Annotated in this window: 67 protein-coding genes and 2 tRNA genes (1 of these 69 cut by a window edge); 41 read left to right on the plus strand and 28 right to left on the minus strand. The window is 53.8% G+C overall.

Going from position 1 to position 53179, the window contains the following annotated elements:
- Both MVC73_RS00860 and MVC73_RS00865 read right to left on the minus strand, forming a co-directional pair.
- On the minus strand, window positions 1-414 hold a 414-nt coding region (locus tag MVC73_RS00860), incomplete at its 3' end, for a type II toxin-antitoxin system VapC family toxin (protein WP_297506093.1).
- A complete protein-coding gene (locus tag MVC73_RS00865) occupies window positions 414-587 on the minus strand; it encodes a hypothetical protein (protein WP_297506094.1) in 174 nt (57 codons plus the stop codon). The genes MVC73_RS00860 and MVC73_RS00865, both read right to left, overlap by 1 nt.
- 93 nt (window positions 588-680) lie before the next feature.
- On the opposite strand from MVC73_RS00865, the gene MVC73_RS00870 reads away from it, so the two are divergent.
- The gene (locus MVC73_RS00870) at window positions 681-998 is read left to right on the plus strand and encodes a nucleotidyltransferase domain-containing protein (RefSeq protein ID WP_297506095.1); all 318 of its coding nucleotides are present in this window, start codon (window positions 681-683) and stop codon (window positions 996-998) included.
- Window positions 995-1369 (plus strand): HEPN domain-containing protein, encoded by a 375-nt coding sequence (locus MVC73_RS00875; RefSeq protein ID WP_297506096.1) that lies wholly within the window; start codon window positions 995-997, stop codon window positions 1367-1369. The genes MVC73_RS00870 and MVC73_RS00875 overlap by 4 nt, the downstream gene beginning before the upstream one ends.
- Here the strand turns inward: MVC73_RS00875 and MVC73_RS00880 are convergent.
- The 4 genes from MVC73_RS00880 to pepQ form a co-directional block, all read right to left on the minus strand.
- Window positions 1356-2429 (minus strand): mRNA surveillance protein pelota, encoded by a 1074-nt coding sequence (locus MVC73_RS00880; protein ID WP_297506097.1) that lies wholly within the window; start codon window positions 2427-2429, stop codon window positions 1356-1358. The two genes, MVC73_RS00875 and MVC73_RS00880, sit on opposite strands and share 14 nt — an antisense overlap.
- 9 nt (window positions 2430-2438) lie before the next feature.
- Complete coding sequence (locus MVC73_RS00885; RefSeq protein ID WP_297506098.1) at window positions 2439-2699, minus strand: type II toxin-antitoxin system RelE/ParE family toxin; 261 nt, start codon at window positions 2697-2699, stop codon at window positions 2439-2441.
- Window positions 2689-2883: a hypothetical protein gene (locus MVC73_RS00890; RefSeq protein WP_297506099.1), complete on the minus strand. Its 195-nt coding sequence runs from the start codon at window positions 2881-2883 to the stop codon at window positions 2689-2691. Before MVC73_RS00890 ends, MVC73_RS00885 begins: the two co-directional genes overlap by 11 nt.
- 85 nt (window positions 2884-2968) lie before the next feature.
- Complete coding sequence (pepQ, locus tag MVC73_RS00895) at window positions 2969-4021, minus strand: Xaa-Pro dipeptidase PepQ (protein ID WP_366938910.1); 1053 nt, start codon at window positions 4019-4021, stop codon at window positions 2969-2971.
- 83 nt (window positions 4022-4104) lie between these two features.
- Between pepQ and MVC73_RS00900 the strand changes: the two genes are divergently transcribed.
- Genes MVC73_RS00900 through MVC73_RS00915 form a run of 4 tightly spaced genes read left to right on the plus strand, consistent with a single transcriptional unit; the run spans window position 4105 to window position 7334 of the window.
- Window positions 4105-4767 carry an HAD family hydrolase gene (locus MVC73_RS00900; RefSeq protein ID WP_297506152.1) on the plus strand — a complete coding sequence of 221 codons (663 nt, stop codon included), beginning with the start codon at window positions 4105-4107 and terminating at the stop codon, window positions 4765-4767.
- A 35-nt stretch (window positions 4768-4802) separates the two neighbouring features.
- Window positions 4803-5069, plus strand: coding sequence for a 50S ribosomal protein L35ae (locus MVC73_RS00905; RefSeq protein WP_297506153.1), 267 nt, complete (start codon window positions 4803-4805; stop codon window positions 5067-5069).
- A 41-nt stretch (window positions 5070-5110) separates the two neighbouring features.
- The gene (locus MVC73_RS00910) at window positions 5111-6241 is read left to right on the plus strand and encodes a tRNA (guanine(10)-N(2))-dimethyltransferase (RefSeq protein WP_297506100.1); all 1131 of its coding nucleotides are present in this window, start codon (window positions 5111-5113) and stop codon (window positions 6239-6241) included.
- A gap of 1 nt (window position 6242) precedes the next feature.
- Entirely contained in the window at window positions 6243-7334 is a 1092-nt protein-coding gene (locus MVC73_RS00915) for a VIT1/CCC1 transporter family protein (RefSeq protein ID WP_297506101.1), read from the plus strand.
- A gap of 46 nt (window positions 7335-7380) precedes the next feature.
- Here MVC73_RS00915 and MVC73_RS00920 read toward each other — a convergent pair whose 3' ends face one another.
- The 3 genes from MVC73_RS00920 to MVC73_RS00930 form a co-directional block, all read right to left on the minus strand.
- Window positions 7381-8748 (minus strand): MATE family efflux transporter, encoded by a 1368-nt coding sequence (locus MVC73_RS00920; RefSeq protein ID WP_297506102.1) that lies wholly within the window; start codon window positions 8746-8748, stop codon window positions 7381-7383.
- A 97-nt stretch (window positions 8749-8845) separates the two neighbouring features.
- Window positions 8846-9037, minus strand: a complete 192-nt coding sequence (locus MVC73_RS00925) for a 50S ribosomal protein L37e (RefSeq protein ID WP_297506103.1) — start codon at window positions 9035-9037, stop codon at window positions 8846-8848.
- A 14-nt stretch (window positions 9038-9051) separates the two neighbouring features.
- Window positions 9052-9282, minus strand: a complete 231-nt coding sequence (locus tag MVC73_RS00930) for an LSm family protein (protein ID WP_050003215.1) — start codon at window positions 9280-9282, stop codon at window positions 9052-9054.
- 172 nt (window positions 9283-9454) lie between these two features.
- On the opposite strand from MVC73_RS00930, the gene MVC73_RS00935 reads away from it, so the two are divergent.
- Together MVC73_RS00935 and glyS are read left to right on the plus strand one after the other, a co-directional pair.
- Entirely contained in the window at window positions 9455-11743 is a 2289-nt protein-coding gene (locus MVC73_RS00935; protein WP_297506104.1) for an alpha-amylase family glycosyl hydrolase, read from the plus strand.
- Window positions 11744-11820: 77 nt separating this feature from the next.
- Window positions 11821-13527 carry a glycine--tRNA ligase gene (glyS, locus tag MVC73_RS00940; protein WP_297506105.1) on the plus strand — a complete coding sequence of 569 codons (1707 nt, stop codon included), beginning with the start codon at window positions 11821-11823 and terminating at the stop codon, window positions 13525-13527.
- 11 nt (window positions 13528-13538) lie between these two features.
- Here glyS and MVC73_RS00945 read toward each other — a convergent pair whose 3' ends face one another.
- On the minus strand, window positions 13539-14450 hold the full coding sequence (locus tag MVC73_RS00945) for a hypothetical protein (RefSeq protein WP_297506154.1): 912 nt from the start codon (window positions 14448-14450) through the stop codon (window positions 13539-13541).
- 85 nt (window positions 14451-14535) lie between these two features.
- Here MVC73_RS00945 and topA point away from each other — a divergent pair, with 85 nt between their 5' ends.
- Window positions 14536-18195 carry a DNA topoisomerase I gene (gene topA, locus MVC73_RS00950; protein ID WP_297506106.1) on the plus strand — a complete coding sequence of 1220 codons (3660 nt, stop codon included), beginning with the start codon at window positions 14536-14538 and terminating at the stop codon, window positions 18193-18195.
- Window positions 18196-18197: 2 nt separating this feature from the next.
- Here topA and MVC73_RS00955 read toward each other — a convergent pair whose 3' ends face one another.
- The 4 genes from MVC73_RS00955 to MVC73_RS00970 form a co-directional block, all read right to left on the minus strand.
- Window positions 18198-18575 (minus strand): hypothetical protein, encoded by a 378-nt coding sequence (locus MVC73_RS00955; protein WP_297506107.1) that lies wholly within the window; start codon window positions 18573-18575, stop codon window positions 18198-18200.
- Between the two features lie 94 nt (window positions 18576-18669).
- The gene (locus tag MVC73_RS00960; RefSeq protein WP_297506108.1) at window positions 18670-19857 is read right to left on the minus strand and encodes an NAD(P)/FAD-dependent oxidoreductase; all 1188 of its coding nucleotides are present in this window, start codon (window positions 19855-19857) and stop codon (window positions 18670-18672) included.
- Complete coding sequence (locus MVC73_RS00965) at window positions 19854-20057, minus strand: 4Fe-4S binding protein (protein WP_297506109.1); 204 nt, start codon at window positions 20055-20057, stop codon at window positions 19854-19856. Before MVC73_RS00965 ends, MVC73_RS00960 begins: the two co-directional genes overlap by 4 nt.
- Window positions 20041-20715, minus strand: a complete 675-nt coding sequence (locus MVC73_RS00970) for a transcriptional regulator (RefSeq protein WP_297506110.1) — start codon at window positions 20713-20715, stop codon at window positions 20041-20043. The genes MVC73_RS00965 and MVC73_RS00970 overlap by 17 nt, the downstream gene beginning before the upstream one ends.
- Before the next feature lie 129 nt (window positions 20716-20844).
- Here MVC73_RS00970 and MVC73_RS00975 point away from each other — a divergent pair, with 129 nt between their 5' ends.
- The 12 genes from MVC73_RS00975 (at window position 20845) to MVC73_RS01030 (ending at window position 32375) form a co-directional block, all read left to right on the plus strand.
- Window positions 20845-21525, plus strand: coding sequence for a thioredoxin family protein (locus MVC73_RS00975; protein ID WP_297506111.1), 681 nt, complete (start codon window positions 20845-20847; stop codon window positions 21523-21525).
- A gap of 193 nt (window positions 21526-21718) precedes the next feature.
- On the plus strand, window positions 21719-21967 hold the full coding sequence (locus MVC73_RS00980; RefSeq protein WP_297506112.1) for a DNA-directed RNA polymerase subunit H: 249 nt from the start codon (window positions 21719-21721) through the stop codon (window positions 21965-21967).
- A 16-nt stretch (window positions 21968-21983) separates the two neighbouring features.
- Window positions 21984-25355 carry a DNA-directed RNA polymerase subunit B gene (locus tag MVC73_RS00985; RefSeq protein ID WP_297506155.1) on the plus strand — a complete coding sequence of 1124 codons (3372 nt, stop codon included), beginning with the start codon at window positions 21984-21986 and terminating at the stop codon, window positions 25353-25355.
- Between the two features lie 5 nt (window positions 25356-25360).
- On the plus strand, window positions 25361-28078 hold the full coding sequence (locus tag MVC73_RS00990) for a DNA-directed RNA polymerase subunit A' (RefSeq protein ID WP_297506113.1): 2718 nt from the start codon (window positions 25361-25363) through the stop codon (window positions 28076-28078).
- A 5-nt stretch (window positions 28079-28083) separates the two neighbouring features.
- The gene (rpoA2, locus tag MVC73_RS00995; protein WP_297506156.1) at window positions 28084-29259 is read left to right on the plus strand and encodes a DNA-directed RNA polymerase subunit A''; all 1176 of its coding nucleotides are present in this window, start codon (window positions 28084-28086) and stop codon (window positions 29257-29259) included.
- Window positions 29260-29272: 13 nt separating this feature from the next.
- Window positions 29273-29581, plus strand: a complete 309-nt coding sequence (locus MVC73_RS01000; RefSeq protein ID WP_297506114.1) for a 50S ribosomal protein L30e — start codon at window positions 29273-29275, stop codon at window positions 29579-29581.
- Window positions 29581-30018 (plus strand): NusA-like transcription termination signal-binding factor, encoded by a 438-nt coding sequence (locus tag MVC73_RS01005; RefSeq protein WP_297506115.1) that lies wholly within the window; start codon window positions 29581-29583, stop codon window positions 30016-30018. The genes MVC73_RS01000 and MVC73_RS01005 overlap by 1 nt, the downstream gene beginning before the upstream one ends.
- Before the next feature lie 10 nt (window positions 30019-30028).
- Window positions 30029-30472 carry a 30S ribosomal protein S12 gene (locus MVC73_RS01010; protein WP_042688992.1) on the plus strand — a complete coding sequence of 148 codons (444 nt, stop codon included), beginning with the start codon at window positions 30029-30031 and terminating at the stop codon, window positions 30470-30472.
- A gap of 5 nt (window positions 30473-30477) precedes the next feature.
- Window positions 30478-31125 (plus strand): 30S ribosomal protein S7, encoded by a 648-nt coding sequence (locus MVC73_RS01015; RefSeq protein WP_297506157.1) that lies wholly within the window; start codon window positions 30478-30480, stop codon window positions 31123-31125.
- 103 nt (window positions 31126-31228) lie between these two features.
- The gene (locus MVC73_RS01020; RefSeq protein WP_297506116.1) at window positions 31229-31465 is read left to right on the plus strand and encodes an AbrB/MazE/SpoVT family DNA-binding domain-containing protein; all 237 of its coding nucleotides are present in this window, start codon (window positions 31229-31231) and stop codon (window positions 31463-31465) included.
- The gene (locus MVC73_RS01025; RefSeq protein ID WP_297506117.1) at window positions 31462-31857 is read left to right on the plus strand and encodes a type II toxin-antitoxin system VapC family toxin; all 396 of its coding nucleotides are present in this window, start codon (window positions 31462-31464) and stop codon (window positions 31855-31857) included. Before MVC73_RS01020 ends, MVC73_RS01025 begins: the two co-directional genes overlap by 4 nt.
- A 161-nt stretch (window positions 31858-32018) precedes the next feature.
- Window positions 32019-32375 (plus strand): hypothetical protein, encoded by a 357-nt coding sequence (locus MVC73_RS01030; RefSeq protein WP_297506118.1) that lies wholly within the window; start codon window positions 32019-32021, stop codon window positions 32373-32375.
- Here MVC73_RS01030 and MVC73_RS01035 read toward each other — a convergent pair.
- Together MVC73_RS01035 and MVC73_RS01040 are read right to left on the minus strand one after the other, a co-directional pair.
- Complete coding sequence (locus MVC73_RS01035; protein WP_297506119.1) at window positions 32372-32809, minus strand: nucleotidyltransferase domain-containing protein; 438 nt, start codon at window positions 32807-32809, stop codon at window positions 32372-32374. The two genes, MVC73_RS01030 and MVC73_RS01035, sit on opposite strands and share 4 nt — an antisense overlap.
- Window positions 32751-33164, minus strand: coding sequence for a HEPN domain-containing protein (locus tag MVC73_RS01040; protein WP_297506158.1), 414 nt, complete (start codon window positions 33162-33164; stop codon window positions 32751-32753). Before MVC73_RS01040 ends, MVC73_RS01035 begins: the two co-directional genes overlap by 59 nt.
- Window positions 33165-33266: 102 nt before the next feature.
- Here MVC73_RS01040 and MVC73_RS01045 point away from each other — a divergent pair, with 102 nt between their 5' ends.
- Both MVC73_RS01045 and MVC73_RS01050 read left to right on the plus strand, forming a co-directional pair.
- Window positions 33267-33620, plus strand: coding sequence for a hypothetical protein (locus tag MVC73_RS01045; RefSeq protein ID WP_297506120.1), 354 nt, complete (start codon window positions 33267-33269; stop codon window positions 33618-33620).
- A gap of 186 nt (window positions 33621-33806) precedes the next feature.
- The gene (locus MVC73_RS01050) at window positions 33807-34043 is read left to right on the plus strand and encodes a hypothetical protein (RefSeq protein WP_297506121.1); all 237 of its coding nucleotides are present in this window, start codon (window positions 33807-33809) and stop codon (window positions 34041-34043) included.
- Here the strand turns inward: MVC73_RS01050 and MVC73_RS01055 are convergent.
- The 5 genes from MVC73_RS01055 to MVC73_RS01075 form a co-directional block, all read right to left on the minus strand.
- A complete protein-coding gene (locus MVC73_RS01055) occupies window positions 34040-34321 on the minus strand; it encodes a type II toxin-antitoxin system RelE/ParE family toxin (RefSeq protein ID WP_297506122.1) in 282 nt (93 codons plus the stop codon). The two genes, MVC73_RS01050 and MVC73_RS01055, sit on opposite strands and share 4 nt — an antisense overlap.
- A 112-nt stretch (window positions 34322-34433) precedes the next feature.
- Window positions 34434-34700, minus strand: a complete 267-nt coding sequence (locus MVC73_RS01060; protein WP_297506123.1) for a UPF0175 family protein — start codon at window positions 34698-34700, stop codon at window positions 34434-34436.
- A gap of 133 nt (window positions 34701-34833) precedes the next feature.
- Window positions 34834-35238 carry a type II toxin-antitoxin system VapC family toxin gene (locus MVC73_RS01065; RefSeq protein WP_297506124.1) on the minus strand — a complete coding sequence of 135 codons (405 nt, stop codon included), beginning with the start codon at window positions 35236-35238 and terminating at the stop codon, window positions 34834-34836.
- Window positions 35220-35408 (minus strand): hypothetical protein, encoded by a 189-nt coding sequence (locus MVC73_RS01070; RefSeq protein WP_297506125.1) that lies wholly within the window; start codon window positions 35406-35408, stop codon window positions 35220-35222. Before MVC73_RS01070 ends, MVC73_RS01065 begins: the two co-directional genes overlap by 19 nt.
- Window positions 35395-35628 carry a hypothetical protein gene (locus MVC73_RS01075; protein WP_297506126.1) on the minus strand — a complete coding sequence of 78 codons (234 nt, stop codon included), beginning with the start codon at window positions 35626-35628 and terminating at the stop codon, window positions 35395-35397. Before MVC73_RS01075 ends, MVC73_RS01070 begins: the two co-directional genes overlap by 14 nt.
- 100 nt (window positions 35629-35728) lie before the next feature.
- On the opposite strand from MVC73_RS01075, the gene MVC73_RS01080 reads away from it, so the two are divergent.
- Entirely contained in the window at window positions 35729-36076 is a 348-nt protein-coding gene (locus MVC73_RS01080) for a hypothetical protein (protein ID WP_297506127.1), read from the plus strand.
- 2 nt (window positions 36077-36078) lie between these two features.
- On the opposite strand, the gene MVC73_RS01085 is transcribed toward MVC73_RS01080, so the two are convergent.
- Together MVC73_RS01085 and MVC73_RS01090 are read right to left on the minus strand one after the other, a co-directional pair.
- A complete protein-coding gene (locus tag MVC73_RS01085; RefSeq protein WP_297506128.1) occupies window positions 36079-37200 on the minus strand; it encodes an alkaline phosphatase family protein in 1122 nt (373 codons plus the stop codon).
- A 72-nt stretch (window positions 37201-37272) separates the two neighbouring features.
- The gene (locus MVC73_RS01090; protein WP_297506129.1) at window positions 37273-38526 is read right to left on the minus strand and encodes an Nre family DNA repair protein; all 1254 of its coding nucleotides are present in this window, start codon (window positions 38524-38526) and stop codon (window positions 37273-37275) included.
- Between the two features lie 143 nt (window positions 38527-38669).
- Here MVC73_RS01090 and aor point away from each other — a divergent pair, with 143 nt between their 5' ends.
- From aor to MVC73_RS01120, 6 genes are all read left to right on the plus strand, one after another.
- Window positions 38670-40490 carry an aldehyde ferredoxin oxidoreductase gene (gene aor / locus MVC73_RS01095; protein ID WP_297506130.1) on the plus strand — a complete coding sequence of 607 codons (1821 nt, stop codon included), beginning with the start codon at window positions 38670-38672 and terminating at the stop codon, window positions 40488-40490.
- 71 nt (window positions 40491-40561) lie between these two features.
- Window positions 40562-40810: a MoaD/ThiS family protein gene (locus tag MVC73_RS01100; protein ID WP_297506159.1), complete on the plus strand. Its 249-nt coding sequence runs from the start codon at window positions 40562-40564 to the stop codon at window positions 40808-40810.
- Window position 40811: 1 nt separating this feature from the next.
- Window positions 40812-41960 carry a tungsten cofactor oxidoreductase radical SAM maturase gene (locus tag MVC73_RS01105; RefSeq protein ID WP_297506131.1) on the plus strand — a complete coding sequence of 383 codons (1149 nt, stop codon included), beginning with the start codon at window positions 40812-40814 and terminating at the stop codon, window positions 41958-41960.
- Between the two features lie 54 nt (window positions 41961-42014).
- Window positions 42015-42100 (plus strand) — tRNA-Ser (locus tag MVC73_RS01110).
- 19 nt (window positions 42101-42119) lie between these two features.
- A tRNA-Cys gene (locus MVC73_RS01115) sits at window positions 42120-42194 on the plus strand.
- Between the two features lie 195 nt (window positions 42195-42389).
- Window positions 42390-42593, plus strand: a complete 204-nt coding sequence (locus tag MVC73_RS01120; RefSeq protein ID WP_297506160.1) for a MoaD/ThiS family protein — start codon at window positions 42390-42392, stop codon at window positions 42591-42593.
- 1 nt (window position 42594) lies between these two features.
- Here the strand turns inward: MVC73_RS01120 and MVC73_RS01125 are convergent, their stop codons facing one another.
- The gene (locus MVC73_RS01125; protein WP_297506132.1) at window positions 42595-43794 is read right to left on the minus strand and encodes a pyridoxal phosphate-dependent aminotransferase; all 1200 of its coding nucleotides are present in this window, start codon (window positions 43792-43794) and stop codon (window positions 42595-42597) included.
- A gap of 195 nt (window positions 43795-43989) precedes the next feature.
- Here MVC73_RS01125 and MVC73_RS01130 point away from each other — a divergent pair, with 195 nt between their 5' ends.
- Window positions 43990-44229 (plus strand): hypothetical protein, encoded by a 240-nt coding sequence (locus MVC73_RS01130; RefSeq protein ID WP_297506133.1) that lies wholly within the window; start codon window positions 43990-43992, stop codon window positions 44227-44229.
- Window positions 44226-44807: a lysine exporter LysO family protein gene (locus MVC73_RS01135; protein WP_297506134.1), complete on the plus strand. Its 582-nt coding sequence runs from the start codon at window positions 44226-44228 to the stop codon at window positions 44805-44807. The genes MVC73_RS01130 and MVC73_RS01135 overlap by 4 nt, the downstream gene beginning before the upstream one ends.
- On the opposite strand, the gene MVC73_RS01140 is transcribed toward MVC73_RS01135, so the two are convergent.
- Window positions 44804-45352 (minus strand): hypothetical protein, encoded by a 549-nt coding sequence (locus MVC73_RS01140; RefSeq protein WP_297506135.1) that lies wholly within the window; start codon window positions 45350-45352, stop codon window positions 44804-44806. The two genes, MVC73_RS01135 and MVC73_RS01140, sit on opposite strands and share 4 nt — an antisense overlap.
- 166 nt (window positions 45353-45518) lie before the next feature.
- Between MVC73_RS01140 and MVC73_RS01145 the strand changes: the two genes are divergently transcribed.
- From MVC73_RS01145 to MVC73_RS01185, 9 genes are all read left to right on the plus strand, one after another.
- Entirely contained in the window at window positions 45519-45803 is a 285-nt protein-coding gene (locus MVC73_RS01145; RefSeq protein WP_297506136.1) for a 50S ribosomal protein L44e, read from the plus strand.
- A gap of 8 nt (window positions 45804-45811) precedes the next feature.
- Entirely contained in the window at window positions 45812-46003 is a 192-nt protein-coding gene (locus MVC73_RS01150; protein ID WP_297506161.1) for a 30S ribosomal protein S27e, read from the plus strand.
- An 80-nt stretch (window positions 46004-46083) separates the two neighbouring features.
- On the plus strand, window positions 46084-46905 hold the full coding sequence (locus tag MVC73_RS01155) for a translation initiation factor IF-2 subunit alpha (protein ID WP_297506137.1): 822 nt from the start codon (window positions 46084-46086) through the stop codon (window positions 46903-46905).
- A gap of 2 nt (window positions 46906-46907) precedes the next feature.
- A complete protein-coding gene (locus tag MVC73_RS01160) occupies window positions 46908-47096 on the plus strand; it encodes an RNA-protein complex protein Nop10 (protein WP_297506138.1) in 189 nt (62 codons plus the stop codon).
- Entirely contained in the window at window positions 47093-47893 is an 801-nt protein-coding gene (locus tag MVC73_RS01165; protein ID WP_297506139.1) for a proteasome assembly chaperone family protein, read from the plus strand. The genes MVC73_RS01160 and MVC73_RS01165 overlap by 4 nt, the downstream gene beginning before the upstream one ends.
- Window positions 47894-47992: 99 nt before the next feature.
- Complete coding sequence (gene cbiM, locus MVC73_RS01170; protein ID WP_297506140.1) at window positions 47993-48667, plus strand: cobalt transporter CbiM; 675 nt, start codon at window positions 47993-47995, stop codon at window positions 48665-48667.
- Window positions 48668-48671: 4 nt separating this feature from the next.
- Window positions 48672-49007, plus strand: a complete 336-nt coding sequence (locus tag MVC73_RS01175; protein ID WP_297506141.1) for a PDGLE domain-containing protein — start codon at window positions 48672-48674, stop codon at window positions 49005-49007.
- Window positions 49008-49028: 21 nt separating this feature from the next.
- Window positions 49029-49841, plus strand: a complete 813-nt coding sequence (cbiQ, locus tag MVC73_RS01180; RefSeq protein WP_297506162.1) for a cobalt ECF transporter T component CbiQ — start codon at window positions 49029-49031, stop codon at window positions 49839-49841.
- On the plus strand, window positions 49838-50650 hold the full coding sequence (locus tag MVC73_RS01185; protein WP_297506142.1) for an ABC transporter ATP-binding protein: 813 nt from the start codon (window positions 49838-49840) through the stop codon (window positions 50648-50650). The genes cbiQ and MVC73_RS01185 overlap by 4 nt, the downstream gene beginning before the upstream one ends.
- Here the strand turns inward: MVC73_RS01185 and glmM are convergent.
- The 3 genes in view from glmM to MVC73_RS01200 are tightly spaced (at most 14 nt apart) and all read right to left on the minus strand, a layout consistent with a single transcriptional unit that may run on beyond the window.
- Window positions 50640-52010 carry a phosphoglucosamine mutase gene (glmM, locus tag MVC73_RS01190; RefSeq protein WP_297506143.1) on the minus strand — a complete coding sequence of 457 codons (1371 nt, stop codon included), beginning with the start codon at window positions 52008-52010 and terminating at the stop codon, window positions 50640-50642. The two genes, MVC73_RS01185 and glmM, sit on opposite strands and share 11 nt — an antisense overlap.
- A gap of 14 nt (window positions 52011-52024) precedes the next feature.
- Complete coding sequence (locus MVC73_RS01195) at window positions 52025-52417, minus strand: hypothetical protein (protein WP_297506144.1); 393 nt, start codon at window positions 52415-52417, stop codon at window positions 52025-52027.
- 9 nt (window positions 52418-52426) lie between these two features.
- Window positions 52427-53179, minus strand: the 3' portion of a protein-coding gene (locus MVC73_RS01200) for a mannose-1-phosphate guanylyltransferase/mannose-6-phosphate isomerase (protein ID WP_297506145.1). 642 nt of this gene lie beyond the right edge of the window; only the last 753 of its 1395 coding nucleotides appear in the window; its start codon lies beyond the right edge, outside the window; its stop codon occupies window positions 52427-52429.

Here is a 53179-nt window from a genome sequence, read left to right on the forward strand (position 1 = left end):
GCACTTCGAAACTTTATTTCCCCACTTAAGGAGGTCTGAATCCCACGTTAAGAGCGCGTCTAATCCAGTTTCCATACAATTAGCCAGTATTATAGCATCTATTATAGCATCACCGGGAAGTAGGCCGTAGCGTTGGATTAGTCTTTCGGCTTCCCATAATGTGTGCTCGGTTGTGGGAGAGTAGTTCAGAACTTTGAACAGCCTGAGAGCTGGTGTCAAAGCTCCAGAGGATCTCCTAACGAGCTCCGGTCTTCTCTTGAGTGTAAAAGGCCTTTCACCGGTTTCGTTCCTGATAAGCAAGTAGAGAACTTCGGAATAAACAATATCGTTATAGTAGGGTTCGGTAAGGGCGAGGAGCCTTGAGATGCTGTGTTCGCCGAAGAGATGCTTTAGTATAACGTTCGAATCGAGCATCACACGGTCCATACGTCATCGGCCTCGGAAACAAGCTTACTGGACTTTTTCCTCGGCTTGACAGCCCCGAAGGTTTCGTTGGCGACTTTCAATCGCCGAAGTAACCTCTCTATAGCGACTCGGGCGAGCGTTTCATCAACTCCCTCCGGAACCTTAACGACTATCTCGCTCATGTGCGAAAATACGCTCCAACGGGTAATAAACCTTCCGGAGGAAGCCGAAGGGTGCAGAAAGGAATAAATAGAGTGGGATTTAACCCAAGTATCATGAGCCTTAAGGTTATCAAAGCAACTATTGAAAAAGTTTCCAAGAAGCTCGGACTTAAGGTGGATGAGATAATCCTCTTTGGCTCGAGGGCGCGGGGTGACTTCAGGAAAGACAGCGATTGGGACGTTTTAGTTGTTCTCTCGGAGCCCGTGTCAAGGAAAACCGAGCTTGAAGCGTACAAACTCATCCACAGGGAGCTTCTCTTCAAAGGGGTAAAGGCGGATATCCTCTTCATCTCGAAGGGTGAACTTGAGAAGGTGAAGGAAGACAGGGGATTCGTCTACTACTACGCGCTGAGGGATGGCCTCAGGGTTTGAGCTTCAGAGAGTGGTTAAACAAAGCCAAGAAAGACTTAGTGCTGGCAAAACACAGTTTGGAACTTGGGTACTATGACTTTGCTTCATTCCACGCCCAGCAGTGTGCAGAGAAAGCGTTGAAGGCGTTTTTGGTCGCCAGAGGGAGGCCTATTAAGCGAACCCATGACATTGGTGAACTTATAATCCTGTGTTCTGATGTTGATCCTGACTTCACGAAACTGTTCAACGAAGACGTTGATATCCTAACCGCCTACGCTGTGGAGGCCAGATACCCAACACTTCACGAGCCAAACCGAGAAGAGGCGGAGAACGCAATAAAACTCGCGGAGTTTGCCTTAGAGTTTGTAAAAAGAAAGCTCACCTCACCCTGAACCTCAGCAGGGCCGCCAAACCGCCTAAGGCCTTGAGCTTTTCACCGCCCTCATGTTCAGAGCTGACAACCACCACTTCACCGCGCGAATACCTCACCGCGTCCATCAGCTCCTCGATCTTCTCCCTGTGCTCTCCTTTGAGGAGCTCATCGAGCACCAAAAGCGTCTCGACGGCCCCGTAGTTAACCGCTTCCTCCACCTCCCGAAGACCATAGGCAACCAAGCCGTTGTTTTTAGCTATGTTCTCAAGCACCTTCTCGACCAGCTGAATTTCCTTGGCAACCCTGTTCTCGTGGTAGACCCTCTCCACCGTTCCGCGCTTTATGACCTCGTAGATTCCCGTTCTTCCCGTCACGCTCGTGTCCTCTATGACGACCCTTTTGGCAAGCTCCGGATAATTCTCCTTCAGGAACTTGTAGAAGTCCTCCTTTACGAAGCCGGGGCCGGCAACGATGGCCTTCTCGACCTTCTCGCGCCTCATGACCTCCTCCATGGTCTTTGCAACGTCGTGGAAGAACCGCTTTTCTTCACTCTCGCGGTCGGTATTGTAGCGCTTCCCGCCGAGGTTGTAGCGTATGCTGTTGAGAATCTCAACGCCGTACTCCCTCACGAGGGCCATATCAGCCTCGCCCTCATCGATGACGACTATCATCACCCTCGCGCGCTTCGAGGCCTCGACGGCTTCCTTCAGCCTTTCAATGTGGTGCTCCTTCCAGCGGGGCTTTTGAATGGTAACGACAGTTCCCTCCTCGATGGTTATCGTGTGGTATTTTCCGAGGGGAACGTCCTCCCTGCTCGCGTAAACGATTGGTCCTGTAACGCGCACCTGATTCGCGAACTTGTGGAAGTTTATCTTTTCCGCTTTAACGCCGAGGAAAACCGGAATTACCTCAACCTTCTCGGCCCTCAGAGAATCGCTCCTCTGGGCCTGCTTGCGGAGGGTTTTGGCGTAAACTACATCGCCGGGGTCGATTATGTGGTAGAGGTGCCAGAGGTCATCGAGCGTCTCGGCTTTTACCTTTACCTTGCCCTCCTTGGGCTTCTCCTCGATTATCTGCATGATATCACCTCAGAGGTCTTTGTAAACGTTTCCTCTACGGCCTATTCTGATCACATAGACTGTCTTGGAAGTTTCATCAACACTGTAGATAACTCTGTAATCCCCAACTCGAATTCGATAGAAAGGATACCCTTTCAATTTTTTGTATTGCATTGACCACGGGTTCTCCCTAAGTTTGAGCAGGGATTCCTTTATCCTCGCCCTGTCTTTAGGAGATAGGTTTCTCAAAAATTTCAGGCTTTTCCGGGATAGCACTACCTCATAGCTCATCGAGGATCTCCTCTAGGCGAACCCCATTCCTCTTGGTCTCTTCCAGCTCCTCTAGAAGCTCCTGCAGTTCCTTCTTGTCCACATCAAAGTATCCAGCGAAATTGTCAATCTTGGAGTTCAGTACCCTGAGTTCTTCCTTGATTTCCCTCAGTTCCTGAAGAATGACCTGTTCGACGTTCTCCATGACACTCCCCGCTGTTTTTTATTCAAACCACCTCATAAAATTTTTGGAGCCCTTCATTCTCACTCTCTAAAGTGAAAAACAGTAGTCAGATGAGCTCCCTCTCGGTCTTGGTGAGCCTTCTGGCACCTTTCTCGGTGATGACGATGGTGTCCTCTATGCGAACTCCACCGAACTTGGGGATGTAGATGCCCGGCTCGACCGTTATCACCATGCCGGGCTTTAGAACGGTCTCGTCCTGCTGGCTCACCCTTGGCCACTCGTGTATCTCAAGGCCGACTCCGTGACCGGTTGAGTGGATGAAGTAGTCGCCGTAGCCGTACTCCGCTATGACGTCTCTCACGAGGGTGTCGAGCTCTTTGGCGGTAATGCCTGGCCTTGCTTCCTCAACGCCCTTCCTCTGGGCCTCTAAAACAATCTCGTAGATTTCCTTCTGCTTCTCGTTTGGCGAACCGACAACGATGGTTCTCGTCATGTCCGAGTTGTAGTGTCCGTAGAGAGCGCCCTCGTCGATAACAACCAAATCCCCCCGCTCTATCCTCTTGTCGCTCGCTATCCCATGGGGCAAAGCCGAGCGCCAGCCGCTAGCTATTATCGTGTCGAAGGCTGGCTTTTCAGCGCCGTTCATCTTCATTGCGTACTCCATCTTTGCCGCTATCTCCCTCTCGCGCCTGCCTTCGCTTATCTCCTCTAAAGCGACCATCATCGCCTGGTCGGCTATCCTGCAGGCCCTCTCAATAACCTCAAGCTCTTCGGGAGTTTTGATGATGCGGAGCTCCTTGATGACGTCATCAACCGCCGTGAAGTCCTCAACGCTGGCCTTCTCCTTCAGCGTCTTTATTGTAGAAAAGCTCGTTCTTCCCTCGATGCCGAGTTTCCTGAGTTTGAAGGACGAAAGTCTCTCGTAGAGTTCCTTTCCGGTTTTGAACTTCTCAACGGGCACCTTTGATGTCTCTCTTGCCTCTTCGTATTCCAGCTCCGGAACTAGGAAAACTGCCTCATCCGGCGTTACAACGAGGTAGCCACCGAGAACCGGGGAAGAGCCCGTGAAGTAATAGAGGTTTGGCCTGTGGGTTATCAAAATTCCGTCGAGTTCCTTCCCGGCTATGAACTCTCTGAGTTTTTCGATTCTCATCTCTATCACCGGAGGCAGTATTCCCCTTTGGATAAAACGGTTTCGGAAGGGATATAAAGAGGGGTCACCAAGGAATAACGGTGCCCGAGATGACGGTCTATCTCTTCGACTTCGACGGAACGCTCGTCGACAGCACCGGGGCCGTTGAGAAGGCTTTGAGGCTCGCCATTGAGAAGACAATTCCAGCTGTAATAGAGAGCGACCTATACGACGAGTACTACAAAGCATTGTTCCTCTTCATTAAGGGAAAGCTGACCTACCAGCATCTCGGCGTAATCCACGAGCTCGTGGCACAGGGCACGATACATGAGTACTACAAGCTCATGCCCAAATACATCAAGGACTTTCCCTTCGCTCGGCAGGTCGTCAGGGAACTCAGGAAGCGAGGAAGGAGGGTAATAAGCTTCTCCGGGGAGCATACCTACCCCGGGGGAAAGGTCATCTTCATGAAAAAGACCAACTGGTACGAGGAGTTTGATGAAGTCATAACCTTCAAGGGAACCAAGGACATGCTGGTGAAGTTCCAGACGCTGAGGGAGCTCTATCCTGAAGAGCCCTTTGTGTGGGTTGATGACAGCCCTGCGAGGTTCACCTACATCCTCGATGAGAATACCCTTCTGGTTCAGAAGGCTTCTCCCTACAAGAGCGATGTTGCCCTGCTCTTCGAGAGGCAGAACTTCATAAAGATTAGATCAATAAGGGACGTCCTTGAGATAGACGACGGCCTGAGTGAGTTCCTGGATAAAGCTTAAAAATCGGAGCCGAGACCTTAATCCGGGTGAGGGCGATGGCCAGAGTAAAGGCGGTCGTCCTCTCCTACGCGGGTTCTCACGAGCACCAGGACAACCACCGGATGATTCTCAAGCCCCTCGGAATCGAGGACAGGGGAAGTGCCTCAAGCCTCATAGGCAGGAAGGTCATCTGGAAAACCCCAACGGGCAGGAAAATGGTCGGAAAGGTCATCAAGACCCACGGGAACCGGGGAGAGGTCAAGGCCTACTTCAACCCGGGCCTGCCCGGACAGGCCCTCGGGGACATCGTCGAGATAATCTAAAACCCTTTAAGGCTCCAGCCCTTTCTTTTCTCGGTGGGAGAATGGAGCTTGTAGAGGTAAGGGAGGGACTTGCGAGGATTTTGGTTCCAAAGGCGGAGAGGATTTACGACGCGCCGGTCTTCTACAACCCCGTGATGGCCCTTAACAGGGACATAAGCGTCCTCTTGGCGAGGGTAACTTCGCCGAAGAGGGTTCTCGACGCCCTCTCCGCGACCGGGATAAGGGGCATCAGGTACGCCCTCGAAAGCCCGGCAGAGGAAGTATGGCTCAACGACATAAACGAGAGGGCCTTCGAGCTGATGAAGAGGAACATCGCCCTGAACTTCAGTGGAAGCCTTGAGGAGAGGGGAAAGCGGGCCTTTCTCCGGGGGGAGAAGGAGGTAATAGCGAACCTCGGGGATGCCAACCTTCTGATGGCCGAGAAGTTCCGCTACTTTGACCTCCTTGACCTTGACCCCTTTGGCTCACCTATGGAGTTCCTCGACACGGCCTTGAGGAGCGTCAGGCGGAGGGGGATTTTAGCCCTCACCGCAACCGATACGGGGGTCCTCTGCGGCGCCTACAGGAGGGCCTGCAGGAAAAACTACCTTGCGGAGCCGATAAGGGGTGAGCTGTGCCACGAAGCGGGGCTGAGGATACTCATAGGGACGGTCGCCAGGTACGCGGCCAAGTACGACCTCGGCGTTGATGTTTTACTCGCCTACTACCGCGACCACTACTTCAGAGCTTTCCTCCGGCTGAAGAGCGGTGCCAGAAAGGCCGAGGAGAGCCTAGCCAGGCTCGGCTACCTGTGGCAGGACGAAAGGGGAAAGTTCGAGTACTCCCTGGAGTTCCTACCGGCGAAACCCGGGGCCCACGGCCCGATGTGGCTCGGCCCTCTAAAGGACGTCGAAGTGGTTGAGAAAATCCTAAAGGAAGCGAGAAACCATACCCTCGGACACAGAAAGACCATCCCATTCCTTGAACTCCTAGCGGAGGAGCTCGACGTCCCATTCCACTACGACACCCATGCACTGGCGAGGAAGAACGGCCTTGAGGTAAGGAAGATTGGAGAGGTAATCGAGAAGCTCAGGGGGCTCGGCTACAGGGCAACGAGGACCCACTTTTCCCCGACGGCCATAAAGACGGACGCTCCCTTTGAGGAAGTCCTGAACGCTATGAGGGGTGGTTAAGGTGGATGCCCTCAGGCTCGTTGAGAGGTTTTACATTAACGAATGGGCCGACGCGACCCTCTACGAGGAGCTCGCCAGGGGAGAAAGGGACGAGAGAATAAAAAGAGAACTTGAAAGGCTGGCGGAGCTTGAAAGGAGGCACGCAGAGTTCTGGAGGAGTGTTCTTGAGAAGAGGGGAAGGAAGCCACCAAAACCAAAGGTCAGCGGGGTAACTCTCCTCGGCGTCAAGCTCCTTCGAAGGGTTCTTGGGGTGGGAGTCGTTGCTTCCCTCCTTGAGATGGGCGAAAACAGCGCCATAGAGCGATATTTCCAGTTTCTCAGGGAGTTCTCCGGACAGTTAGACGAGGAAGAAGTCCGGATACTCAGGCGGGTTATCCTCGACGAGATAGAGCACGAGAAGTTCTTCAGGGAGGAGGAGAAGAGGTTCCACGTCGAGCACATAAGGGACCTCATCCTCGGGATGAACGACGGCCTTGTTGAGCTACTCGGAGCCGTCACGGGTCTGTCAGCTGTTTATCCAACGAGGCCAACCCTGGTGGGTGTCAGCGGACTCGTCGTCGGCATCGCAGGGGCGCTGTCAATGGCCATCGGTGCCTTCATTTCCGTGCGCTCCCAGAGGCAGGTCAAAGAATCGGTGCGCTCAAGGATGGAGGCCCTCTTCGAGGTCTCCCCGGAAAAGGCCCTTGAGGAGCTGACCGACCGGCTTAGGGAAGGAGGCCTGCCCGAGGAGATAGCAAAGGAGATAGCCGAAAAGCTCAGGGAAAGACCGGAGGCAGTAAAGAGGCTCTTACTCCCCGAAACCGAGGAGAACGAAGTGAGAGCTGCGCTCTACACTGGGCTCTCTTACCTCATCGGGGTCGCCTTCCCAGTGAGCCCCTACTTCATAGCGTCGAGCTCACTGACGGCTCTGGCGCTCTCGGTGGTTCTTGCCGGCACGGTGCTGGGGGTGGTTGCCTCGATCATAGCGCTCCTCTCGGGCATCTCGGTGAAAAAGAAGGCCTTTGAGATGGTGTCAACTGGCCTCGGCGCGGCTTTCCTGAGTTACCTCTTCGGAAGGCTGATGGAGGCCGTCTTCCACGTCTCGGCACTGTAGGGGCGAAACCAGCTTTTCTGCCGTTTTTCCAGCTTTCGCCACGCCCTCAAACTTTCACGTACTTCCACTTTCCTTTCCTGAATATCAGCCAGTAGAAGAGGGCGCTGGTAAAGGTCTCAAGGCTCATTGCTATCCATGCCGCGACGACACCCAATCCCCTGAAGTGAAGCGGACCTATTGAAAAGCCGAAACCGAGAAGGTAGGCGGGCACTATGCGGAAGAGGAGCTTGCTCACCGCTGTGACGTACATCGGGCTCTTGGTGTCTCCAGCCCCCCTGAGGGCACCGCTGAGGACGAAGACCCATCCGAGGGGAACCTCGCTTATCCCGACTATCAGAAGGTATATAACAGCCAAACTCAGAACCTCGTTGTAATGGGGGTCGCTTTTTGTAAGGAAAGGCATCACAAGGTAGCGGGGAAAGGCGATGAGGACGAAGGCCATAACCGACATGAAGACCGTCACCATCTTCAGGGCCTCTTTAACCGTCCTCTCGGCCTCGTCTGGCCTTCCGGCCCCCAGGTTCTGGCCGACCAGCGCGGATGAAGCAACGTTGAACCCAAAGGCCGGCATGTAGGCTATGCTCTCTATTCTCAGTCCGATCTGATGGGCCGCCAGAGCAACGTCACCGAAGCGGGTAACGATGCTCATGTAGAGGAAGTTGTAGAAGCTGAAGAGACCGCGCTCTACAAGCGTTGGGATTCCAATCCTCACTATCCTCTTAACCATAGTCCATTCAAAGCGCCACGCGGGTCTGAAGCGGATGATGAGCCTTCCCGAGAAGAGCAACATCATAACCACTGCCGTGGCAACGGTTATTCCGATTCCCGAAGCCCAAGCCGCGCCAACCGCCCCGAGCCTCGGAAAGCCCAGCTCACCGTAGATTAAGAGGTAGTCAAAGGTCGCGTTGAGGACGTTCATAAGGATGCCCACCTTCATCGGCGTCTTCGTGTCGCCTGCCCCCCTCAGTGCTGAGTTGGCGGTGAAGAGGATGAAGCGTATCGGGTAGAAGAGGAAGACGACCTTCAAGTAGGCGTAGGCCAGCTTCAAAAGCTCTCCCCTTGCCCCCATTATCCGGAGAACATCATCACCGAAGAACCAGCCGAAGAGCATGACCGGGATTCCGAGGAGAAACGCCAAATAAAGGCTCTGCTCAAGAACGAGTTCGGCCCCCGGGAAGTCCTTCGCGCCCACGAACCGGGCAACGAGGGCAAGCGTTCCAACCGAGACCGTCATCATTATCGGGAACATGAACCAGCTTACCTGTCCCCCCAGCCCGACGGAGGCTATAGCCAGAGCACTAACGTGGCCGACCATCAGGGTGTCCACTAGGTTGAGAAGCGTCTGGGAGATGTTGGCAACTATCGCCGGCCAGGCCAGAGACCATATCCTGCGCTGGGTCTCGGTGAGCATCATTAAGACGTCCCTCTAAACGGGGAGAAGGACATTTTAGTTAATAAGGGTTGCGGCTCCGGGGAGCTAGAAACGCTAGAAATGATGAAGAGAAAAAAGGTCAGTACTTGAGGTTCCTCTTCTTCTTCCACTTGTGGCTCCAGCTGTACTTCCTCATTCTCCTGCTCCTGCCGAAGCCACAGGCTGCGCAGTAGCCCTTCTTGACGTTGAAAGCCCTTCTACCGCAGCGCCTGCACCTGATGTGGGTCGGAGTGTGGTTCCTCCTGCCCTTCGGTGCCGTTCCAGAGCCCATAGCTCAGACCTCCTTCACTCGATCTCAACGGGGGAAATAGCGAGGACGTTGTCTCCCCTTATGACGATTTTACCGTACTTCTTAACCTCCTCGCCGTCCTGCATGAGCGACGCATCGGCGAGGACAACGTTCAGGTGGATGTCATAACCGATGAGCTTACCCCTGAACTCGCCACCCCTCTTGAGGAGCACGAGGACGTCCTTGTCAAGGGACCTGTGAATAACGTCGAGTGGTCTTTCCGCCATTTTCACGCACCTCCAAACAATCAAAGCTCATAGCCTTAACGAGGGGAACGGTTTATAACTCTTTCCCCCGCTCCTCCACTCACGGAAAGGGCCTTCAAAGTGCCCACCCCTACACTGCAATCCGGGGAAAACCATATAACACTGTATCACCATCAGTGACTAAGGTGGTCGAATGAAGGGAAAGGGAACCGCAATCATTCTTCTCCTCCTGCTCGCCGTAGTTGCCTCGGGTTGCCTCTCCTCCCAGGGGACGCTCACTCACACCACCAGCTTCTCGCAAACGTCAACGCAGAGCACCTTCTCTTCCGTCTCCCAAAGCTCCACCCAGACTTCCAGGTCTGAAAACCTCAGCTCTGCCCCACCCTCCGGCTACACGCCCCTCTACTCCTCGGGAAAGGGCTGTCCCTCAGGGAGGGTTCCGGTTACGTTCACATACGACCCCGGGAACAGGACTGTCATCTCAGTCAGCCTGCGCGGGAGCTTCAACAACTGGGGCGAGTGGCCGATGAAGGAGGAGAAGGGAGTCTGGAAGACGACCGTCTGCCTCGCTCCCGGAAAGTACCAGTACAAGTACTTCATCGACGGCCAGTGGGTCAAGGACATGTCAGACGACGGCACCAGACGGCCCTACGATCCGGAAGCGGACGGTTACGTCAACGATGGCTACGGCGGAAAGAACGCGGTGCGTATCGTTGAGGGCAGTGCGACCTTCTACGTGGACTTCAAGCCGAACGACCCGGCATATCTGAGCGTCGCCAACAACAGGACGGTGATAAGGTTCAAGGCGAAGAGGAAAACTGTAAGCTCCGCTCTCCTCGTGACGGACAGGGGAAACTACACGATGGAGCTCCAAGTCTGGTGGGACTCCGGAGAGATGTGGCGCGCTGAGGTTCCCCTCCTTGAGCCCCTCAGGTATTACATTCTTCTCAACTCGACCGATGGGGAGAGGTTTGCCGTCCTGAACACGAGTGAAAATCCCTTCTTCAGCTTCGACGGCGTTGACCGCTTCCCCCAGCTGGAGTGGGTGAGCAACGGGATAGCATACCAGATATTCCCGGACAGGTTCAACAACGGGAACAGGAGCAACGACCTCCTCGCCCTAGACCACGACGAGCTACTCCTCAATCAGGTTCATCCTGGGAAGCCGATACTCTCCAACTGGAGCGACCCGATAACGCCCCTCCACTGCTGCCACCAGTACTTTGGAGGCGACATAGCGGGCATAACCGGGAAGCTCGACTACCTTCAGAGCTTCGGCGTCACGATAATCTACCTCAATCCGATTACACTCTCCGGAAGTGCACACGGCTACGACACCTACGACTACTACAAACTCGACCCAAAGTTCGGAACCGAAAAAGAGCTCAGGGAGTTCCTCGATGAGGCTCACAAGAGGGGAATACGGGTAATCTTCGACTTCGTGCCCAACCACTGCGGAATAGGAAACCCCTTCTTCCTCGACGTCTGGGAGAAAGGCAACCAGAGCCCCTACTGGGACTGGTTCTTCATCAAAAAGTGGCCCTTCAAGCTGGGCGACGGAAAAGCTTACATCGGCTGGTGGGGGATTGGGAGTTTGCCCAAGCTCAACACGGCCAACCCGGAGGTTAGGGAGTACCTGATTGGCGCTGCCCTGCACTGGATTGAGGTCGGCTTCGACGGAATAAGGGTTGACGTTCCCAACGAGGTTCTGGATCCGGAAACCTTCTTCTCCGAGCTGAGGGAGCGGGTCAAGGCCGAGAAGCCGGATGCATACCTTATCGGGGAAATATGGACGCTCTCGGCTGAGTGGGTTAAGGGAGACCGCTTCGACTCGCTCATGAACTACGCCCTTGGCAGGGATATTCTCCTGAACTACGCGAGGGGCTACCTGAGCGGGAGGGCGACGCTTAAGATGCTAGGGAGATATTACGCGAGCTACGGGGAGAACGTCGTTGCGATGGGCTTCAACCTCGTTGACTCCCACGATACATCGAGGGTTCTCACCGACCTCGGGGGCGGTTCCCTTGGGGACACACCAAGCAACGAGTCCATAAAGAGGCTCAAACTCCTCTCAACCCTCCTCTACACCCTTCCGGGGACGCCCGTGACCTTCCAGGGCGACGAGAGGGGTCTGCTTGGGGATAAAAACCACTACGACGAGCAGCGCTACCCGATACAGTGGGACGAGGTGAACGAAGACGTGCTGAACCACTACCGGGCCCTTGCGAAGCTCAGGAAGGATGTTCCTGCCTTAAGGAGCAGTGCGATACGCTTCTACACCGCGAAGGACGGGGCTTTAGCCTTCTTCAGGGGGCACGACGACGAGGTTCTCGTTGTAGCGAACGCCTGGAGAAAACCAGCTGGGATAGAACTCCCGCCCGGAGAGTGGAGAGTCATCTGGCCCGCGGAGTACAAGCAATCCCCCGTTTCAGGGAAAATCGAAGTGCCCCCGATAAGCGTCCTCGTCCTTGAGAGGGGCTGAAGCTCCTTCAATTTTTGCCTCCATGTTCTCCAAAACATTTTTATGAAGTCCCTCTCTCCAGTTTCAGGTGGTGAGCGATGGGAGAACCAGATAAGTACGAGATTTTACAGGATTTGATGAGGAGGAGGGGCTTTGCCTGGGGGAGCTTTGAAATCTACGGTGGCTCACGCGGATTCTATGACTACGGTCCACTCGGGGCGACGATAAAGAGGAAAATCGAGCAGAAAATAAGGGAGGCCTTCCAGAGGGAGGGCTTCTTCGAGGTTGAAACGCCCGACATAACGCCGGAGAAGGTGTTTATAGCGAGCGGTCACGTTGAGAAGTTCGTTGATCCTTTGGTCGAGTGTAAGAAGTGCGGTGCGAGGTTTAGGGCAGATCACCTCGTTGAAGAGGCCTTAGGAATAGACGCCGAGGGGCTCTCCGCTGAAGAGCTCACGAGGCTCATAAGGGAGAACGGCATAAAGTGTCCCGAGTGCGGTGGGGAGCTTTCGGGCGTCTGGTACTTCAACCTCATGTTCGAGACGAGAATCGGCCCCTACGGCGACCAGAAGGGTTATTTAAGGCCAGAAACTGCCCAGGGCATGTTCGTCAACTTCAAAAGATTAGCTCACTTCGCGAGGAACAAACTGCCTTTCGGCGTCTTCCAGATTGGAAAGGCCTACCGCAACGAGATTTCTCCGAGGCAGGGGATGCTCCGCTTGAGGGAGTTCACGCAGGCGGAGGCGGAGATATTCTTCAATCCGAAAGAAACAGGTCATCCGCACTTCAAGGAGGTTAAAGACGAAAAGCTTAGGCTCTACCCGATAGAGAACCAGCTCAAGAACCTCGGAGAGATAGAGCTAACTGCTGGAGAAGCCGTAGAGAAGGGCTACCTGATGAACGAGCTCTTCGCCTACTATCTCGTCATGGTCAAGAGAACCCTCCTCGACATAGGCATTCCAGAGGACAAGATACGCTTCAGGCAACAGCTGCCGGAGGAGAGGGCCCACTACTCGCGCGACACCTGGGATGCCGAAATTCACAGCGAGCGCTTCGGCTGGGTTGAGTGCGTTGGAATAGCCAACAGGGGTGACTATGACCTGAGCAGGCATATGCGCGAGAGCGGGGCTGACTTAACAGTCCTCATCCACTACGACGAGCCAAAAATCGTGAAAAGACTGGAAGTTTCCCTCAACATGAAGCGCGTCGGTCCGAAGCTCAGGAAAGACGCAAAGAGAATAAACGAAATGATAAAGGGCTGGAACGAGGAGAAGAAGCGCGAGTTAGCGGAGCTCCTTGAGAAGGAAGGAAAAGTCACCATCGAGGGCTACGAGCTTGAGAGGGACGACTTCGTAATCAGGGAGGTTGAGGAGAAGGTAACGGGAGAGAAGATAGTGCCCCATGTTTTAGAGCCGAGTTTCGGTATAGACAGGCCCTTCTACCTGCTCCTTGAAAACTCTCTGGTTATCGAGGAGGACAGGACTTACCTCAGGCTCAAGAAGGACATGGCGCCGATTGAAGTTGCGGTCTTACCGCTCGTCGCCAAGGAACCGCTCAAGAGCATAGCCTATGACGTCTTCAGAACCCTTCAGAAAGCTGGCTTCATAGTGGTTTACGACGAGAAGGACACGATAGGGAGGCGTTACCTGAGATACGACGAGATTGGAACGCCGTACTGTGTCACAATCGACAACCAGACGCCAGAAGATAATACCGTCACAATCCGCGACCGCGATACGAGGGAACAGGTGAGGGTTAAAATAGAGGAACTTCCCCAAAAGCTGAGGGAGCTGATTTTCGGTTGATTTTATCCCTTTTAGACGAAGAGCACCGTCCTCACGAAGACGTCCCGGTGGTTCCCGAAGGCTTCGAGCATTTTTCCGGCGTAGTCTCTCTCCGCGACGTCGAGGAGGGCGTTAAGGTTCTCGTTTATTGGGTCGCTCATGGGCATGTATAGGGGAGCCGGTTCATAGTAGTCCATTCCCTTGAGGAGGGACGTCGCGAAGTACCAGAGGGTCTTCTTTATCTTCCTGCCCCTGAGCGGGGAAAAACTGGCAGGCCCGGCACCGAAGGCCGCGTGGAGGGCCACTATCTTCTCGACCTCAACGCCTCTCCTCAGGAGCCTCTCCCTCCTCCCGTCGGCCAAATCAACTATCCTGTAACCGCTCCTCGTCGTCTCGTCATACTCTATGCTGACACCGTAGATGTCCTCTATCCTCGGGTCATAGACGAGAACCTCAGTTCCACCAACCACGTAGAGCTTTCCATCCCTGACCTCGACAACGGTGTTCTCCGTGCTGAGGACCGTAAGGCCCTCCGAGTGGGCTATGGCAGAGACCGTGCTCTTTCCCGTGTGGGGATAGCCGACGAAGAGAACCGCCCTTCCCTCGGGGTTCAGCACGCTCACCGAGTCGGTGACGAAAACCCTCCCCTTTCTCGCCCCGGCCCTAGCCACCGCCTGAAGAAGGAAGAAGACCGGTGCCTCGTTGGTGTAAGCTGAGGGAACGTCTGATTCGAGCTTGTGCCTGTCAATGCCCCCGACATCGTATATTGACCCAAAGACCCTGAAGGGAGCCCCCTTAAAGCGCTCCACGATGAGGTCCGGCTTTCCCTCGGCGGGCCGGACGTCGGGAAGGTAGCGCCTCGCGAAGAGCCCTCTAAAGCCATCCACAAAGCCGTCGTCGAGCTCACCCTCGAACCGGACGAGGACACCGCCCACGCTGAGCATGGCCATCGGAGGCCCTTCTCCGGTGACGTTATAAATCCTTCGCAGGATTTTTATAACCCCTGGCAAAATCAACCAAGGTGTCGTCATGGTAACGCTCATCATCGCCGAGAAGCCCAACGTAGCCAGAAAGATAGCCTACGCCTTAGCTGAAGGCAAACCCGTGAGGAAGACGATAGGAAAGGTTTCCTATTACGAGTTCACGCGCGATGGAAAGAAGGTCATCGCTGCCCCTGCAGTTGGCCATCTCTTCTCTCTGGCACCAAAAACTAAAACCTATGGCTATCCCGTCTTCGACATCGAATGGGTACCCGTTTACGTTGCCGAAAAGGGCAAGGGCTACGCGAAGGACTACATCAAGGCGCTGGCAACGCTCGCAAAGCGGGCTGATGAATTCGTCGTTGCCTGTGACTACGACACCGAGGGAGAGGTAATAGGCTACACCGCCCTCAAATACGCCTGCGGCGTTGACCCCTCAAAGGCGAAGCGCATGAAGTTCTCGGCTTTAACGAAGAAAGACCTCCTGAAGGCATGGTACAACATGGAACCGACGATAAACTTTGGCATGGCCGATGCTGGAATAGCGCGCCACGTTTTGGACTGGTACTGGGGTGTAAACCTTTCTCGTGCTCTCACCTCTGCGATAAAGCGCGCGAGCGGAAAATGGATGGTTCTCTCGACGGGAAGGGTTCAGGGGCCGACTTTGAAGTTCCTAGTCGACAGGGAAAGGGAAATTCAGAACTTCAAGCCGACCCCGTACTGGGTCATCAGGATGCTCCTTGAGAAGAACGGGGAAACCTACACGGCAACCTACGAGAAGGAAAGAATCTTTGACGAAAACGAGGCCAAGAGAATAGTCGAGGAAGCTAAGAAGGGGCCGGCGTTCGTCGAGAGAGTTGATGTCAAACAGCAGAAGAGGAACCCCCCAGTCCCCTTCGACCTCGGAACCCTGCAGAGGGAGGCTTATTCTGCCTTCGGATACAGCCCGAAGAAGACTTTAGAGATTGCACAGAAGTTGTACGAGAAGGGATACTGTCTCCATCCGGATTCACTTATACCAACTCCCGAGGGAGTTAGAAAAATCGGGGAGTTGCCTAAGGAGGGTGAGGTTTTTGCCCTTGACTTTGACCTTAAACTGTCGAGGGCCCGATACAGGCTCCTTGAGAGGGATGCGGACGAGCCAATGTACAGGGTTGTCCTAGGCGATAGGACGGAGCTCTACCTCACCGGTGACCACCCGGTTCTGGTCTACAGGGAAGACAGGCTGATATTCGTACCCGCGGAGGAGTTAAGGGACGACGACCAGGTGGTGCTCTTCCTGAATCGCCGTGAGTTCCAGGGTTCTGATGAAACTCCCCGACTGTTCGAGTTCATTCTCGGAAACGCCACGTCAATGAAGGACTACATTCTCTACGAGCCCTCCTTTGGCAGTATCTTGAGGGAAAGAATCAAGAGGGCCGGGCTGAAGGTAGAAATCCTGCGGAGGTTCGGAATCAAAGAACCAACCTACTACAAATACCTCCGGGGCAAGATGCCGGTTCCGATTTTCAGGTTCCTCATTGAGAGGGGAGTAATCTCCAAAGAAGAGGTAAAGGAAGTTTTCAGGGGATTCTCATACAGTACCTCTCTCTCCCCGGTGGGATTCGAGTTCGGTGAGGAGTTCTGGTACCTCTACGGGTTCGTCCTTGGGGATGGCCACTTGGAACGGAAGGGCACCATAACGATTTCCGCGAAGGAAAGGAATGAAGAAACCATTAAGGCAATCAAAGGGGTCGCCGACGCACTCGGTATTCCTTTCTCATACGACGAGAAGTACGGGATGATAATCCTTCGCAGTAAGTCATTAACGAGGCTCTTTGAGCTCCTCGGATGTCCTTATGGTAACAAAACCGAGGTCTTCAGAATTCACGGCATAGTGCTGTCAAAGCCTGAGTGGATGGCTTCTTTCCTCGCCGGTTACTACGACGCCGATGCTCACATCGGTATGAAACCAACGGGAAGCAAAAGATCCCTCTCCCCCCAGATTGTGCTGACGTCAAAGAACAGGCAGGCTATATACACCGTCAAACTCATGTGGCAACTGCTCGGCGTTGGTACTTACCTCTGGGAAAAGAAGGACAGGCAGGGCAATTTCATTGCCTACGAGCTCAAGGTCTACTCCCGCGATGCCCTTCGGTTCTACAACGTCATGCGGGACTACATCATGGTAAAGAGACAAGACCTCGAAAGGGTTAGAAAGGTCGCCATCCGGAAGAAAAAATCGTATTCCCATCACTACAGTGTTCTCAGAGTCCAGAACTGGAAGGGGAAATTAAGGACCAGCAACGTGCTTTGGAAGGAGTTTGACATGTCTAACCAAACGGCCCATAGGAGGGGAATAAGCCTCGACAAGTTAGAGAGAATTAAGGACTACCTAATCGACGAGGACCTCCTCAGGATTGCCACTGGAGACGTCTACGTTCTCCCGATAAAAGAAATCAAAAAGTTCCACTACCACGGTAAAGTTTACGACTTGGTCGTTGATGAGTACCATAACTTCATAGCAAACGGTGTCGTTGTCCACAACTGCTCCTACCCCCGCACCTCATCCCAGAAGCTCCCAAAGAACCTCAACTTCCGCTCGATAATCCAGAACCTCGCGAAACTCCCCCAGTACAAGCCCTTCGCCCATGAGCTTTTGGGCAAAGAAAAGCTCAGGCCCGTTGAGGGAAAAAAGGAAGACCCTGCACATCCGGCAATCTACCCAACGGGAGAGTTGCCTAAGCCCGGGGAGCTGACGAAGGACGAGCAAAACCTCTACGATTTGATAGTCAGGCGCTTCCTCGCCTTGTTCATGGAGCCCGCGGTGAGGGAGACGGTGAAGGTCGTGATAAACTCCAACAACCACCGCTTCATCCTCAGCGGAGCCAGAACCCTAAAGGAGGGCTGGCTTAAAGTTTACGGCAAGTACGTCAAGTTCGACGAGGTAATCCTTCCGCCCTTCAGGGAGGGCGAGCCGGTGAAGGTCATCCAGATAAAGCGCGAGAAGAAGAAGACGAAGCCGCCAGCACGCTACTCACCGGCTTCCGTCATCAAGAAGATGGAGGATTTGGGGATAGGAACGAAAGCAACGCGCGCTCAAATCCTTGAGACGCTCTACCAGAGGGGCTACATCGAGGGCAAGAAGAAGATAAAGGTCACCCCACTGGGAATGCGCGTTGTGGAGGCCCTCGAAAAAAACGTGCCCGACATAGTGAGCGTCGAACTGACGAGGGCCTTCGAGGAGAAGATGGAAGAGATAATGGCCGGGAAAGCGAGAAAGGAAGACGTCATCGAGGAGAGCAGGGAACAGCTGGTAAAAATCCTCAAGGTCTTCAAGGAGAAAGAACTTGACATTGGCAGGATGCTCCTCGAAACGACGGGAACTGGGGTCACAACCTCAAAGGAGTCCGTGAAGGTTGAAAAGTCCGGGGGTTCTTCAAAAGCCACCGAAAGCAAAAAGGCCACGGCGAAGGAAAGGCTCGTCCTCGGGAAGTGCCCGAAGTGCGGTGGCGATTTAGTGCTCAAATACAACAGAAAAACAGGAAAGAGGTTCGTCGGTTGCTCCAACTGGCCGAAGTGCGATGTAACATATCCGATTCTCCAGCGCGGTGAGGTCATCCCAACCGGAAAGACCTGCTGTAACGGTGCACCGGTGGTAAAAATCCGCGAGAAGGGCAGGGAGTACGAGATATGCCTGGATATGAAGTGCAAGGAGTGGAAAACATGAAATCAATGAACCGCCAGAAGGGAGAGGCCAAAAATCGCACCCAAAATAAGTGCTGTGATAACCACCACAACGATGGTCATTATCCACGCCAGGAAAGCCCTTAGCCAACTCGTGTTGAAAACTGCCTTTATGACCCAGATGAAGCCTATTATCCCAAGGAGCCACCCTATAACAGGTACAACTGATAGTATGGCCCCCAGTATTCCGCCTCCAAGGACTGCTATCATGGACTTGCCGATGGTTGCGTTTTCAATGCCCACCAGCTTGGCCCCGAAGTACAGAAAGAGCCCTGCGATAAACAATGCTATCAGGAACACGAGTACCCCGAGGGCTCCTATGGCACCTACACCTAAGATCCCCAATCCCATCCCAGCGGGCATTCCCACACCCCCAAAGTTAGATAATACTTCTCTGCTCCAATACTTAATTAAACTTTCTAGGGAACCAGAAGAAAAGAGGGGGATATAATAAACCTCAGAGGAGCTGTCTGAGAAGGCTCAGCCTCCTCCTGCTCATGAGAACCTTCGGGTTCTTCAGGAGGGTCTTTATCACCTCGACGTAGTCTCCGCTGGCTATCTTCTCCGCATCGGCACCGCTGAGGATCTGGATGAACAGGTCGAGGTCTTCATCCGTTAGCTTTTCCGTAACGCGCCTGACCTTAAGGACTCTTTCAAGCCTCTTCCCGTCGGTCTCCCACCACTCCTTCGTGTAGTTCTGGAGGAGCGAGATGTTCTCCTCTTCCAGTGCCTTCACAATCCACTTGCTCGCTATGGTTCCAGCCTCCATAGCTTCCGCCATTCCACCGCCGTGCATCGGGTTGACCTGTCTGGCCGCATCGCCAACGACAACAACGTTGTCCTTTGCCAGCTCCTTCACAAAGCCACCAACGGGAACCACTCCAACGTTGACCTCAAGGATTTTCCTCATTGGAATCTTGTTCTCCTTCAGCCACTTGTCGAGGTAGTACTTAGCGGTCTCCGGATGGTCTGAGGCGATACCTATTCCCACATTGGCCCTGTCCTCGTCCTTCGGGAAGACCCAGACGTAGCCCCTTGGCGCTACCTCGTTGCCGAACCAGAGGTGGATTAGGTCCGGATCAAAGCCCTCTATGAGCATCTCGTACTCGTAGCTTGAATCGAACTCGTGTGGCGGAGCGTAGGTGTTTATGCCCGCTTTTCTAGCTATCGTGCTCTCGACACCGTCGGCGGCAACGATTATGTCAGCGTAAACCTCGACTGGCTCGTCCTCGTGCTTGGCCTTTATTCCAACAATCTTGCCGTCCTTTTTTATGACGTCGAGGGCCTCGGTTCTGGCCAGAACGTCGGCACCAGCTTTAGCTGCGTAGTAAGCGAGCATCTTGTCGAAGACCTTTCTCTCAAGGATTACACCGCTGACCTCCTTATAGCGGAGCTCAAGCTCGTAGCCGCTAGGGGAGTAGAGCTTTGCACCGTAGATTTCGCGGTTGATGAAGCGCTTATCGTAGGGAATGTCGTACTTGTCGAAGACCTTTACGCTTATCCCCTCGGCGCACTGCTTAGGCGTTCCTATCGCCCACTTCTTGTCTATGAGAAGGACTGAAAAACCGGCTTTGGCAACGTTTCTCGCTATTATCGGACCAGCAATTCCAGAACCGACGACGACAACATCGTATTTCCAGCTCATTCGCTCACCTCCAGGGGCTCAGCACTCAGCGCTCCAACGGGGCAGGCGTTTATGCATATCCTACAGCTTATGCACTTGTCCTGCAGAAACTCCCAGCCGGTCGAGTGCACCTCTATAGCGAGCGTCGGGCAGACTCCGGCACAGCCACCGCAGAGATAACAGCGGTCTTCGTTTACAACGACCCTAATCTTCTCCGGCATCGGTTTCACCGCCAATCCTTTGTTTTAACCTTTCCCTGTCGATTTCAATCTTGTCGTCTTTTATCCTTAACGGTACGAACCTGTCCAGTTCGCGGGCCTTCAGAAGAACCTCCCGCTCCTTGATGTTCAGCCTGTCGGAGAGCTCGTCAACCGTCGCCGAGCCGTTGAGGAGGAGATAGTGGAGTATCGCCAGCTCGGTCATGTCACCAACTTCCTTGAGGTACTTCTCCTTGATCTTCGCCATCAGGGAGTCTCTGGTGGATTCTACCTCGGCCATTCTCTCAAGAAGGGCCTTCAGCTCGTCCGAGAGCTCAAGGAAGTCCTCGATAAGACCGGGGAGCGGGCCCTCCTCAACCTGTTTCGGGGAGAGGTCGAGGGATTTGTACCAGAATATGTTCGGTGTGAGTGTGACGAGGTAGGTCTTTGAGATGGCTATGTCGTAGTATTTTCTCGCGGGCCCTATAAAGGGGCCCTCTCTCTCATATGACCTCAGAATGCCCTCGCGCTCCATTATTTTAAGGTGCTTTGCAACGGCCGTGGAAGAAACGCTCACCTTGCTACTCAGAAAGCTGAAGTAGCACTCGGTGCAGGTGAGGTGACTCAGTAAGTCCCTCCTCACCCTGTTCCCGAGGATATAAAATATGTCCGGTTCACCCATGCCCAACACCACCCAAACCTGTAACGCAAAGCTTATATAGTGGACATTCAACCTTAAGTTGCAAACCTGGGTATTTAAACCCAGAAGGAGTGCGCTCTGATGGTTATAAACCTTATGAGGTGATTGGTGATGGGACTGATAAGCGATGCCGACAAGAAGGTAATTAGGGAGGAGTTCTTCTCGAAAATGACCAGTCCGGTCAAGCTCATTGTCTTCACGGGCAGGGAGCACTGCCAGTACTGCGACCAGCTCAAGCAGCTCGTTCAGGAGCTGAGCGAGCTTACCGACAAGCTTACCTACGAGGTTGTCGACTTCGACAGCGAAGAGGGTAAGGAGATAGCAGAAAAATACAGGATTGACCGTGCTCCGGCCACTACCATAACCCAGGACGGAAAGGATATGGGCGTCCGTTACTTCGGTCTTCCGGCGGGACACGAGTTCGGTGCCTTTCTTGAGGATATAGTCGACGTCAGCAACGGCACCACCGACCTGATGCCCGACAGCAAGGAGGCCCTTCGCGAAATTGACAGGGACGTTAGAATACTTGTCTTCGTTACTCCAACCTGCCCCTACTGCCCGCTGGCAGTGAGAATGGCCCACAAGTTCGCCATCGAGAACACCCTTGCCGGAAAGGGCAAGATTCTCGGGGATATGGTTGAGGCAATCGAGTACCCAGAGTGGGCCGACCAGTACAGCGTCATGGCCGTTCCGAAGATAGTCATCCAGGTCGATGGCGAAGACAAGGTTCAGTTCGAGGGTGCCTATCCAGAGAAGATGTTCCTTGAGAAGCTTTTGGCGGCTATTGAGTGATTTCTCCTCATCTTTTCTCAGTGAACATAAAAATACATCAACGAACCGAAACGGGCTGAAAAACGGTTCTTAAAGTTTACGCAACCGATATAAACCCTCTCAAAGGAGATACTACTCGAAAAGCTTATATATGAGAACCCGCAGGTGGGTGTAGTGAAATCGTTCTATAAAAATGTTAAGGGGGCAGTTCTCGGTGGCCACGAAAAAGGAGTTTGACATATTCACCCATGAGTTAGTTCCCGAACATAGGGTGCTCAGCGAGGAGGAGAAGGAGGAGCTTCTCAGGAGATACCGCATAAAAATCTCCCAGCTCCCCCAGATAAAGGCTTCTGACCCGGCTGTTGTGGCGCTCGGCGCGAAGCCCGGGGATGTTATTGAGATAAAGCGGAAGAGCCCGACGGCGGGATACTACTACTATTACCGCCTCGTGGTGGAGGACTGATTCTGAGGTGATGCTTATGGCGAGAGGACCGACCGTTTCCGAGCCCCTCTTAACCCCTGATGAGCTCTGGCTTGTTATGGAATCCTACTGGAAGGAAAAGGGCCTTGTGAGACAGCACCTTGACTCTTACAACGCCTTCATAGACCACGGACTCCAGGAGGTCATCAACGAGTTCGGGGAAGTAGTCCCTGACATACCCAACTTCAAGGTCAAGTTCGGGAGGATAAGGATTGGAGAGCCCGAGTTTCAGGAGGCACAGGGCCAGAGAAGGCCCCTCTATCCAATGGATGCCCGCATAAGGAACCTGACATACTCGGCCCCGCTCTACCTTGAGATGATACCCATCGTCAACGGAATCGAGCAGGAAAGCGTTGAAGTTCGCATTGGTGAGCTCCCGATAATGCTGAAATCAAAGGCCTGCAGGCTCTACGGCCTGAGCGATGAAGAACTCATAAAACTTGGTGAAGACCCGAGAGACCCTGGAGGATACTTCATAATAAACGGCTCCGAGAGGGTTATAGTTTCTATCGAAGACCTCGCCCCCAATAAGACCCTCGTTGAAAAGGACGAGAGGCAGAACAAGATAGTTGCCAAGGTCTTCTCATACAGGCACGGCTACCGCGCCCTGATAACCGTCGAGAGGAAGAAGGACGGGATACTCTACGTTTCCATCCCCAACGTCCCCAAGCCAGTTAAATTCGTCTACGTAATGCGCGCCCTCGGCCTTCTCAGCGATAAAGAGATAGTTGAGGCGGTAAGCCACGACCCGAGGATACAGCAGGTGCTCTTTGACAACCTCGAAGATGCCAGCGACATAAGAACCCAGGAGGAGGCGCTCGACCTCATTGGAAGGCTCTCCCTTCCGGGCCAGCCCAAGGAGTACAGACTCAGGAGAGCCAACAACATAATAGACAACAACCTCCTGCCCCACATGGGTGTTGAGGAAAAGGATAGAAAGGCCAAGGCCTACTACCTTGGTATGATGGCCCTCAAGGTTCTGGAGCTTTCGCTCGGTCTTCGCGGTGAGGACGACAAGGACCACTACGCCAACAAGAGGCTCAAGCTGGCAGGAGACCTCCTCAAAGACCTCTTCCGCGTTGCCTTCGGCCAGCTCGTCAAAGACATGCAGTACCAGATGACCAAGACCTACCAGAGGAAGGGCGAGCGCTACACCTTCGAGAACATACAGCGCTTTGTTAGGAACTCCATAAGGCCGGACGTCCTGAGCGAGAGGATAGAGCATGCACTCGCTACCGGTGCGTGGCCGGGCGGAAGAACAGGTGTAAGCCAGCTTTTGGATAGGACGAACTACATCTCAACGCTCTCCCACCTCAGGCGCGTTACTTCACCGCTCAGCAGGGACCAGCCCCACTTCGAGGCGAGAGACCTTCACGGAACCCACTGGGGCAGAATCTGTCCGACTGAAACGCCAGAAGGCCCGAACTGTGGTCTCGTTAAGAACCTTGCTTTGATGTCCCAGATAACCACGGGCATTCCCGAGGAGGAGGTCAGGAACTACCTCTCGCGCCTCGGCGTCGTTCCGATCGAGGAGAGAAGGCCTGCCCCGGGCCTTTACAGGGTTTACCTCAACGGGGTCCTCATAGGAACCATCGAGGATGGAGAGGCCCTCGTCAGGAGGATCAGAATCGACAGGAGGAAAGGCAAAATCAGCGACGTCATCAACGTGGCCCTCTATAGCGAGGAGGAAGTCAGGGAGATATACGTCAACAGCGACGATGGTAGGGTCAGGAGGCCCCTCATCATAGTTGAGAACGGCTTGCCAAGACTCACGAGGGAGCACATAGAGGGCATAAAGAACGGAACCCTCACCTGGAGCGACCTCATCAGGATGGGCGTCATAGAGTACCTCGATGCGGAGGAGGAGGAGAACGCCTACGTGGCAACGTGGCCGTGGGAGGTCACAGAGGAGCACACCCACCTGGAGCTGATGCCCGCTGCCATACTCGGTATTCCCGCTTCCCTCGTCCCCTATCCAGAGCACAACGCTGCACCGCGTAACACATACGGTGCAGGTATGGCAAAGCAGAGCCTAGGTCTCGGCTGGGCCAACTTCAGGATAAGGGTTGACACGAGAGGCCACCTCATGCACTACCCGCAGGTTCCCCTCGTCAACTCAAGGATAATGAAGGCGGTTGGCTTTGAGGACAGGCCCGCCGGTCAGAACTTCATCGTTGCCGTTCTCAGCTACCACGGCTACAACATGGAGGATGCCGTTATAATCAACAAGGCATCAATCGAGCGCGGTCTCGCGAGGTCAACCTTCTTCAGAACCTACGAGGCCGAGGAGAAGCGCTACCTCGGTGGCCAGAAGGACAACTTCGAGGTTCCCGATCCAACGATTCAGGGCTACCTCGGGGAGAAATACTACCGCCACCTTGACCAGGACGGCCTGATATTCCCCGAATCAAAGGTCGAAGGAAAGGACGTCCTCGTCGGAAGAACATCTCCACCGAGGTTCCTTGAGGAGCAGAGCAGTCTCGGAGGAGTTGCCCTTCAGGGAAGGCGCGAGACCAGCGTGACCGTCAGGCCGAGCGAGAAGGGTGTCGTTGACAAAGTTATAGTCACCGAGACCGGCGACGGAACGAAGCTGGTCAAGGTAACCGTTAGGGACCTCCGCATTCCTGAACTGGGCGACAAGTTCGCGAGCAGGCACGGTCAGAAGGGTGTTATAGGCCTCATAGTCCCGCAGGAGGACATGCCCTGGACCGAGAGCGGTATCGTTCCCGATTTGATAGTCAACCCGCACGGTATCCCGAGCCGTATGACCGTCGGACAGCTCATAGAGGCCATCGGCGGAAAGGTCGCCTCTCTCAAGGGCAGGCGCGTTGATGGAACTGCCTTCATCGGTGAGCCGGAGGAGAAGCTCAGGAAGGAGCTGGAGGAGCTCGGCTTCAAGCACAGCGGCAGGGAGATTATGTACGACGGCATAACGGGAAGAAGGCTTGAGGCTGACATATTCATAGGCGTCATCTACTACCAGCGCTTGCACCACATGGTCGCGGACAAGATGCACGCGAGAAGCAGGGGTCCGGTCCAGGTTCTCACCAAGCAGCCAACAGAGGGAAGGGCAAGGGAAGGTGGCCTCCGCTTTGGTGAGATGGAGCGCGACGTGCTCGTCGGTCACGGCGCGGCAATGCTGCTCATAGAGAGACTCTTGGAGGAGAGCGACAAGACGGAAGTGTGGGTCTGCGAGAACTGTGGGCACTTAGCTTTGGAGGACAAGCGCAGAGGAAAGGTCTACTGCCCGGTATGCGGTGAAGAGGAGAGAATAAGCAAGGTTGAGATGAGCTACGCGTTTAAGTTGCTCCTCGACGAGTTGAAGGCGATGGTAATAAGACCCGCCCTGAGATTGAAGGATAGGGTGTGATGGCCATGCAGTCAATGAAAAAGGTCATCGGGAGTATTGAGTTCGGAATCCTCTCACCCCAAGAAATCAGAAAGATGAGCGCGGCCGAGATAACAGTTCCAGACACCTACGACGATGACGGTTATCCGATAGAAGGGGGGCTAATGGACAAGCGTCTCGGCGTGATCGATCCCGGACTCAGGTGTGAAACCTGCGGTGCCAGAGCCGGGGAGTGCCCGGGTCACTTCGGCCACGTAGAGCTCGCCAAACCGGTCATCCACGTGGGCTTTGCCAAGACCATCTACCGCGTCCTTGAGAGTACTTGCCGTGAGTGTGGCAGGATAAAGCTGACGGATGAAGAGATAGAGGAGTACATGAAGAAGTTCGAAGTAATAGGGGACAGAAAGAAGGCCAAGGACAAGTTGATTAAGGAGATACACAAGAAAGCCAAGGAGAGGATGGTCTGCCCGCACTGTGGAGCGCCACAGTTCCCGCTCAAGTTCGAGAGGCCAACGATATACTGGGAGCTCAGGAAGGATGAGGAGGGCAACGAGTACAGGCACAGGATGATGCCGAGCGAGGTTCGCGAGAGGCTTGAGAAGGTACCCGATAAAGACCTGCCACTACTCGGACTGCACCCCGAAAAGAGCAGACCTGAGTGGATGGTTCTCACGGTTCTCCCAGTTCCGCCGGTTACCATGAGACCCTCGATAACCCTTGAGAGTGGCATCAGAGCGGAGGACGACCTAACCCACAAGCTCGTCGATATAATCCGTATTAACAACAGGCTCAAGTCCAACATCGAGGCCGGTGCGCCGCAGCTGATTATAGAAGACCTCTGGGACCTCCTGCAGTACCACGTCACCACCTACATCAACAACGAGACATCGGGCATCCCGCCGGCCAAGCACAAGAGCGGAAGACCCTTGAAGACCCTTGCTCAGAGGCTTAAGGGCAAGGAGGGCCGCTTCAGGGGCAACCTCAGCGGTAAGCGCGTCAACTTCTCGGCGAGAACGGTCATAAGTCCCGACCCGATGATAAGCATCAACGAGGTCGGCGTTCCACTCGCGGTTGCGATGGAGCTAACCGTCCCGGAGAAGGTCACCGAGTTCAACTACGAAAAGCTCAAGCAACGCGTTCTCAACGGGCCTGAGAGGTATCCCGGAGCCAATTACGTTATAGATCCCGATGGAAGAAGGATACGCCTTATGGAGAGCAACCTTGAGATGATAGCCGAAAAGCTCGACATAGGCTGGACGGTCGAGAGGCACCTTGAGGATGGAGACATAGTCCTGTTTAACAGACAGCCCTCGCTCCACAGGATGAGCATAATGGCCCACCGCGTTCGCGTTATGCCCTACAGAACCTTCCGCCTTAACCTAGCAGTCTGCCCACCCTACAACGCTGACTTCGACGGTGACGAGATGAACCTCCACGTGCCCCAGACGGAGGAGGCGCAGGCAGAGGCAAAGATACTCATGGAGGTCCAGAACCACATCATATCCCCGCGCTACGGTGGCCCGCTCATCGCAGGAATCCAAGACCACATCTCGGGTGGCTACCTGCTCACCCGTGAGGGGGCCTACTTCACCCGCTCAGAGGTCGAGCAGATGCTCATGTTCGCGGGCGTGGAGGTGGACGAGCTTCCAGAGCCCGATATAGTGGAAAACGGCGTCCAGCTCTGGAGCGGGAAGAAGATATTCTCCCTTCTCCTTCCGAGCGACCTGACAATCTGGTACCGCAGCAAGCTCTGCGACGAGCCCGAAAGATGTGAGGCCCTTGAAAAGCTCATCGAGGAGAAGCTTATCCCCAGCGAGGAGGAGGTCAGAAAGTTAGCCTACGACGGCTTCGTCTACATCCAGAACGGAAAGCTCCTCAGCGGTGCCATAGACAAAAAGGCCTACGGTAGAGAGGACGGAAAGCTCCTCGACATAATAGTGAGGGAATACGGCCCGGAGAGGGCCAGGCAGTTCCTCGACCAGGTCACCAAACTGGCCATATGGGTGATAACTCACAAGGGATTCACAACGGCCATAGACGACGAAGACCTCCCGGAGGAGGCCCTCGACAGGATAAAGGAGATAATCCGCGAGGCCGAGGAGAGAGTTAACAGGCTCATAGAGGCCTACAGGAACGGTGAGCTTGAGCCTCTCCCGGGCAAGAGCCTTGAGGAGACCCTTGAGAGCAAGATAATGGCGGTTTTGGCTGAAGCCCGTGACAACGCCGGTAAGGTCGCAGAGAGATACCTCGGTATGAACAACCACGCGGTCATAATGGCCAAGACCGGGGCGAGGGGTAAGATACTCAACATCACCCAGATGGCGGCGATGCTCGGCCAGCAGTCGATACGTGGAAAGCGCCTCTACCGCGGCTACCGCGGAAGGGTTCTCACCCACTTCAAGCCCGGAGACCTTGGAGCCAGAGCTAGGGGTTTCGTCATAAACTCCTACAAGAGCGGTTTAACGCCACAGGAGTACTTCTTCCACGCAATGGGTGGAAGGGAAGGTCTTGTCGACACTGCGGTCAGGACGGCCCAGAGCGGTTACATGCAGAGAAGGCTCATCAACGCCCTCCAAGATCTTAAGGTTGACTACGACGGAACCGTGAGGGAACCGACCGGAATCATCGTGCAGTTCAGGTATGGAGAGGACGGGGTTGACCCCATGAAGAGCTGGGGCGGAAAGACGGTTGACGTGGACAGGGTGATAATAAGGACCCTCCTCAGGACGAGGGGAGGGAGGTGATGCCCATGGTCGCCGAGAAGACCATAAAGAGCCTCGTCGAGAAGACTGACCTGCCAAAGAGCGTCAAGGACGAGCTCTACAGCAAGCTCGTGGAATACAACAAGAAGTACAAACTGAAGAAGGCAGAGGTGGAGGCCATAATCGAGGAAACTGTGAAGGAGTATCAGAGGGCCCTTGTGGAGCCGGGAGAGGCAATAGGAACTGTCGCTGCCCAGTCAATCGGCGAGCCCTCAACCCAGATGACCCTTAACACCTTCCACTACGCCGGTGTCGCTGAGATAAACGTCACCCTCGGTCTGCCTAGAATCATCGAGATCGTCGATGCCAGAAAGAACCCATCAACCCCAATCATGACCGTTTACCTCGACGAGAAGCACAGGTACGATAGAGAGAAGGCCCTCGAAGTTGCGAGACGCATTGAGGGGACGAGCCTTGAGAACCTCGCTAGGGAGACCAGCATAGACATCCTCAACTTCGAGTTCATAGTTGAGATTGACCCGGAGAGGCTTGAGAAGGCCGGCCTCGACATGGAGAAGGTCAAGAGAAAGCTTGAAGGGTCTTTCAAGAGCGCCGAATTCGAGGTCGAGGGATACACGCTCATAGTCAGGCCCAAAAAGGCAACGAAGCTCTCAGACCTCCGAAAGCTTGCCGAAAAGGTTAAAAAGCACCGCCTTAAGGGTCTCTCTGGCGTCGGAAAGACCATCATAAGAAAGGAAGGCGACGAGTACGTCATCTACACCGAGGGCTCGAACTTCAAGCAGGTGCTCAAGGTTCCTGGCGTTGACCCCACCAGAACGAGGACGAACAACATCCACGAAATAGCGGAAGTGCTTGGAATTGAAGCGGCGAGGAATGCAATCATCGAGGAAATCGTGAACACGATGCGCGAGCAGGGTCTTGAGGTTGACGTGAGGCACATAATGCTCGTCGCCGACATGATGACCCTTGACGGGGTTATACTGCCGATAGGCAGGCACGGTATAGTTGGGGAGAAGGCGAGCGTCCTCGCTAGAGCCGCCTTCGAGATAACCACCCAGCATCTGTTTGAGGCAGCCGAGAGGGGAGAGGTTGACCCGCTCAACGGTGTCGTTGAGAACGTGCTCATCGGCCAGCCCGTGCCAGTCGGTACGGGAATAGTCAGACTGGCAATGAGTCTCCCCCTGAGACCGAAAAGGGAGTAGGGAGGTGTAGAGAATGGTTGACTTCGCATTCGAGCTGAGGAAAGCCCAGGACACCGGAAAGATCGTTATGGGTGCAAAGAAGAGCATCCAGTACGCCAAGATCGGCGGGGCCAAGATGATAATCATAGCCAAGAACGCAAGGCCGGACATCAAGGAGGACATACTCTACTACGCCAAGCTGAGCGGGATACCGGTTTACGAGTTCGAGGGAACGAGCGTCGAGCTCGGGACCCTCCTTGGAAGGCCCCACACAGTCTCAGCCCTCGCGATACTCGATCCGGGTGAGAGCAGAATCCTAGCCCTAGCCGGGGGTAAGGAGTGATGCCGCTCAAGCTCAACACCGACCAGATAAAGTACATAGCCCTCTTCGAGAGCATGACTGGAGCGACAGTGCTAGACTGCCTCATAGACACCAACAGGAACAGGCTCATCTACGTCATCAAGAAGGGGGAGATGGGCCTCGCCCTCGGAAAGAAAGGCGCGAATGTCAAGCGCGTCCAGAACATGCTCGGAAAGGACATAGAACTCATAGAGCACTCGGACAACCCGGAGGAGTTCCTGAGGAACATTTATAAGAGCCTCGGGGTTAAGGTTAAAAAGGTTCACATCACCGAGAAAAAGGACGGAAAAAAGGTCGCCCTCCTCGACATAGGTCCGCGCGACAAGCCCCGCGCGATAGGAAGGGGCGGCCAGAACATCAACCTCGTGAAAGAGTTGATGGAGAGACACCACGGCATTCATGATGTGATCATAATCTGAGGTGATTGTCATGCCTGGAAAGAAGGCTCCGTATGGTGAATTCGCAGGAAGGAAGCTCAAGCTCAAGAGGAAGAAGTTCCGCTGGAGTGACATCCGCTACAAGAGGAGAGTCCTTCGCCTCAAGGAGAAGAGCGACCCGCTTGAAGGTGCTCCGCAGGCCAGGGGAATAGTCCTTGAGAAGATCGCTGTTGAGGCAAAGCAGCCGAACTCTGGGATGCGTAAAGCAGTTAGAGTTCAGCTCATAAAGAACGGTAAGGTAGTCACCGCCTTCACCCCGGGTGATGGAGCGATAAACCACATAGACGAGCACGACGAGGTCATCATCGAGGGAATCGGCGGTCCCAAGGGCGGTTCGATGGGTGACATCCCGGGAATCAGGTACAAGGTCGTCAAGGTCAACAGGGTTTCCCTCAAGGAGCTCGTCAAGGGAAGGAAGGAGAAGCCGAGGAGGTGAAGGACATGGCAAAGCCACTCAGCGAGCGCTTTTTCATCCCAAAGGAAATCAAGGTCATGGGCAGGTGGAGCGTTGAAGACGTTACAGTCAACGACCCCTCACTGAGGCCCTACATCAACCTTGAGCCGAGAATCCTCCCCCACAGCCACGGAAGGCACTCAAAGAAGGCCTTCGGCAAGGCCCAGGTTCACATCGTCGAGAGGCTCATCAACAAGGTCATGAGGAGCGGTGCCAGCCACTACAAGGCCGGCGGTCACTTCATGAGGCGTGAACACCGCTCTATAATGAGCAAGAAGATGAAGGCTTACGAGGTAGTTAAGGAGGCCTTCATGATCATCGAGAGGAGAACCAAGCAGAACCCGATTCAGGTTCTCATAAGGGCCATAGAGAACTCCGCCCCGAGGGAGGACACCACGACGATTGCCTTCGGTGGAATCCGCTACCACATGGCCGTTGACGTCTCCCCGCTCAGGAGGCTTGACATCGCTTTGAAAAACATCGCCCTCGGTGCGAGCATAAAGTGCTACCGCAACAAGACCACCTACGCCCAGGCTTTGGCCGAGGAGATAATCGCAGCTGCCAACGCCGACCCGAAGAGCTTCGCCTACAGCAAGAAGGAAGAAATCGAGAGGATTGCCCAGTCCTCACGCTGAGGGCTGGAACTTTTCCCCTCATTTCCTCTGTTTATCCAGTTCCAGATTTCTGCCTCAAAACATTTTTATGCTCGTTGAGTAAGACCATTTTGGTGAATGTAAGATGACTATTGTAAAAGTTTCCTCAAAGGGCCAGATAGTCTTACCCAAGGCAATCCGCGAGAAGTTCGGCATCAAAGAGGGAGACGAGCTTGAGATCCTCGATTTCGGGGACGAGATTGTGATAGTTCCGGTAAAAAAAGGTCTGAAGCTCAGAGGGCTTGTAAAGTTTGAGAAACCTGTCAGGGAGATACTCCGAGAAATTCGGAAAGAAGAAGAGGAGCTGGAGGCCAGAGAATGAGGATCGTCTTGGATAGCTATGCAGTTTTGGCTTATATGAACGATGAACCAGCGGCGGAGAAGGTTGAGGAGTATCTCAACCTCGGGAGAAGCGGAAAGGCCGAACTCTACATGAATGTAGTGAACCTAGGCGAGGTTTATTACATCATCTCAAGAAAGAGGGGAACGAATACAGCAAATCTCGCGGTGGCCCTTATCAGGAGGGAACCTATCCAACCTGTGGTTGCTGATGAGAGGCTCGCGCTCATAGCCGGAAGGATAAAGGCATTCCACAGGCTCAGCTATGCAGATGCCTTCGCCGCCGCAACGGCAATAGACCTGAACGCCACTCTCCTAACCGGAGATGATGAGTTCAAAAGTGTTGAAGACAAGGTCAAAATAGAATGGCTTTGAGTTCTCATCGTTTTCTGGTCTTCTAAGCCAAAAGGAGAATGCCCGAGTTTACTACTCTCTTACCATGCTGTTGTAGATGTGTGCAACTTCCTTCCCAGTATTATACCCTCCGGGAGGAGGGAAATCTATAAATACCCGGAGGGAGGAGGGAAACGGGAACATTGGAGATTGTAGGAGGTACTATCTTGCTTCTATCAAGCTTTATGGGGCTTCTTGAACCGGTTAAATGGTTCAAAAATCCAAAATTTGGTAAATTGGGAGTAGTGGATCAGATAAAAGAATCCACAATCATCGCAATTGGCATTGTGTTGGGCGAAATGATTTCATTCTTTGATCCTGAGGAAAATATACCGATCTGGATGTTTGCCGTGTCTTCATTAGCATTCGCATTCACATTAACTTCTTTAGTGATAAACTACAGCCGCCTCAAGCGCTTCGAGCAGGAGGAAATGCTCGAAAAGCTCGCCGAGAAGCTCGGAGAGTCAATGGCAAAGGGACTGAAGGGAGCGAAGGACTAAGCCCTAATCACCCAGTATCTTTCCTTCCGCATTCCCTTCCGCTTCAGCTCCTCGAAGTGTCTCCTGGCGACCTCATAGAAGCCATTGTCATGGAGGACTATCCCCTCCTTTATGGCATCGAGGGCCGAGGGAGAGAGGTTTTCCAATGCTTTGAGAAACTCCGCTGGAGTATAAGCGAGTATATCCACGGGTAGGAAGTCCTCGTTGAGTTCATAGAGAGGCTTTGTCCTCGCTAAAAAGTTCCCACTCATCTTTCTGGATATCACTATCAGATCGTAGTCGCTCGCCCTGTTGTAGTCTCCTCTGGCTCTGGAACCAAAAAGGATAACCGTAACGTCACCGCTGAAGTAATTGACTATCCTCCTCACAAACCTCTCAAGTTCTGGTGAGATTTTCGACGGCCTTTTTGACGAAGCTGAGGACTTCTTCGGCATAGTCTATCATCTCCAGAGCGATATCCTCAGAATAGTACTCGAAGGGAGAACCCTCCGGGTAGGCGTCTGGATAGCGGGGCGCTATGTAGTTTCTGTCGAGCTCCATCGCCCTGTGGAACAGCTCCCGTGGAACCTCAAAGCCTTCATCACGCAGGTTTCTGAGAAGTCTCGTTATGGAGTGCCCAATTGGGGCGAAGCCCAATCCACGAAGGAGCGCCTTAACCGCCAGCTCAGCCGCCTGCTGGGCCTTGAAGCTCGCCCACTCGTAGTCCCCACCTTCCAGATCCCTAAGGGCAGAGCGAAGGGTCTTTTCGGCCTGCCTCATCCACCTCTCGTACTCGCTCCACTTGAACATGGGCATCAGGGGGAATTCGGAGTGGGAGTATTTAACGCCTTCGCCAAGTATTATACCCTCCGGGAGGAGGGAAATCTATAAATACCCGGAGGGAGGAGGGAAATGGATCTGGGAACTTTTCTCGTGTTAGTCTCTTTGGCCATTGGAGCCGGTTTACTGATGTTGAGTGATGCAATAGAACCATGGAACGAAAATGATATCGAACAGATACAAAAAGCCTACAACAATGCTCTAACTGGCATGTTGCTCTCATTTTTCATCGCTCAACCCCTGGCAATATACTCCGTAGTTTTAGGAATTGGACTGGGATGGTTTGCGGAAATATTTGCAATAATGGCCACAATAGATTTTCTATTCAAGTGGAGAAAATACAAAAGCATATACCAAAGGCTCCTCCTCCAAGAAGCAATCGCCAGGGGCGTCGAAATCGGCATGAAGAAGGCGAAAGAAGCCTAAAGTTCACCCGCCTTCCGGAGTTCTTTTTACACCCCATCGAATATTCCAAAGTCATTTCCCAAATCTCCCCACATTGAGGCTACCATGCCACAAGATTTAAGAACAGCAGAACCACAACGCCAAAGATTGAGAGCCAGAGTGAAAACATATTTAACCCATGAGGACAACCTCTTAATCGGTGGGATGATGAGCGAAGCCATTAACCCCAACGTGCTCCTCCAAAAGATTGACCGCATTGAGAGGGAGCTGGAAGACCTCAGGCTCATGCTCCTAAAAATGATGTCCAATGAGCCTTCAGGAGAAGTGGACGAAGAAACGCTGAGGGAGTTTGAAAAAGACCTGAAAGACATGGTTGAAGGTGAGGTAAAAACTCTCAGTGCCGATGAGGCCATAAAAATCCTTTCGGAGAAGCTTGAAGGCTAACGCTTTTTATATGCCCTGCTTCTCGGTTCAATTCTGACAACGTACACAATTTTATTCCTCCAGTCCACAGCGTAGAGAACCCTGTAATCTCCAAGGCGAAGGCGATACCCATTAAGGCCCAAAATCTTCCGATTGGTTAACGGCTTGATGTCGTAGCCCTCTGGCAGAGGGTTTTCCTTAACGTCTTGGAGAAATTCTATAAACAGTCTAAGATGGGCGGGCTTAAGAAGCTGGGAAGCCGATTTGACGACCTTCGGATGAACCCTGACATCGAACATATCCCCACCCCGAGTGCCTTCTAAATACCACCCAACGACATTCACTGCCATCTTCTGGTTTTAAACCCAAGCTTGGCAAGGAATATAAGCGGGGACGAGTTTATGACAACCCTCATGAGAGCTCCTCCAGAACCTTAAGGTCGCTCTCAAGCTCCTCTTCATCGTAGAGTATGCCACTCCCCTCCTTAGCTAGGAGCTCAACGAACTCCCACTTGCTCAGACCCGCTAACCTTCTCGCCTGGCCAAAGGAGAGTATGCCCTTCTCGTAGAGGCGCAGGGCCAGTTCCACCTTTATTCTCCCCTCAACCTCCTCGTCCGGTATCTTCACCATTCCGGGGATTTCAACAACTACTTTCCTGCCATCTTCCCACCGGTTCAAGATTGGTGTTGGGATATTTAATCCCTTCGTCCCCAAGTATTATTTTCTCTGGAGAGGAATAGCGCGGAGCTCATGAAAACTTGAGAAATCATTAGCTTTGGAATATCTCGGATTTTGCTAGCAATGATCTTGTTTAACCTTTCTTGTCAACTTTTTCAAAGGGGTTGTATATCCTAATTCCTTCAACCTTTTCGAAGTCCTTAACGTTCCTCGTCACCAGCGTGAGGTTGTGTAGGAGTGCCGTAGCCGCTATAACCGCGTGGGGGAGCTTTATGATAACCTTTCTCCTGAGTTCGATGGCAATATCTGCTATCTCGTCGGTGAGAGGTATGACGTGCGCGAAGCTTATGAACTCCTTTGACTTCTTAAAGCCCTCTGGGGTATGCCCTCTCCAGCCGAGAAACTCTATTTTCGTGATTATGGAGACGTTGAAGCTTTTCCTCAGGATTTCCTCCACTTTGGGAAGCTCCTCCTCCGGAATTGCGTCCGCGAGGTAATAGATGAGAATGTTTGTGTCGATCAGAAATCCCTCTCCCATTCCTTCCTCAGCTCCCTGAGGCTTTTCTCAAGGTCTTTTCTGCCCCTGTAAATTCCCCTGTACTTTGATGGCTCGAAGAACTCAGCTTTTATCCTCTCCCAGAGTTCTGGAGGAATTATGACACCCTTAACCTTCCCGTGCTCGTCGTAGATGTACTCAATCCCTTCCATGCTCACACCAGGGGGTGGTTTCGTCCTCCACGTATTTAACCCCTTCGCCTCCAGATATTATACCCTCCGGGAGGAGGGAAATGGGAAGCAGTGTAATTGAACTTGAGAAAAAATTGAATGCAGGTAGTGACATAGGCTTTATGGTCTTGATAATAATCGGGATTTTTGTGCTATTGTTTCTCCAGTTGCTTGCGTTTGATTTGCGCAACATCTCTCTCATGGGATAGTTGGCAATTTTTACAGGCTGGATTGTACTTCTTGCAGGCCCCATGTCGTTAATATACTCAGCGTATAAAGTCCAAGCTGACCCTCAGGAGTTCGTGGATGCCTATAAGAGGGACTACCCACGGGAGAAGGAAATTGAGATTCTTGAACTAGCTTACAAAAAGGCTCATGAATATCAGAATGAAGCATTTAAAGATGCTCTATCCACGTGGTTGGGCTTCGGCTTTTATCTTGGACTCATTGAGATAGGTCTGTCCTCTGGTGGTTTGATAATAAAGAACGGGGCATATTTTTGGACAGTTTTCAGCATAAGCTCGATAGTATCTTTCATTGGGTTTATCCTGACAATCATCTCATACCTCCACAAGCGCTCCATTGAAAAGGCCCTCTTCGCCATCCAGCTCAAGAAGACCGACAAGACCGAGCTCTCAATAAAGCTCTGATTTTATCCCTTTATCAAACTCCTCCCCACCATGTTGGCAGGCTTATCCACGCCAAAGAAATCCAGTATCGTCGGAGCTATGTCCATGAGCGAGGCGTTTTCAAGGTTTGCGTTCTCAAAGCCCCAGAGGATGAGCGGGACCTTCACAACAGGCTCGTTGTTGGAACCGTGCATGCCCTTAACCCAGTGGCTCACACCTTTAATCCCCCTACACATCCTGTGGGAGCAGAACCAGTAGCCCGGTTTAGCTGAAACTATAAGCTCTCCGCTGTTGGGGCTGTTCAAATGGGGAAGTTCATCGCGGAAGAAAACGTCTTTAACGCCCGGCGCTTTCCTCAGAATCTCAAAGGCATCCTCAGCATCGCCGGGATTTCTCAGGTAAACGTGAACACCCCCACCCGAGGAGACCCTCTTAACCCCTATCCCGCTATCCATGAGGAGCTCCCTGAGGTTCACCCACGTGTGCACTTCCTCCTGTCCATGGTCGGCGAAGATTACGAAGGCGTACTCGTCCTTAAGGCGCTCCCAGAGGGTTCTAACGGCGGCATCGACGGTTTCCACCGCTTTGAGCGCGCCCTCGCTCAGGGGACCGTGGTCGTGGCTCATGCCGTCTATCGAGGCGAAGTGGACAAGGAGTAAGTCGGGTTTGCATTCCTCGTAGATGTATAGGGCAGAATTCAAGACCCATACATCTTTCCTCCAGTCCCTCCCGTGTTTTCTATAAAGCTCGTTGCTCGCAAAGAAGGGCGGGAAAATCCTCACGTCCGTTCCGCTGAAGGGTGGCATGGTGTAGCCGCTGACGGAACCAGTCTTGATACCTCTCCCCCTGAGAATATCAACGATTGTTGGGGCTTTAATGACCCTGTGGGGATTGAAAGCTATTTCGTAGTCGTAGAAGTTAATCTTCCTGTCGGTCAGTCTGTCATAGTAGCCGTTTTCCACAACTCCATGGTCTTTGGGCCATACCCCTGTCATAACGCTCGTGTGAACGAGGTCGGTAAGGGTTGGGAAGATTGAGTCAACTACCGTGAAATCGCCGTTTTCTGCCAGCTCGCTCAGGAAGGGCATGTATTTGAGGTTGTAAATTCCGTTCCCGTCGAGGCTTATGAGGGCCAGCTTTTTCATTTCGATCACCGGTGTCAGTCTGACGTGCAGTCATCACAATTCAGTGGGATGGAGTGATCGTCATCCACCGCCCTACTTTCCCTTCAACCAGTATATATTCCTTCCGAGCCACTCGTCCAAGGTTTTCTGCCTCGCGAGATAGCCAAGGATGTAGCTCCTTTCAAGGTACTTCTCGAATGGATGCTCAAGGCGTCTCCTAATCGCTTCCAGAGCCTCATTAAGGGTTTCAAAGCGACCTATCAAGTTTCCCAGAGCTTTCTTCACCCCGAGCCTTATCTGCCACACGCCAACGGGGGCGTAGTATTCGGGCGTAACCTCACGGAAGACTACTGTCCTCGCCTGCCTCTTCCTCCCGCGAAGCGCTTCAAGAACGCTTAAGCGGGCCGCGTAGTAGGCTCCAGCGGTTTCCTTGACGTACTCCCTCCTCCCGCGGAAGTCTTCATAATCGTGGATTACGCTCGGCTCGCTCGAACCGAAGAGCGAACCCTTCAGCCAGACCTCAAGGAGCTCGAAAGCGTAAGTTTCAGGCATTAAAAGAACCGCGTAGCGGTTTCCAAGGAAGCGGTAGAAGTAAACCTCGTAGTTGTTGATCAGTTGGTAGTGCAAAATCTCCCTCCTCAGGTTCTTTCCTATCGTGTCCTGTACCGCCGTGATGCTCCACCTCGTCGGGACAAGTTTCTTTTCAACCCCGAGCAATCCTGCTGAGAGGAGCCTCACGATGTAGTACTCATCAAAACCCCAGTTGTAGAGCCTCATTATCGCTTCCTCTGCCTTCAGCTCGTCGCTCACAACGTAATCCGTCTTCCTCGGTATCCTCGGGTTCTCCGTAAGCTCGAAGTCGAGCAGTTCAGCTTTTGGGCCGAGGGGCGGTGCAAACTCGCTCGGGATGACCTTGAGGACTGGTCTTTTCTTGAGGAGTATTTCGCTGTCAACGGGCCTAACGCTCATAGCGAGCTCCTGAATCTCGCTCAGAACTCTTCCGCTCTTCCTCACGTTCACGTTCACCTTGCTCTCACCCATAACCAGAAGGGAGCGGTAGTAGAGGATGTCCTTTATCCTTTTATCCTCCCACTTCAGAGGGCTGTCGAGGTAGCTCGTGTCTCCTTCTATCGGCGGGACGAGCGGGCCTATCCTGACCTTCGGATAGCCGTGCTCCCCAACAAAGAGGCTCGGCGGGGAGGAGCCGAAAAGATGTCTTTTGTTCAGCTTCTGCTCAACTCTTTGAGCTACCCTGAAGCGTTCGAGTATGGGGCAGGTCGGCCTTCCGCAGAGTAGTTTCCGTCCCTTGCAGATGGCGCAGAGTTTTGAGTTGAAAAGCTCAGTCATCATGAAGAAGTGCGCCCTTGAGGTTTAAAACATGTTCCTCAGCTGGATAACCATTCCGTTTAACACATCCGGAGAATGCATATTAGTGTGTTTTCATAAACGCTTATATACTTCAATGTACTGATTTGTCATGAGGTGTCTTTATGTACGGCAACTGGGGAAGGTTTCTGCGCGTAAACCTCTCCACCGGAGAGATAAAGGTGGAGAAATACGACGAGGAGTTCGCCAAGAAGTGGCTCGGAAGCAGGGGCATGGCAATCTACTTCCTTCTGAGGGACATGGACCCGAAGGTCGACCCTCTGAGCCCTGAGAACATGCTGATAATTACCCCAGGCCCGCTGAGCGGAACGAGCGCTCCAACCGGTGGAAGGTACAACGTCGTCACAAAGAGCCCGCAGACCGGTTTCATAACGATGTCCAACTCCGGTGGCTACTTTGGAGCTGAGCTCAAATTTGCCGGCTGGGACGGGATAATCGTTGAAGGGAAGGCCGACAGCCCGGTTTACATCTACATCAAGGACGACAACGTCGAGATTAGAGACGCGAGCCACCTGTGGGGCAAGGTTGTTAGCGAGACCGAGGAACTAATAAAGAAAGAGATTGGAAGCAAGAAGCTCCACATAGCGAGCATAGGCCCGGCCGGGGAGAACTTGGTCAAGTTCGCCGCTGTTATGAACGACGGCCACAGGGCAGCTGGAAGGGCAGGCGTTGGAGCCGTCATGGGGAGCAAGAACCTCAAGGCAATAGCCGTTGAGGGAACCAAGCACGTCCCGATAGCGGACAGGCAGAAGTTCATGCTCACAGTTAGGGAGAAGATAAACAAGCTGAGGAACGACCCCGTTGCCGGCGGTGGACTGCCGAAGTACGGTACGGCAGTTCTGGTAAACATCATAAACGAGAACGGTCTCTATCCAACGAGGAACTTCCAGACGGGTGTCTTTGAGTACGCCTACGAGCAGAGCGGTGAGGCGATGGCTGCCAAGTACCTCATAAGGAACCAGCCGTGCTACGCCTGTCCGATAGGCTGTGGTAGGGTGAACAAGCTTCCCACTGTGGGAGTTACCGAAGGACCGGAGTACGAGAGCATCTGGGCGCTCGGAGCAAACCTTGGTATAAATGATCTAGCCAGCATAATCGAGGCCAACCACATGTGCGACGAGTTCGGTCTCGACACTATCTCAACCGGTGGAACGCTCGCCACAGCCATGGAACTCTGGGAGAAGGGCCTCCTCAAGCCTGAGGACGTTGGTGAGGACGCTCCTCCCTTCAGGTTCGGCAACACCGAGGTTCTTCACTACTACATCGAAAAGATAGCCTACAGGAAGGGCTTTGGAGATGTCCTCGCTGAGGGAGGCTACCGCCTGGCAGAGAAGTTCAACGGCGTTGACTACTTCATGGGCGTCAAGAAGCTTGAACTACCTGCATACGACCCGCGCGGAGCGGAGGGACACGGTCTCGGCTACGCAACCAACAACCGCGGTGGCTGTCACATCAAGAACTACATGATAAGCCCGGAGATACTCGGCTACCCGTACAAGATGGATCCCCACGACATAAGCGACGACAAGATAAAGATGCTGATCCTATTCCAGGACCTCAGCGCGATCATAGATGCAGCAGGCCTCTGTCTATTCACGACCTTCGGTCTTGGAGCAGACGACTTCCGCGACATGCTCAACGCCGCCCTCGGATGGGACTTCTCAACTGAGGACTACCTCAGGATAGGCGAGCGCATCTGGAACGCCGAGAGGATATTTAACCTGAAGGCAGGACTCATCCCTGAGAGGGACGACACCTTACCAAAGAGATTCCTTGAGGAGCCGATGCCAGAAGGGCCGAACAAGGGCCACGTTGTCCGCTTAAAGGAGATGCTGCCGAGGTATTACAAGATGCGCGGCTGGACCGAGGACGGAAGGGTTCCGAAGGAGAAGGCGGAGGAGCTCGGCATAGCCGAGTTCCTGTGATTCTTCTTCCCATTTTTGTCCAGTAATTCTTTTATGCCCCTTTGAGAAGAGCCCGGCTTAAGGTGATACCCGTGATTGTCAAGCTCTTTGCGACCCTCATCGAGTTCACGGGCAAGAGAAGGCTGGAAATCCACGGGCCTAAAACCGTTGGGGAACTTTTAGATGAGCTGGATCGAATGTTCCCGGGCTTCAAGAAACAGCTTGAGAAGGGATACATAATACTCGTGAACGGAAAGAACATCGAGCACCTTCAGGGCCTTGATACGCCTCTCACCGATGAAGACACGGTCAGCATATTTCCGCCAGCAGGAGGCGGTTGAAATGGGCATAAAGCTTAGCCCGAAGGAGTACACATTCTCCCTGTGGGACGGGAAGGTTATAGTGAAGCCAAAGCTCGACATGAAGTACCTCTACATTGAGGTCACCAGCCGCTGTAATTTAAAGTGCGAGATGTGCTTCAAACAGTACTGGGAAGATGAGGAAGGCGATATGGACTGGGAACTGTTCCTCAAGATACTCGACGACGCCGAGGAGTTCCCCGAGCTTAGGATGGTCTACCTCGGTGGAATCGGAGAGCCGACAGTTCACCCGCGCTTCATGGACATGGTGAGGGAAGTCAAAAAGAGGGGCTTTGCCCTTGGAATGAGCAGCAACGGAACCCTGATGACCGATGAGATGCTCCGCGAGTTCGCGAAGCTCGGAGTTGACCTGATTTACTTCTCCATGGACACCGTTCCGACGGCTCAAAACGCCATAACCCTCGGCCACATAGCGGCCGCCGTGACAGCGGACAAGATAAGGAAGCTCGTCAAGTACCGCGAGGAGTACGGAACGCACAGGCCGAGCATCGGCGTTGAGGTCGTTGTAACGAAGGAGAACTACCAAGAGCTCCCCGAGCTGGCCAAGTTCCTCCTTGATCTGGGAGTCGATGCGATGCTCGTCTCGAATCTCCTCCCGCTGACCCCGGAACAGGTTGATGACATAGTCTATGACGGCAGTGTTGACATGACGCCGATCCTTGACGAGCTCTACAAGATAGCCCACAACGGCCTTTACATAAAGCTCCCGAAGTTTGAACTTAAGACCGAGAGACAGTGCGACTTCGACGAGAACAACGTTGCAGTCGTTCGCTGGGACGGTGAGGTTGCTCCCTGCTACCGCTTCCTGCACACCTACAAGGAGTACATCTTCGGCAGGGAGAAGAAGGTGAACGCCTACTCCTTCGGCAACGTGAGGGAGAAGAGCCTCGCCGAGATATGGACGAGCGAGAAGTACACCTGGTTCCGCTTCACCATGAAGAACTACATGTATCCCTCATGTACAGACTGCGACCTAAGGGATGCGTGCGACTTCGTCAAAACAACGGACATAGACTGCTGGGGCAACGAGCCGAGCTGTGCAGACTGCCTCTGGTCGAGGAGGATAGTCCAGTGCCCGATTCCGCAGTACATGTTCGGGAAGTTCTTCTGAGATTCCAAAAAGCTTAAAAACCCCCTCCGGCTCATATAACTCGGGCATCGGAGTGCCGCGGTAGCCTAGCCTGGTAGGGCGCCGGCCTGCTAAGCCGGTGGGCGGTGCCCACCGGGGTTCAAATCCCCGCCGCGGCGCCATACTTTCTACGGGTTAAACGCCGGGATAGCCTAGAGGCGAGGCGAGGGACTGCAGATCCCTTCCACCCGGGTTCAAATCCCGGTCCCGGCTCCACAACAAACTTTTGCAGGGCAAAGCTTGGTCAAAGCTGGATAGTAATACGCTGTTTCTTTTTCTTCTGTTTAAAGCACCCTCCGGGCACTATTTTAAAGCAGATACTTCCTTAAAGCTTATTGGCATCAAGAGTGTACTCTCACACCGATGCCGAGAATTTATAAACTCACGACAAACATGCCTTTGGTGATAGCCGTGATAAGGGTCAAGGTTCTCGGCAGGGGAATAGAGAAGGAGTTAGAGTGGAAGAAGGGCATGACCATCGCAGATATCCTGAGGGAGGTTGGCTTCAACACCGAGAGCGCCATAGCGAAGCTCAACGGCAGGGTTGCCCTGGAGGATGAAAGGGTAAAGGACGGGGACTACGTCGAGGTTATCCCCGTTGTCTCGGGAGGATAGCCTAACTCCCGAGCCTCTTTCTCATGAAGGCCTCAAAGCCCTCCATTGCCTCCTCAAGTACCTCCACCGGCGGGAGGAAGACTATCCTGAAGTGCCACTCTCCAGCTCTCCCGAAGCCCGAGCCGTGGACAAAGAGCACGTGCGCCTCGTGGAGAACATCAAGGACGAACTCCTTGTCGTTTTTCCACTTGGAGCGTTCCTCTATCCTCGGGAAAATGTAGAATGCTCCCTGTGGCTTCTGGGTGCTCACCCCGGGAATCTCGGTGAGGCGTTTGTAGATGTAGTCCCTCCTCTCGCGGAGCTTTTTCATGTATTCCTTCAGGTAGTCCATTGGACCGGTTAAACCGGCTATTGCCGCGAACTGCGCCGGCGTGTTGGGGCATATCCTTATCCTCATCAGCTTGTCTATGGCCTCCCTCACCTCGGAGAGCTTACCCTCTGGGTCAACGTAGTAGAAGTAGCCAAGGCGCCAGCCAGTTGCAAAGTAAACCTTGGAGAGGCCGTTCATGACTATTACCGGGACGTCCTTCGTGAGCGAGCCGGGGGAAACGTGCTCCCCCTCGTAGGTCATGAGGTCGTATATCTCGTCGCTTATGACCGGCAAATCGTACTCTCCGGCGAGGTCGAGAATTGCCTTTACCGTTTTCTTCTCGTAGAGAGCCCCGGTCGGGTTGTTCGGGTTTATAACGGCTATTGCCTTCGTCCTTTCGTCTATCAGCTTCCTCATGTCGTCAAGGTCGGGTTGCCAGCCGTTCTCCTCGATGGTCATGTACTCCCTTGGCTCTCCCTCGTAGAACTTGACGAGTCCGATGTAGGGAGGATAGCTCGGACTGGGAACGAGGATGTTGTCTCCCGGATCGAGAAGACCGCCGAATATGAGCTGGAGGGCCTCTGTAACGGCCGTTGTAACGCGGACATCGTCGGGGGTTATGTCGACGCCGTTCTTCCTCTTCTCGCGCTGAACGACCGCCTCCCTCAACTCCGGAAGGCCCTCGCTCGGCCCGTAGTAGTTGTGGCCCTCCCTTATTGCCCGACAGTAGGCTTCCTTCATATGCTCCGGTGGTTGAAAGTCGTATTTGCCCGGGTCACCGATGTTGAGGCGGATGACTTTTACCCCCTTCTTTTCAAGTTCTCTGGCCGGAAGAACAACGTCCCTTATGGCGTATTCAACGCCCATGGCCCTCTGGGAAGGTCTGATCATTATGCACCACCGGTCTAAGATTGTACGTTCCAAATAAAAACTTTGGCAAAGCTGGAATAATACTAGGAAACGTTTAAAACATCTCGGCCAAACCGTTTCGGGCGATGAAGAATAGCAAGCATGCTGAGCGGTGATGACGTGAACACCCTCAGAGCCCCTCGATACTTTTATTAGGCCAGAGATTGACTCGGGCACATGAACATCTTCATACCCCTTCTCCTCGGGGTCGTTCTTGGCTACATCCTTAGAAGCAGGGGAAAAAGACCGAACTTAGAAAAACCCACCAGCTTAGCCCTGCTTTTGATGATATTCTTTCTCGGGGTGAAGACAGGAGAGGTAAACGTCAACGGACTTTGGTTGCTCGGGACTTCAATCCTCTTCGCCATCTTTACAGCGGGGGGAAGCCTCCTGCTGGCACTGGGGGTGAGGGGATGAAGTTCCTCTACATGGTTCTCGCATCCCTAACCGCGGGCTTCCTCGTCGGGCGCTTCTACTCTCCGGATTTCGGAAACGCCTACGAGGTAATGCTCTACATCATAATCTTCCTCATAGGGGTTGACCTTGGCCTGAACTTCAGGGTTAAGGAACTGAGAAAGATGGGCAGGAAGGCCCTGACACTGCCGGTTAAGACCCTCCTCGGCTCCATCCTCGGCGGGATAGGAGTCGCGCTCCTCATGGGCATCGAGCCAAAGTGGGGGATGGCCATAGGGGCGGGTTGCGGCTGGTACTCCCTGACCGGCCCGCTCATAGCCCAGTACTCGGCCGTTTATGGGGCAGTCGGATTTCTGGGAAACCTGCTTAGGGAAGTCCTGACAGTTATCCTCTACCCAGTGATAATCCGCTGGATACCACCGGAGGAAGCTGTCTCCATCGGGGGAGCAACAACGATGGACACGACACTGCCGATAATAAGCAGGTTCGGGGGAAGGGAAGTTGGTTTAGTTGCATTCGTTCACGGCTTCGTCCTCACCGCCGTCGAGCCCTTCCTCCTGCCCCTGATTCTGGGTCTTTAGCTGTACTTCTTGAGCAGGCCCTTCAGGAGGGCCTCGTGCTGTTCCTCGTTCCTCATTATCTCCCTGGCAAGCTCCCTGACGACCGGGTGGAAGGCCCTCTTAGACAACTCTTCGTAGAGGGACTTCATTCTCCCGGCAAGCTCGGCGTACTCCTTTATCGTCTCGGCGACCTTCTTCCCCTCAGGGACAACTATCTCTGTGGGCATCTCCTTGAGGAACTCCTCGACCAGCTCCTCCGGGGGAACCCTTGCACCTATCGGGCCGAAGCCGAGTGGCATTACAATCGTCGGGACACCGGGGATTAGAACCATCTCCTCAGGCCCCTCCCTGAAGTGCTCTTCCAGAAGTTCCTCCGCCTCCCTGTGGGCCTTTTCAAGGGCCTCCATGAGGTGCCTGTGGAATATCGTGTCAACCGCCATCCTGAGGATCAGTCCCCTGAGGTCAGCGTATTCCGGCCTCTCAAGCTTCTTCAGGAGCTTTTTGTACTTCCTTTCCGCCTTCTCCTCAACTTCCTTGACCTCTTTGACAACGTCCACCATCCTCATCTCCCACCACCTCCGACTTTTTAATAACTTTTTGTTTTTAAAAATTTTCCCCGGCAAAAAGCTTTTTAAACGTGCGGTCAACTCGAAACCCAGAGCTGTCACTGGCTCACGGCTCGGGGGTATCCGTGGAAAGGAACCCACCGGGCCCCTCGGTGGAGGTGAGAGCATGAAGTACCCGAAGCAGATAAGGACGTACTGTCCGTTTTGCAAGAGGCACACCATCCACAAGGTCGAGAAGGTCAAGAAGAGGCCTAGGAGCGAGCTAAGTCAGGGCCAGAGGAGATTCCGCAGAATCATGAAGGGTTACCGCGGTTTCCCGAGACCGAACCCGGCAGGCAGGGAAAAGCCCGTCAAGAAACTCGACCTTCGCTTCCGCTGTACGGTCTGCGGTAAGGCCCACACGAGGGGGAAGGGCTTCCGCGTTAAGAAGTTCGAGCTGGTGGAGGTGTGAGCATGGCCATCCCGAAGAACCTCATACCCATGCCACGCTCAAGGTTTCTCCGCGTTAAGTGCATTGACTGTGGCAACGAGCAGATTGTCTTCAGCCACCCGGCTACCAAGGTTCGCTGTCTCGTCTGCGGCGCCACGCTGGTGGAGCCGACCGGCGGAAAGGGCATCATAAAGGCAAAGATACTTGAGGTTCTTGAGTGAACCTTTTCTTTTCTCGCCAAACTTTTAAAAACCTCTTCTCTTAAACTCCTTCCGGTGTAAAAAGTTTTGAGGTGGTTGAAATGCCGAGAAAGGCCAAAGAGTATCCCGAAGAGGGAGAGTTCGTTATAGCGACGGTCAAGAACATTCACCCTTATGGCGCTTTCCTCAAGCTCGACGAGTACCCGGGTAAAGAGGGCTTCATGCACATCAGCGAGGTTGCCCCAACGTGGGTCAAGAACATCAGGGACTACCTGAAGGAGGGCCAGAAGGTCGTTGCGAAGGTCATCCGCGTTGACCCGAGTAAGGGGCACATCGATTTGAGCCTCAAAAGGGTCAACCAGCAGCAGAGGAAGGCCAAGCTCCAGGAGTACAAGAGGGCTCAAAAGGCCGAGAACCTTCTTAAAATGGCAGCCGAGAAGCTTGGAAAGGACTTTGAGACTGCATGGAGGGAAGTCTGGGTTCCTCTCGAAGAGGAGTACGGAGAGGTTTACGCTGCCTTTGAAGACGCCGCCCAGAACGGGATAGAGGTTCTCAAGGGACTCATTCCCGATGAATGGCTCGATGCTCTCAAGCCCATAATCGAGGCCTACGTCGAGATTCCAACGGTTACAATCGACGCCGAGTTCGAGATAACGGTTCCAAAGCCGAACGGAATCGAGATAATCAAGGAGGCATTGATAAGGGCGCGCGACAGGGCCAACAAGGAGAAGGACATCGAGGTCAAGTTCACCTACCAGGGGGCGCCGCGCTATAGAATAGACATCACCGCCCCGGACTACTACAAGGCTGAAGAAGTCCTGGAGGACATAGCCGAGGAGATACTCCGCGTCATCAAAGAGGCCGGTGGAGAGGCGACGCTCATAAGGAAGGAGAAGCGCATCAGAAAGATAAAGAGGAGGTAAAGATGAGGTTCAGGATAAGGAAGTGCCCTGTCTGCGGGCGCTACACCCTGAAGGAGACCTGTCCCGTCTGTGGGGCCAAGACCAGGGTGGCCCATCCCCCGCGCTTTTCGCCGGAGGATCCCTACGGGGAGTACAGGCGGAGGTTAAAGCGCGAGATGCTCGGAATAGCCAGTAAGGGTGAGCAAAAATGAAGGAGAGCATAATTTACGTCCTTGAGAGGCCCGAGCTCAGGGACCCCATATTCATCGAGGGACTCCCCGGGATTGGGCTGGTTGGAAAGCTCGCCGCTGAGCACCTGATACAGGAGCTCGACGCGGTCAAGTTTGCCGAACTTTACTCACCGCACTTCATGCACCAGGTTCTCATCAAGAGGAACTCAGTAGTTGAGCTCATGAAGAACGAGTTCTACTACTGGCAGAACCCGGATGAGGAGGGAAGGGACATAATCATAATCACCGGAGACCAGCAGGTGGCGCCAACAGATAGTCCCGGCCACTACGAGGTAGTCGGAAAGATGCTCGACTTCGTCCAGGAGCTCGGGGTGAGGGAGATAATCACGATGGGCGGCTACCAGGTTCCGGAGCTCAGGGGCGAGCCGAGGGTTCTCGCGGCGGTAACCCACGAGGAGCTCATAGACCACTACAAGGCCAAGCTCGAAGGCTGTGAAACAGAGGTAATCTGGAGGGAAGACGAGGGAGGGGCTATAGTGGGTGCAGCAGGCCTCCTCCTCGGCATAGGGAAGCTCCGCTCGATGTTCGGTATAAGCCTGCTCGGCGAGAGCCTAGGCTATATCGTTGACGCAAAGGCCGCCAAGGCCGTCCTCTCGGCTGTGACCAAGATACTCGGCATAAAGGTTGATATGACCGCGCTTGAGGAGCGCGCAAAGGAAACCGAGGAGATACTCCGGAAGGTTCAGGAGATGCAGAGGGCGATGCTTGAGCAGAGCATGCCCCCGGCCCACGAGGAAGAGGACAGGGGCTACCTCTGAACTTTTCTCTTTCCTTCTCAACCAAAGGTTGATAACACTAATGTACCAAAAGCGTTAAAAGAGTGCTACATTTTTATCAATTAATGACACCCAGCGGAGGTGGCGAAGTTGCACATCCCGGATGGCTACCTAGGCCCCTACACCTTCGCGCTGTTCTACCTGATAATGATACCGCTATGGTACAGAGCCTTTAGGTGGCTCGGAAACCTCAGGCCAAGCCAAGTGCCCCTCCTTGGAGTTCTAACGGCTTTTTCGTTCCTCGTGATGATGTACAACCTCCCGGTTCCCGGAGGGACAACGGCCCACATAGTCGGAGGAACAATAATCGCCATACTCATAGGCCCCTGGGCGGCAACGGTTTCATTGACCATAGTGCTGTTGATACAGGCCCTCTTCTTCGGCGATGGGGGGATAACCACCTACGCTGCGAACGTCTTCAACATGGGTGTTGTCCTGCCGTTCGTTGGCTACTACACCTACCGCTTCCTCACCCAGAGGCTAAAGCTCAACGAGATAGTCTCGGCTGGAATAGGCGCCTACGTTGGCCTCGTAACGGCTGCCGTTGTTGCCGGAATTGAGCTCGGAGTCCAGCCCTACATCCAGCCGGGCTACTGCCCTTACACGCTCAGCGTTTCAGTGCCGGCCATGGCCATAGCGCACCTCGTCACAGCCGGCCCGGCAGCAGCCATAGTCACTGGAGTTGTGGTCTGGTATGTTAAGAAGAGCAGACCAGACCTCTTCGAGATGAGGGCCATAACCAAAGTCAGGGGGTGATGGAATGGACCGGGTCACCAAGACGTTGCTCGCAATCATCGGAGCTATGATAATACTCTCGCCAATAGGCATCCTCCTCGTATGGAACTACAACGATGCATGGGGCGAGTGGGACGTCAACACCGTTGAGCAGATGGTCGGCCACAAACTTCCCGGGATGGAAAAGCTCTCGGATGTCTGGAGCCACGCGGTTCTCCCGGACTACAACCTCCCGGGCTGGGAGGACAAGCTACACGCCTCTCTCGGGTACATAATCTCGGCGGTCGTGGGTACGACCCTTGTTCTTCTCCTTTACTACGCCCTCGTGAAGTTCACAGGCGGAGGGGGCACTTCCGCCTAACCCTTTATTTTGGTGGTGGCAATGGGCTTTCTTGAGGAAACGACAAGGGAGATCCTGGAGTTCACAACGGAGGCGGTTTTTTCGGAGAGATACGCCCGAAAAGAGGGCCTTCTGCAGAAGCTTGACCCGAGGCTTAAAATAGCCTCACTCATCATTCTTGTAACAACGGTGGTATCCCTACGGGACATCGGGGTTATAGTTGCCTTTTACTTCCTCGCGCTGGCCCTGGCTGTTCTCTCAAGGCTCCCGGTGCTGGAGTTCACCAAAAGGGTTTGGGTCTTCATCCCGATTTTTACAGGGATAATCGCCGTTCCATCAGTCTTTATGCTCCCGGGAGAGAGCGCCTTCAGGGTTTTCGGCCTTACGGCGACGTGGGAGGGAATCCGCTGGGCTGTGCTCTTCACGATGAGAGTCGCAGCCGCCGTTTCCTACGCGGTGCTTTTCACGATGACGAGCAGGTGGAACGAGATAATATCAGCTTTGGCCTCATTCAGGGTTCCGGGGATGGTAATAACGATAGCAACCCTAGCCTATCGCTACGTTTTTCTCTTGGCTAAGCTCCTCCTCGATGCAATGCACGCTAGGCGCGCGAGGCTCGCCGGAGAGCTCGGAATGATGGAGAGCTGGAGGGAAGCTGGAAAGCACATAGGGGCGACCTTCATCAAGGCCAACGCCCTTGGGGAGGAGCTTTACTACGCCATGGTCTCAAGGGGCTACGTCAACGAAGTCCAACCGCTCGGGGAGTTCAGGTTTAAGGGCATCGACTACGCTTTCTCGGCATTGACTGCCCTAATAGTTCTCCTAACGCTGGCCTTCACGAGGGGATTGCCATGAAGGTTTACGAGCTTAGAAACGTTTCCTATCGCTATCCAACGGGCGAGTGGGCACTCAGGGGCATCAACATGGAAGTTACGAGGGGAGAAACCCTCGCGATAGTCGGGCCGAACGGAGCGGGCAAGACGACCCTCCTCAAGCTCATGGACGCGCTGATTATGCCAACGGAGGGGGAGATACTCTTCGAGGGGAGGCCGATAACCGAGGAGACAACGACCGACCGCGAGTTCCGGCGGAGGGTAGGTTTCCTCTTCCAGAGCCCTGACGTCATGCTCTTCAGCGCAACGGTGTTGGAGGACGTGGCCTTCGGCCCGGTTCACCTCTGGGGAAGGGAGAAGGGCCTGAGAAGGGCCAGAGAAGAGCTCAGAAAGCTCGGCATTGAAGGCCTAGCCGACAGGCATCCCTACAGCCTCAGCGGAGGGGAGAAGAAGAAGGCCTCGATAGCCTGCGTGACGAGCATGGAACCGGAGGTTCTGCTCCTCGACGAGCCTACGAGAGACCTCGATCTGAAGAACAGGAACTTTGTGTTGGATATGATAAGGCACTGGAAAGATAGAGGCATGACCGTTGTCGTGGTGACCCATGACCTCAGGCTCATCCGCCTAGCAGATAGGGTTTACGTTGTGAACAGAAAAGTGCTCTTCGAGGGAACACCGAGGGAGCTTTTCTCAAGGCCCGAGCTGATAGAGAGGGCAAACCTCGACGTCCCGGAGATAGTCAGGCTCTTCCACATGCTCGGACTGAAGGAAATACCGCTCAGCGTTGAGGAGGCCGTTGACATATTGAGAAGAAAAGGGTTCAGGCCCTGAGGGCCTCCTCCAAAAGACCAAGCCCCAGCTCAAGGTATTCCTTAGCCTTCTCCTCGCTTTTAGCTTCGCTGAAGACCCTGATTATGGGCTCAGTTCCACTGGCCCTGACCAGAACCCAGCCGTCGCTGAAGAGTATCTTTACCCCATCGGTTGTGTCTATCCTGTAACCTCTCTTCTCAGCAAGCTCGGCAACCTTGGCAACTATCGCCTTCCTGTCGCCTTCCACCTTTCTCTTCGTCTTGAACTGGTAGTACTTTGGCAGTTCATCGATCAGCTCGCTGAACTTCTTTCCGCTCTTGGCAAAGATTTCGACTATTTTAGCGGTCGTCATCGCCCCGTCCCTTCCCAGAACGAAGTCCGGGAAGATAACACCGCCGTTTTCTTCCCCTCCAATGGTGCCGTTGTGCTCAAGGAGAGCGCGGGCAACTATCAAATCACCGACCTTCGTTCGCATGACTTTGGCGTTGTTTCTTTTCGCTATATCGTCGAGAAGGTTCGAGGTGGCTATGGTAGTAACGAGAAGCCCGCCGCCCTTCTCTCTCAGAACGGCATCGGCAACGAGAGCAAAGGTCTTGTCGCCCTGTATGAAGCGACCGTTCTCATCTATGAAGACCGCCCTGTCGGCATCGCCGTCCTGCGCAACGCCGAAGTCCGCTCCAAGAGCCTTAACTATCTTCATGAAACCCCTGAGGTTCTCCTCGTTTGGCTCTGGATTTCTAGCTGGAAAGTGACCGTCTGGATGGGCGTTTACAGAGACAACCTTACAGCCGAGCTCTCTTAGCAGATACGGGAGTGTCAGCGAGCCGGCGCCGTTGGAGGTGTCAACGACGACAAAGGGTCTTCTCCTCCTTATCGCCTCGACGTCCACCCTTTCCTTTATCGCCTCGATGTAGGGCTTTATGATGTTTTCCTCCCTGACTTCGCCTATCTCGTCCCACTTAGCTCTATCGAAGTCCCCGTTGAAGAATATCTCCTCAACCACCGCCTCGCGCTCCTTCTTCAGCCCCATACCGTTTGGCTCAAGGAGCTTTATTCCGTTGTACTCCGGTGGGTTGTGGGAGGCGGTGATAACGGCTCCCCCGTCGGCGTTGAAGTGTGCTGTCGCCCACTGTATTGCCGGCGTTGGCGCTATGCCGACGTCTATGACGTCACAGCCAACGCTCAGCAAACCGCTGATTAAAGCGTCCTTGAGCATCTCACCACTTACCCTGGTGTCCCTGCCGACAACAACGAGGGGCTTTTCTCTGCCTTCCCTCTTGAGCATCGTTCCGAAGGCCATGCCCATCTTGAGGGCAAACTCCGGCGTTATCTTTTCGTTCGCTATTCCCCTAACCCCAAAGGTTCCGAAGAGCTTCCCCATCGAATCACCTCACATCAGGTCATTGCGCTCGCGAAGTTGAGTATTGCCAGAACGAAGATGTAGAGCCCGTAGACGAATGCACCAGCCTGGATGAGAGCCACCAGAACCTTCAGGGGCTTTAGTTTTCCCGAGAGCAGTGGAACTGGAAGACCAACCAGGACCGCCGCGAAGAGGTAGATAACAGCGTTCTTGAGGGCTATATAGTCAATGGGGACGTCAACCCCAGGGTACTTGAAGGTGACCTCCTGCCCGTTTACGGTGAACGTGAAGTCGGCATTTTGCAGGCCAACCACGAGCACGTAGGCCATTATGAGGACGAAAAGCAGTGTCGGGAGAAGGCTGAGGGAGAGGGAAGAGAGGGAGGAACTGAACCTCTCCCACGAGTCCGCACACTTTTCCTTCGCCATAATATCACCTCATTTTCTTCCAAAGTCATCCGCAAAGCGGACTATGTCGTCCTCGCCGAGGTATTCACCTATCTGGGTCTCTATAACTTCGAGGACGACCTTTCCGGGGTTTTCAAGCCTGTGAACTGTGCCGGCCGGTATGAAGGTGCTCTCCCCCGGCCTGAGGAGAATCTCCCTGTCGCCAATGCGAACCTTAGCAGTTCCCCTCACCACGACCCAGTGCTCCGAGCGGTGGTAGTGCATCTGGAGGGAAAGCTTCTTGCCAGGCAAAACGGTCAGGCGCTTTATCTTGTAGCGCTCGCCCTCCTCAAGGACGGTGTAGCTTCCCCAGGGCCGATAGGCGGTTCTGTGGACGATTGCCCTCTCGTCGTTCTTCTCCTTCAGAACCTTGTAGATTTCCTTGACCTTCTGGCTCTCGCCCTTCTTCGCCACGAGGAGGGCATCGTCGGTGTCGATTATGATGAGGTCTTCAACGCCCACCGTCGCGGTTAGGCGTTCGGCTATTATGAGGTTGTTCTTAGAGTTTACCCCGATGTGGTAGGCGTTTTTGCTCGTTATCCTTATGGCGTTCCCGTCTTCATCCTTCTCCAGAACCTCGTATATCGCGTCGAAACTGCCGAGGTCGTTCCAGTAGGTGTTGAGTGGAACAACGGCAGCTTTGTCGGTCTTCTCCATAACCCCGTAGTCAACGCTTATCTCAGGGGCCAGCTCGTAGGCCTTCTCTATGCTCTCCTCCTCGAAGGCCTTCACAAGCTCTGGCGA

Source organism: Thermococcus sp. (genome assembly GCF_027052235.1).
Taxonomy (GTDB): Archaea; Methanobacteriota_B; Thermococci; order Thermococcales; family Thermococcaceae; genus Thermococcus.

Excerpts from the sequence above, each read along its gene's own strand:
- MVC73_RS01160 (WP_297506138.1), top strand. The coding sequence starts at position 46,908 with ATGAGGTTCAGGATAAGGAAGTGCCCTGTCTGCGGGCGCTACACCCTG.
- MVC73_RS01130 (WP_297506133.1), top strand. The coding sequence starts at position 43,990 with ATGAACATCTTCATACCCCTTCTCCTCGGGGTCGTTCTTGGCTACATC.
- MVC73_RS01045 (WP_297506120.1), top strand. The coding sequence starts at position 33,267 with ATGGATCTGGGAACTTTTCTCGTGTTAGTCTCTTTGGCCATTGGAGCC.
- MVC73_RS01135 (WP_297506134.1), top strand. The coding sequence starts at position 44,226 with ATGAAGTTCCTCTACATGGTTCTCGCATCCCTAACCGCGGGCTTCCTC.
- MVC73_RS00905 (WP_297506153.1), top strand. The coding sequence starts at position 4,803 with ATGGCCAGAGTAAAGGCGGTCGTCCTCTCCTACGCGGGTTCTCACGAG.
- MVC73_RS01040 (WP_297506158.1), bottom strand. The coding sequence starts at position 33,164 with ATGTTCAAGTGGAGCGAGTACGAGAGGTGGATGAGGCAGGCCGAAAAG.
- topA (WP_297506106.1), top strand. The coding sequence starts at position 14,536 with ATGGTAACGCTCATCATCGCCGAGAAGCCCAACGTAGCCAGAAAGATA.
- MVC73_RS00970 (WP_297506110.1), bottom strand. The coding sequence starts at position 20,715 with ATGGGTGAACCGGACATATTTTATATCCTCGGGAACAGGGTGAGGAGG.
- MVC73_RS00880 (WP_297506097.1), bottom strand. The coding sequence starts at position 2,429 with ATGCAGATAATCGAGGAGAAGCCCAAGGAGGGCAAGGTAAAGGTAAAA.
- MVC73_RS01010 (WP_042688992.1), top strand. The coding sequence starts at position 30,029 with ATGCCTGGAAAGAAGGCTCCGTATGGTGAATTCGCAGGAAGGAAGCTC.
- MVC73_RS00930 (WP_050003215.1), bottom strand. The coding sequence starts at position 9,282 with ATGGCGGAAAGACCACTCGACGTTATTCACAGGTCCCTTGACAAGGAC.
- MVC73_RS00910 (WP_297506100.1), top strand. The coding sequence starts at position 5,111 with ATGGAGCTTGTAGAGGTAAGGGAGGGACTTGCGAGGATTTTGGTTCCA.
- MVC73_RS00975 (WP_297506111.1), top strand. The coding sequence starts at position 20,845 with ATGGGACTGATAAGCGATGCCGACAAGAAGGTAATTAGGGAGGAGTTC.
- MVC73_RS00865 (WP_297506094.1), bottom strand. The coding sequence starts at position 587 with ATGAGCGAGATAGTCGTTAAGGTTCCGGAGGGAGTTGATGAAACGCTC.
- MVC73_RS00985 (WP_297506155.1), top strand. The coding sequence starts at position 21,984 with ATGGCGAGAGGACCGACCGTTTCCGAGCCCCTCTTAACCCCTGATGAG.
- MVC73_RS00885 (WP_297506098.1), bottom strand. The coding sequence starts at position 2,699 with ATGAGCTATGAGGTAGTGCTATCCCGGAAAAGCCTGAAATTTTTGAGA.
- MVC73_RS00890 (WP_297506099.1), bottom strand. The coding sequence starts at position 2,883 with ATGGAGAACGTCGAACAGGTCATTCTTCAGGAACTGAGGGAAATCAAG.
- MVC73_RS01050 (WP_297506121.1), top strand. The coding sequence starts at position 33,807 with ATGAGCGAAGCCATTAACCCCAACGTGCTCCTCCAAAAGATTGACCGC.
- glyS (WP_297506105.1), top strand. The coding sequence starts at position 11,821 with ATGGGAGAACCAGATAAGTACGAGATTTTACAGGATTTGATGAGGAGG.
- MVC73_RS01020 (WP_297506116.1), top strand. The coding sequence starts at position 31,229 with ATGACTATTGTAAAAGTTTCCTCAAAGGGCCAGATAGTCTTACCCAAG.
- rpoA2 (WP_297506156.1), top strand. The coding sequence starts at position 28,084 with ATGGTCGCCGAGAAGACCATAAAGAGCCTCGTCGAGAAGACTGACCTG.
- MVC73_RS01195 (WP_297506144.1), bottom strand. The coding sequence starts at position 52,417 with ATGGCGAAGGAAAAGTGTGCGGACTCGTGGGAGAGGTTCAGTTCCTCC.
- MVC73_RS00900 (WP_297506152.1), top strand. The coding sequence starts at position 4,105 with ATGACGGTCTATCTCTTCGACTTCGACGGAACGCTCGTCGACAGCACC.
- MVC73_RS01035 (WP_297506119.1), bottom strand. The coding sequence starts at position 32,809 with ATGCCGAAGAAGTCCTCAGCTTCGTCAAAAAGGCCGTCGAAAATCTCA.
- MVC73_RS01145 (WP_297506136.1), top strand. The coding sequence starts at position 45,519 with ATGAAGTACCCGAAGCAGATAAGGACGTACTGTCCGTTTTGCAAGAGG.
- MVC73_RS01175 (WP_297506141.1), top strand. The coding sequence starts at position 48,672 with ATGGACCGGGTCACCAAGACGTTGCTCGCAATCATCGGAGCTATGATA.
- MVC73_RS01025 (WP_297506117.1), top strand. The coding sequence starts at position 31,462 with ATGAGGATCGTCTTGGATAGCTATGCAGTTTTGGCTTATATGAACGAT.
- cbiQ (WP_297506162.1), top strand. The coding sequence starts at position 49,029 with ATGGGCTTTCTTGAGGAAACGACAAGGGAGATCCTGGAGTTCACAACG.
- MVC73_RS01055 (WP_297506122.1), bottom strand. The coding sequence starts at position 34,321 with ATGTTCGATGTCAGGGTTCATCCGAAGGTCGTCAAATCGGCTTCCCAG.
- aor (WP_297506130.1), top strand. The coding sequence starts at position 38,670 with ATGTACGGCAACTGGGGAAGGTTTCTGCGCGTAAACCTCTCCACCGGA.
- MVC73_RS00945 (WP_297506154.1), bottom strand. The coding sequence starts at position 14,450 with ATGCTCAGCGTGGGCGGTGTCCTCGTCCGGTTCGAGGGTGAGCTCGAC.
- MVC73_RS01140 (WP_297506135.1), bottom strand. The coding sequence starts at position 45,352 with ATGAGGATGGTGGACGTTGTCAAAGAGGTCAAGGAAGTTGAGGAGAAG.
- MVC73_RS01085 (WP_297506128.1), bottom strand. The coding sequence starts at position 37,200 with ATGAAAAAGCTGGCCCTCATAAGCCTCGACGGGAACGGAATTTACAAC.
- MVC73_RS00960 (WP_297506108.1), bottom strand. The coding sequence starts at position 19,857 with ATGAGCTGGAAATACGATGTTGTCGTCGTCGGTTCTGGAATTGCTGGT.
- MVC73_RS01065 (WP_297506124.1), bottom strand. The coding sequence starts at position 35,238 with ATGGGAGAGGGATTTCTGATCGACACAAACATTCTCATCTATTACCTC.
- MVC73_RS01155 (WP_297506137.1), top strand. The coding sequence starts at position 46,084 with ATGCCGAGAAAGGCCAAAGAGTATCCCGAAGAGGGAGAGTTCGTTATA.
- MVC73_RS01070 (WP_297506125.1), bottom strand. The coding sequence starts at position 35,408 with ATGGAAGGGATTGAGTACATCTACGACGAGCACGGGAAGGTTAAGGGT.
- MVC73_RS00925 (WP_297506103.1), bottom strand. The coding sequence starts at position 9,037 with ATGGGCTCTGGAACGGCACCGAAGGGCAGGAGGAACCACACTCCGACC.
- MVC73_RS00965 (WP_297506109.1), bottom strand. The coding sequence starts at position 20,057 with ATGCCGGAGAAGATTAGGGTCGTTGTAAACGAAGACCGCTGTTATCTC.
- MVC73_RS01005 (WP_297506115.1), top strand. The coding sequence starts at position 29,581 with ATGCCGCTCAAGCTCAACACCGACCAGATAAAGTACATAGCCCTCTTC.
- MVC73_RS01075 (WP_297506126.1), bottom strand. The coding sequence starts at position 35,628 with ATGAGAGAGATGTTGCGCAAATCAAACGCAAGCAACTGGAGAAACAAT.
- MVC73_RS00955 (WP_297506107.1), bottom strand. The coding sequence starts at position 18,575 with ATGCCCGCTGGGATGGGATTGGGGATCTTAGGTGTAGGTGCCATAGGA.
- MVC73_RS00935 (WP_297506104.1), top strand. The coding sequence starts at position 9,455 with ATGAAGGGAAAGGGAACCGCAATCATTCTTCTCCTCCTGCTCGCCGTA.
- MVC73_RS01105 (WP_297506131.1), top strand. The coding sequence starts at position 40,812 with ATGGGCATAAAGCTTAGCCCGAAGGAGTACACATTCTCCCTGTGGGAC.
- MVC73_RS00990 (WP_297506113.1), top strand. The coding sequence starts at position 25,361 with ATGCAGTCAATGAAAAAGGTCATCGGGAGTATTGAGTTCGGAATCCTC.
- MVC73_RS00870 (WP_297506095.1), top strand. The coding sequence starts at position 681 with ATGAGCCTTAAGGTTATCAAAGCAACTATTGAAAAAGTTTCCAAGAAG.
- MVC73_RS00920 (WP_297506102.1), bottom strand. The coding sequence starts at position 8,748 with ATGATGCTCACCGAGACCCAGCGCAGGATATGGTCTCTGGCCTGGCCG.
- MVC73_RS01185 (WP_297506142.1), top strand. The coding sequence starts at position 49,838 with ATGAAGGTTTACGAGCTTAGAAACGTTTCCTATCGCTATCCAACGGGC.
- MVC73_RS01015 (WP_297506157.1), top strand. The coding sequence starts at position 30,478 with ATGGCAAAGCCACTCAGCGAGCGCTTTTTCATCCCAAAGGAAATCAAG.
- glmM (WP_297506143.1), bottom strand. The coding sequence starts at position 52,010 with ATGGGGAAGCTCTTCGGAACCTTTGGGGTTAGGGGAATAGCGAACGAA.
- MVC73_RS01165 (WP_297506139.1), top strand. The coding sequence starts at position 47,093 with ATGAAGGAGAGCATAATTTACGTCCTTGAGAGGCCCGAGCTCAGGGAC.
- MVC73_RS01125 (WP_297506132.1), bottom strand. The coding sequence starts at position 43,794 with ATGATCAGACCTTCCCAGAGGGCCATGGGCGTTGAATACGCCATAAGG.
- MVC73_RS01090 (WP_297506129.1), bottom strand. The coding sequence starts at position 38,526 with ATGACTGAGCTTTTCAACTCAAAACTCTGCGCCATCTGCAAGGGACGG.
- MVC73_RS01000 (WP_297506114.1), top strand. The coding sequence starts at position 29,273 with ATGGTTGACTTCGCATTCGAGCTGAGGAAAGCCCAGGACACCGGAAAG.